A 57,671-nucleotide genomic window follows, 5' to 3' on the forward strand; every position below is an offset into this window, starting at 1 on the left:
ACTTTGCCATGTTTAAGCTCAAGGCGCGCTTTGATTTTCTCGAAATTAGCCACCGAATGAAAAGGAGAGAAACTTGAAGATAAAGCAACAATAGCTTTTTCTATCGAAAGGATTTCCTGATCTACTTCGGGATTGTTTTTAGCCATTTCGGCTACTTCCAGATTTTCTTTTTCGGTTAATAAACCGTAAACGTAAAGTTCCAGAATTCCTGATTCTATATATTCTTTTGCTTCCATTATATTTTTAAATAATTACGTAAATCGTTAATACAGTTTCTGTTTTGTGTCTTGATAGTTCCCAACGGCATTGCCAGTTCTTCTGAAGCTTCTTGCTGGGTATATCCTTTGAAAAATAATAAATCGATTATCTCAATACATTTAGGTTTCAGCTTTTTTACAAATTCCTGAATACCGATGGTATCAATTTTGTTGACCAACTTATTACTGTCATCTAACAGATTTACGAAATTATCTGAAGAAAGGTTTTTTTGGCTGTTATTAAAGTTTTTGGATCTAAGCTTATCAATTGAGGTATTCCTAGCTATATTAAGGATCCAGGTGTAAAATCTGCCTTTACTTTCGTTATAAGAATCTATGTTTTTCCAGATTTTGACAAAAACTTCCTGCAAAACATCTTCGGCTTCCTCGCGGTTTTTTATTAGGACATTAATGACCGAAAATAAACTTTTTGAATACATATCATACAAATGGGTAAAAGCTCTTTCGTCTTTCTTGTAAATTAAAACTAATAATTCTTCTTGACTCATAGAATGGGATTTTTAAGCTTAAACAAATTTTTTAAAATATTTTTTTGATTACCTGAGATAAAGATAATTTATTTTTCTGTGAAAATAATATTTTTTTTAACAGTCTTATCCTTAGAAAAATAAGGGATTTTGGAAAAAAGTAACTTTTTTTTGACTTTTTTAAAACCAAAAGCAAACCGTTTACGTAAATGCTATTATAACATAAAATGAAATGTTTAGCTAAATAGCAATTGAAACAAAAATTTTGGCAAAATTAAATAATCGGGGATTAATGATTTTGTAAGGTACTAATAAAAAATACGTTTTTTAAGAAAAAAAACGTAAAGCAAATCGCAATAAAAAAATTAAGGTCATGTATAAAATAAATAGTTTAAAGATATTGATTGTAGGTCTCACCACTGTTTTGACCTTTACAAGTTTTAGTGAAAATTATTTAAAGGAAGAAAAAGTGCAGAAGGAGAGACCAAATTTGAGCTTTTATAAAGATTAATAGTTGATGCCCTCGGACTTCCAATCGAATACGGGTGTAGATGATGCGGATGCTCAAAGTTATAGGTATACAAACGAATTAGATTTTTTTATTATTGTAAACACCGATACTGAAAATTATTTGTAGACAAGTGAACTGGAGTTTAAATTATTTCGATCAAAACGGGGGAATCAACTATGAGGAGCTAAAAATAAAAAATTGAATTTAAAAAAATTGATTTTATCAGTACAATTAGAATACTCAGTTTGCTGCAGGGTCAATACGATAAATAGTCCGGAATTGTTAAGGAATTAATTTCAACTCCGGAATGCTAAAAAGGTAAAAGCAAAAATGGCTTAAAAAATTTCAAATTTCATGGTTTGATTTGTTTGTATGGGGAGAAGCCTAACGTCTGATTAACGTTAGGCTTCATTTTTTTTATTTAACTTATATTTAATACAAAATAGGGGCACCAAAAAACAGCTGCAAAATTGTTTTTGACTAATTTTATAAAAAATTGAAACGATGAAAAAAATATTATTTCTGGCTTATGGTCTGCTATTTTTATTTAGCTGCCAAAATCAAGCACAAACCAATAAAACAAAAACTCCTAAAACGGATAAGGTTATGACAAAAGAAACCATTTACCAATTTAAAGTAGAAGATCTATCAGGAAATCCTTTTGATTTTGCTTCTTTAAAAGGAAAAAAAGTAATGATTGTAAACACGGCTTCAAAATGTGGATTAACACCTCAATACAAAGATCTTGAAGCGATTTACAAAGAGTATAAAGACAAAGGCTTTGTAATTGTTGGTTTTCCTGCCAATAACTTTGCTTCACAGGAACCTGGTACAAATGAGGAAATCGGTGCTTTTTGTCAGCAAAATTATGGCGTAACCTTCCCTATGATGGACAAAGTTTCTGTAAAAGGGGACGATATGTGTGAAGTGTATAAATTCTTAACTCAAAAAGCTAAAAACGGGTTGCAGGATTCTGAAGTGGAATGGAATTTTCAAAAATACCTAATCAACGAACAAGGAGAATTGGTAAAAGTAATTAAACCAAGAACTTTACCAACAGATCCGGAAGTAATCAGTTGGATAAAAAGTTAATAACAGCATTATTAATTTAAAAATCCACAAATTTGTAGTGATACAGATTTGTGGATTTTTTTTTCAATGTATTATCCCATACAGTTTATTACAAAGTTTGTCATTTCGACGGAGGAGAAATAACATTCAGAGAGCGACGTACTGTATAGATTCAGCAAATGTGATTTCTCATCCGAGATGACACAAAATAAGCATATTACTTTGCGTTCCCTGCGAAAATCGTTGTGTACTTTGCGGTAAAATGTTCTGCAATCTATTTCAAAATCAGCTGCATAAAAACCAGATCAAGCCAATGACCGAATTTATAGCCAACTTCACGAATTGTTCCTATAGAAACAAAACCAAATCTTTCATGAAAAGCAATACTTCCGGCATTATCAGCGTCGATGGCACCAATCATAACGTGATAACCCTGTTCTTTAGCTAAACGAATTAGCTCTGTCAGTAACTGAGATCCAATTCCCTTTCCAATCACATGTTCCACCACATAAACCGAATGTTCAACGGTGAATTGATAACCGATTTTCTCCCTAAATTGTCCATAACTTCCAAAACCTACAACTTCGCCCTCTAAATCGGCAACGACAATAGGTAAGTTTTTACTTTTTTTATCTTCGAACCACTTAGTCTGGACATCGAGCGTCTGGATATCGTAATTGTAATTGGCAGTGGTATGCACTATAGAATGATTGACAATAGCGAGAATTTTCTCTAAATCGTTTGTTGTGGCTGGTCTAAGGGTTATGTCCATTATTTTTTGCATTATGGTTTTAAGTTCAAATTCGAAAATTTATTTTATAAATCCCTATAAAATAATTACTGAATTCGTGGCGTTTTTTTAAGTCGTTTATTACTGTATGAACATCCTTGGTATTCCAAGGCATTTCGGTGCAGATTACTTTTGCACGCTGCGCATATTTTAAGGAATATCAGCAGTAACAAACTGATTTTGTAAATCTAGGGCCTGTACTAAGATGAAAAATAAAAACAAGTATATAAAACGCATGGGAACTTAATTTTATTCATAAAAATAGCTTCTACAAATATATTCCCTTTTTCTAAAAATTGACTTAATATCTCATCATTTATAACTTAAATCAACATTGAAGTTTGTAACTTTGTACTATTAGAAAATTTTTCGATTTTCTTGAATAATAATACTTTCCTACGAATGATTTACCCTAAAATACCGCTCGCTCAGAGCATTATCGAAATTTGTTTAGCAAAAGGAATCACTACTATCATAATTTCTCCCGGATCAAGAAATGCACCGTTAACCATAGGGTTCGCCCAAAACGCTAATTTTAAATGTTACAGCATTGCAGATGAGCGTTGTGCTGCCTTTTTTGCCTTAGGAATTGCCCAGCAGACCCAGCAGCCAACAGCAGTTGTTTGTACTTCAGGATCTGCTTTATTAAATTATTATCCGGCTGTTGCGGAAGCATTTTACAGTCAGATTCCATTAATTGTTATTTCCGCAGACCGCCCGCAAAGCAAAATTGATATTGGGGACGGGCAAACTATTCGTCAGCAGAATGTGTATGAGAATCATTCGGTTTTTAATGCTAATTTAACCGAAGAAGCTTCAGTTGAAAATGATCTCAAAATAAATAAAGCAATCGAAACGGCAATCCTTAAAAAAGGTCCCGTTCATATTAATGCGCCCTTCGAAGAACCTTTGTATGAAACAGTGGAAGCACTTTCTATAAAGTCAAAAATTACAAATACAGAGCCTTCACTTGAAACAAAAACCATAGAAAACAGCGAGGAAATTGTTTCAATCTGGAATTCAGCCCGAAGAAAACTAATCATGGTTGGTGTAAATGAAGCTCATGCAATCGATGCTGAAATAACACAAAATCTGGCAAAAGACCCGTCTGTAGTGGTGCTGACCGAAACGACTTCCAACTTGCATCATCCGACTTTTATTAATAGCATTGATACTTTAATTACACCTTTTGAAGATCCTGATTTTAATGACTTTCAACCTGAAATTTTAGTTACTTTCGGTGGAATGATTGTTTCAAAACGCATCAAGGCATTTTTGCGAAAATACAAACCGAAATACCATTGGCATATTGATACGTTACGTGCTTATGATACCTTTAGCGCGCTATCACATCATTTTGTAATGCAGCCGAATGACTTTTTTAAAGATTTGGTTTCTAAAGCTGTAACAACAGAAAGTGATTATTTTGAAGAAATAAAAAAGGTTTACGATTTACGAAAAATCAGAAGAAAAGAATATCTGGATAAGATTCCGTTTTCTGACTTTAAAGTTTTCGAAAAAGTAATTGAAGCGTTGCCTAAAAACAGTCAATTGCAGATTAGCAACAGTTCGGCTATTCGCTATGCACAACTGATTCATATTGATCCTTCTATCGAAGTTTTTTGCAACAGGGGAACAAGCGGAATCGACGGAAGCACATCAACAGCGATTGGAGCTGCGGTAGCAAGCGGAAAACAAAACGTCTTTATAACCGGAGATATTAGCTTTCTATACGACAGCAACGCTTTATGGAACTCTTATATTCCCAAAAATTTCAAAATTATTTTGATTAATAATGGAGGAGGAGGAATTTTCAGAATTTTGCCGGGTCATGAAGAGAAACCGGTTTTCAATACTTATTTTGAGACTTCCCATCATTTAACAGCCGAACATCTGGCTAAAATGTATCAGATGAACTATTTTACGGCGTCAGATAAGGAAACTTTGGAAAAAAACATAGAAACTCTTTTTGAATCAAATCAGGCTCCAGGTATTTTGGAAATCTTTACCCCAACTGCTGAGAATGATGTTATTTTAAAACAATTTTTTAAAGAACTCAACTAAAATTTTTAAAAGTGCCTTAACCGGCACTTTTTTTATGAAATATTTTTTGGGCTTACCATTTTCAAACTTCGTACCTTTGCGGCTTAGAAACTTAGTTGCTTATCAACTCAGAACCTTATAATATGATTGAAATAGGAAAATACAATACGCTTACCATATTACGTGATACCAAAGTTGGTTTATTTTTAGGAAATCCTGAAGAAGACCCTGAAGGAATTCACGATATATTATTACCCAATAAATACGTTCCCAATGAATTTGAGATAGGCGAGGAGCTTATCGTTTTTGTTTATTTAGACCACGAACAGCGTCCGGTTTCGACAACGCTCGAACCTTATATATTATTGAATGAATTTGCTCTGTTAAGAGTAAACTACATCAATCAGGTTGGTGCTTTTATGGACTGGGGAATGGAAAAAGACATTTTGGTTCCTTTTAAAGAACAGGCGCGTCCTATGGAAAAAGGAAAACGTTATTTAGTTTACCTTTATATGGATGAAAAAACCAATCGTCTGGTCGCTTCAAGTAAAACAAATCAATTTTTGAACAATGATATTTTAACTGTTGAAAAAGGAGAGGAAGTTGATTTAATTGTTTCGCATATTACCGAAATCGGAATCAATGTGATTATCAATGAGAAACATAAAGGACTGCTGTACAAAGACGAAGTCTACGATGATGCGATAAGAACTGGCGACAGAATGGTCGGTTATATTAAAAATATCCGCCCCGATAACAAAATTGATGTAGCTTTGCAAGAGCAGGGTTATCAGAGTATTGAGCCAAATGCAGATAAGATTTTAGACGAATTAAGAGCCAATCGCGGTTTTTTACGCCTAAATGATAATTCGCATCCGGAGGACATCAAAACGGTACTTAAAATGAGTAAAAAAACCTTTAAAAAAGCAATTGGTGCTTTGTATAAAGAAAAGCTTATCGAAATTAAAGAAGATGGAATTTATCTGGTAAAGGATAATTAAGAACTTCCTTTTAAAAAAGACAAAAAAGAAATTCCAAATTCCAATAGGAACGAATACAGGAATTTGGAATTTCTTTTTTGGTATTTATTAAATTTAGAATAACAAGAAAGGCTACTCATTACAAGTAGCCTTTCTCTTTTTATTCTCGTTTTAAAAAAAATTGTAATTAAAAAAAAACAGAAATAAAATAATTCGAATCCATTAAAAAAGTAACAGCTTTAAAAATTTTTGAAATTACTCCTTTAGATGGGTATGTCTTTAAACAATCGATACATTCGTCCTAAAATGCAAAAAATCAATTTCACGGCTGTGCCATTGGTTTATAGAATAACTTTTAGAAAGTAGTCAATTAGCATATTTCCCTCTTTTCGTTTTCAATTTTGTGCTAATTACAAACATTTCCAGCTTTTAACCTTAGGTGTTACTATCTCTTTTTTGAAGTTTTTACAAATGCATAAATCATTTGCTCATTAATTAAGGGCTTACTAATAAAAACCGTCAAAAAATAAGCGACAAATTTTTTAAATTTTCTCAAAAAAAGTCATTTTTTAGGTTAATAAATCAGTGAAAGAAAATCAATCATAATCCAATGAAATAAAATGTATCTCATTGATTTCTAGGGTGTAAAATTACTTATTTTTTTTCAAACCAAATGTTAAATAATGTTATTTTTTGTAGGTAAATACTAATTGTTAACATTGGGAGCTACTTTCTTGCAGACTAAAATTAAATAGAGTAGGTAAAAATATAAAAATGGTTTATTTTTACACTATAATTTTTAAAACTAAACAAATAGAAATGGATTGGATCACTGCCAGAGAATTTGAAGATATAACCTATAAAAAATGTAATGGAGTTGCAAGAATTGCTTTCAACAGACCCAATGTCAGAAATGCTTTTCGCCCAAAAACAACTTCAGAATTATACCAGGCTTTTTACGATGCACAGGAAGATACTTCAATAGGCGTAGTATTGCTTTCTGCAGAAGGCCCTTCGACTAAAGACGGGGTTTATTCCTTTTGCAGTGGAGGTGATCAGAATGCCAGAGGACATCAGGGTTATGTAGGAGAAGATGGTCAGCACCGTTTGAATATTCTGGAAGTCCAGCGTCTAATTCGTTTTATGCCTAAAGTGGTTATTGCCGTTGTTCCGGGCTGGGCAGTGGGTGGCGGACACAGTTTACATGTGGTTTGCGATATGACCCTGGCGAGTAAAGAACATGCTATTTTTAAACAAACAGATGCCGATGTTACCAGTTTTGACGGGGGGTACGGATCTGCTTATCTGGCTAAAATGGTGGGACAGAAAAAAGCACGCGAAATTTTCTTTTTAGGTCGCAATTATTCGGCTCAGGAAGCAATGGACATGGGTATGGTAAATGCCGTTATTCCCCACGATGAACTTGAAGATACTGCTTATGAGTGGGCACAGGAAATCCTGCAAAAATCACCAACCTCTATAAAAATGCTAAAATTCGCCATGAACTTAACAGACGATGGTATGGTGGGGCAGCAGGTTTTTGCAGGAGAAGCAACCCGTCTGGCCTATATGACTGAGGAAGCCAAAGAGGGAAGAAATGCATTTTTAGAAAAAAGAAAACCAAATTTCGGAGAGAATAAGTGGTTACCGTAAAGTTTTAATCAGTTTACAGTCTCAGTCACAGTCTGAAAACTGACACTGAGACCGTAAACTTTTCCAACAATCTAAATTCTAATTTCTAAAATTTCAAATAAAAAACATAATGAAACACTGGATTGAAGCCGCAAGATTGCGCACATTACCTTTATCAGTTTCCGGAATTATAGTGGGAAGCATTTATGCCTTATCCAACCCAACAGAAACCATCAATACACCGACAGAAGTTTTTAGTTGGAAAATTTTTGGTTTCGCACTTTTAACCACGCTTGGCTTACAGGTTTTGTCGAATTTTGCCAATGATTACGGAGATGGCGTAAAAGGCACCGACAATGAAGACAGAGTTGGGCCGAAGCGCGCTATCCAGAGTGGTGTTATCACACCGCAGGAAATGAAAAAAGCAATCATCATTACATCAGTTTTAACTTTATTATCTGCAGTTACCTTAATTTATTTTGCTTTTGGCGAATCTAACTTCGGATACTCCATCTTTTTCCTCTTACTTGGAATTGCAGCAATTGCTTCGGCTATTCGCTACACCGTTGGAAATTCTGCTTACGGATACAAAGGTTTCGGGGATTTATTTGTTTTTGTTTTCTTCGGACTCGTAAGCACTTTGGGCGTTAACTTTTTGTATTCTAAAGAAGTAGATCCGATTTTGATTTTACCGGCAATTTCGATTGGTTTGTTAAGTGTCGGAGTGCTAAACCTGAATAATATGCGTGATGAAGAATCAGACAGAAAATCAGGCAAAAACACAATCGTTGTTCAAATGGGTGGTAAAAAAGCAAAAATATACCATTTTGCGCTTATTATAACTGCAATGGTATTGGTATTGGCTTTTGCTGTTTTAAGTAATTATCGTTTCGATCAATATTTGTTTTTATTGGCTTATATACCTTTAACGAAACATCTGATTACGGTTTCTAAAAACCAGGAGCCTAAACTGTTGGATCCTGAATTAAAAAAATTAGCCTTAAGCACCTTTTTTCTTTCTTTGCTTTTGACTATCTGTATGATTTCCTTGGTTTCAGATATTATTGTGAATCTCTTCTTAGGAGGAAGATAGAATTAGTTCAACTTTAAATTTTATAAAAATGAAAATTACTTTTTACGGACACGCATCATTAGGGATTGAAGTTGGAGGAAAACATATTATTGTTGATCCATTTATTACGGGAAATCCACAAGCTTCGGCTATCGATATAAATACTTTAAAAGCCGATTATATTTTATTGACTCATGCACACGGCGATCACGTTTTGGATGTGGAAGCTATTGCAAAAAATACCGATGCAGTTATTGTTTCGAATGCTGAAATTACAAGTTATTATGCCACATTAGGATTCAAGGCACACCCGATGAATCACGGAGGAAGCTGGAAATTTGATTTCGGAAAGGTAAAATATGTAAATGCGATCCATTCAAGCTCTTTTCCAAACGGAAGTTATGGCGGAAATCCCGGTGGTTTCGTAATAGAAGGAGAGCATAAAAACATCTATATTGCAGGTGATACAGCACTTTCGATGGATATGAAACTGATTCCGATGCGCACCAAATTAGATTTGGCGATTCTTCCAATCGGAAATAATTTTACCATGGATGTTGAAGATGCTATCATAGCTTCGGATTTCTTAGAATGCGACAAAATCCTGGGTTATCATTTTGATACTTTTGGTTATATTGAAATTAATAAAGAAGAGTCAATTCGTAAATTTTTCGATAAAGGAAAAGATTTAATGCTTCTTAAAATCGGAGAATCAATAGAATTGTAAATATGTGGCCAGACTGGACGAAACTGTTACGCCGCAAAACTAAAACAATGGATACTACTAATTTTACCTGTGAATGTTGTGGTAAGCAACATGAAGGCTGGCCTGCCTTAACGTATAATTCGCCTAACAATTATTACTGGCTTTCTGCCGAAGAAAAGAAAGAAATTGCTGTTATTGATGAAGATTTTTGTGTCATCAATTATCCGGATGAAGTTGGCAGGTTTGTACGTTGTGTATTATTTCAAAAAGTAAAGGATCACTGTGAAGACTTAGAATATGGATTTTGGGTTTCTTTGAGCGAAAAAAGTTTTCAGGATTATCTCGATAATTTTGATAATGAAAATCATGAAGCAGAATATTTTGGCTGGTTGTCTAATAATATAAGTGAATATGAGTTTTCAGAAAGTATTCCAACAACCGTGGTCACTCAAAAAGGCAATAACAGGCCGGTAATTTTTCCTCATGAAAGTTTCGATCATTCTTTTGTTAAAGATTTCTATGCAGGGATCACAAAGGAAGAAGCTGAAAACCGAATCCAGAATATGATTAATGCCACTCAAAAAGAATCATAAAATATGACTTTCAAAAAAATACTTCTATTCCTTTCTGTAATTTCATTTTACAGTACGTATGCTCAAAAAGAGGGTTATTGGGACAAAGAACGCGCCACGACAAGAGAAATTATTGTCTCTGCACGTGACCGCATTACCGTTCATACAGAAGATTTACCAGTTGGAACTACTGAAATAGTCTATAGAATTACGCTGTTAGATAAAAATCAGGAAATGACAAATAGCCTGGTGTCAGTGCTAAAAGCAATACCTGATCCTTACGGAATAGGTCAGGGTTCGGCAGGAGCAGTGTTTTTGATGTCGAAAATTTCAGGAGACGATCAATGCACGTATTCTATTTTTACATCCAATGAAAATGCAAAAAAATATGTAAGTGACGGAAAGACCGATACAGCCTGTTTTGCTCAGGTGGAACCCGTGAGTAAAGATGCTAAAAGATTGTCTCTGGATAAATCTTCCTGTCTAAAAGAAAATACAACAACGATCTGGTTTGGTTTCGAAAGCAAAAACTGGCTTTTAACCCAAAAAATTGTTCTGGAAGTTGTGCCGTGGGTAGATACAAAACTCAATCGTGGCTGGAATCAGGATAATAAAAATGAAATTATCAGTTTATGCAAAACCTCTACAATGGCCCAGAAAATGGCTAATTCTGATGATTTTTGTGTTTGTATTTTGAATAAAATAATGAAACAATACCGTTATTCGGAATTTCAAAAGTTATTGGCAATCGAAAAAACCAAAGTTTATAAAGATTTTGGTAATGCCTGTTACAATGATGCGGATATTTCTAAAAACGTCTATAACGACTTAAGAACACAAATTGCAGCTTTAATAAAAAATCAAAAGTACAACGAAGCGATTCCCAAATTAAATACCATTATTAATGATGGAAAAGCAACAGCAACAGACTACAGCTCAATTGGTTATTGCTATATTCTGACAAAGCAATACGCAAAAGCAATCAAAACGCTTAAAGAAGGCGAAAAACTGGATGATACGGAACTATTGGTAAAATTGAATCTGGCACACGTTTATCTGTTAAGCGACGATTATAGTTTGGCAAAATCTATTTATAAAAAATACCAGAATCAAAATGTAACAGACAGTTTAAGCTGGACAGACAAAACCAGGTTAGACTTTACCACATTTCAGAAAGCAGGTATTAAATCCGAAGATTACGAAAGAGTTTTAAAGCTTTTTTAAAATTATAACAACTCAGAATCAGAGTATTTAAAATGAAAGCCACTTACCATAAATACATGCTGGAGTTCAAAAGGCCGTCAGGAACTTCACGGGGCATTATGACGGAAAAAGAAACCTGGTTTATTGTTCTGGAAGAAAACGGTAAAAAAGGAATAGGCGAGTGCGGTATTTTAAGAGGATTAAGTGCAGACGATCGTGATGATTATGAGGAAAAACTCAATTGGGCTTGTCAAAACATTCATCTCGGAGAAACCGTGCTTTGGGAAACTTTGCTGGAATTTCCTTCGATACAATTCGGCTTAGAAATGGCTTTTTTATCGCTTAAAAGTGAAAGTCCATATGTACTATTCCCTTCTGATTTTACGGATCATTCTAAATCAATTGCCATAAATGGTTTGGTTTGGATGGGAGAGCCTTCTTTCATGAAAGAACAAATTGAAGAAAAATTAGCCGAAGGTTTTGATTGTATAAAACTCAAAATTGGAGCTATCTATTTCGAAAAAGAACTGGAATTATTACACTTTATCAGAAGTCATTTTTCTGCAGAACAAATAGAAATCAGAGTCGATGCCAATGGCGCTTTTCCTGTAAGTGAAGCTTTAGATAAGCTAATTCAACTTGATAAATTTCAAATTCATAGTATTGAACAGCCTTTAAAAAAAGGAAATCCCGAAGCAATGGAAGAGTTGTGCAAAATGACTCCGTTTCCTATCGCTTTAGATGAAGAGCTGATCGGTATATTTTCACTGGAAGAAAAGGAGAAGCTGCTGCAAAAAATTAAACCACAATACATCATTCTTAAACCAAGTTTTATTGGTGGCTTCAGAGGAACACAGGAATGGATCACGCTGGCAGATCAATACAATATCGGCTGGTGGATTACATCGGCTCTGGAAAGTAATATCGGGCTGAATGCAATCGCTCAATGGACTTTTTTACAGCATTCAAAAATGCCACAGGGCCTTGGAACAGGTGCTCTTTATACCAATAATTTCGATTGCCCTTTAGAAGTCTCAAACGGGCAATTATGGTACAATACAACCAAAAAATGGCAATCTCATCTTCTTGAAAAACCATAAAAAAAACTGGCCGGAAGCCAGTTTTTAAGGTTATATAGTAATTGGTTTTATTCTTTTCCAGCTCTCAGATTCTCCTGCCAGTCTTTTAATTCCTGCCATTTTCCTTCATAAGCGAATAAGGCTTGTTTTGCCCATGTACTTGGATTGTGAATCGCATAATTTTCGCCACCTTCATCCAAAATCATCTGCAGTTTTTCTATAGATGCTTCCGATAATTCATACCAGGTATTGATTCCGGCATTGTTGAACAAAGCTTCAATTTTTGGTCCGATACCTTCTACAATTTTAAGATCATTTTCTTTTATTTTTTGACCCAGAATATACGTAGCAAGATCAGGGTCAAATGTTAAAAGTGATGCAGTGGGTACAGCAAATGATTGTGCTGCAGCAGTAATAGTTGCTCGTGCTGCCATCTCCGTTTCTAAAGCAGAGATTCTTGCCTGTAGGTTTTTAGTATTTATTTGGCAGGCATCAAGATCAGCTTGTAAAGTCATGGCAAGCGAATCATCGGTATTGCATTTCATTCTTCCTAATAAGTAACCTAAAATTCCACAGATTAATCCGATTAGCGCAGGTATTAAAATACAAGGTATATTCATGATTGTCTATTTTTGATTCATTATTTTATGGCAATAACAGCCTCAGGATTCGCGGCAATTGGTTTTTCAACAGAATTAATTGTTAGAGGTTTCATACAATTGCAACATAATTTCGGATAAAAACAAGTACCCAAAATAATAATTATTGCAGTGCCTAATAGGTAAAGTGCTTTTTTAGACATAAGTATGAAATTAAGATCGTATCAAATTTAACCAAAAAAATAACAGGTAACATGTTAATAATCAGATATTTTAAAGTTATTTGTTTAATTAAAATTCCATGAGATCAAAAATTGCAGGATCAAAGAGTTTCTGGTCTGTCAATTCTAAGACTTAATTAAATTGAGTAACTTGCATAAAAATTAATTTGCACATCAAAATGGTTGAAATTGAAAGAAAGTTTCTTGTGAAATCAAATGATTTTAAAGAACAGGCTTTTACTCAAAATAAAATTGCTCAGGGATATTTAAGTTCAATTCCCGAAAGAACAGTTCGTGTGAGAATTAAAGGCCAGAGAGGATTTATTACTATTAAAGGAATCGGACATCAGGGCGGAATGTCCCGTTTTGAATGGGAAAATGAAATTCCGCTTGACGAAGCCCAGGAATTACTGAAATTATGTGAAAAGGGTAAAATTGAAAAAACACGTTTCGAAATAAAATCAGGAGATCATGTTTTTGAAGTGGATGAATTTTATGGTGAGAACGAAGGCTTAATTATGGCTGAAATAGAATTGCAATCTGAAAACGATGAATTCGAAAAACCGGATTGGTTAGGAGAAGAAGTAACGAACGATCCGAGATATTACAACGCCTATTTAAGTAAAAATCCCTTTAAAGATTGGGGAAAAGAATAGTTTTATGACAGCAGCATATGATTTAATAATTGTGGGAGGCGGTCCCATTGGCCTGGCCTGTGCAATCGAAGCCCAAAAGAAAAACCTGAATTACCTGATTATAGAAAAAGGAGCAATTGTAAACAGTATTTTCAATTATCCCTTGTACATGACTTTTTTTTCAACTGCCGAAAGGCTTGAGATCGGGGACATCCCATTTAATTGCCTGGCACCAAAACCGGGCCGTCAGGAAGCTTTGGAATATTACAGAAATATACATCGTTACTTTAATTTCTCCATCCATTTGTTTGAAAGAGTGGCTGAAGTCAAAAAGCAGGAAGGCGGATTATTTAAAGTAAAAACAGATAAAAATTCATACGAAGCTAAAAACGTAATTATCGCAACCGGTTTTTATGATATTCCAATCGAAATGAATGTAAAAGGCGAGGAGTTAGCAAAAGTCCGCCATTATTATAAGGAAGCGCATGAATATGCTTTTAGAAATATTCTGGTAGTCGGTGCTAATAATTCTTCTGTTGATGCGGCTTTGGAATGTTGGAGAAAAGGGGCGAATGTTACTATGGTCATTCGTAAAAACGAAATTAACAATCGCGTTAAATATTGGGCAAAACCGGATATTGAAAACCGAATAGCAGAAGGAAGTATTACAGCGTATTTCGAATCGAATATTACTGAAATCAAGGATAATGAGGTTGAAATTCAAACTCCAAAAGGAAAAATTACAATAGAAAATGACTTTGTTCTGGCCTTAACAGGGTATCAGCCTGATTTATCGTTTTTAGAAAATATGGGAATTCAATTGTCTGATGATGAAATGAAAACGCCAACCTATCATCCGGAAACTATGGAAACGAATGTGCCGGGATTATTTCTCGCAGGAGTCATTTGCGGCGGAATGCACACGCACAAATGGTTTATTGAAAATTCCAGAATTCACGCCAATATGATAATGGATTATATAACAGCCCAATAAAAAATAGCCACAGATTAAAAGATTTAGCGATTAATCGTAATCTATTAAATCCTTTAATCTGTGGCAAAATAAAAATATTAAGAACTACAGGAAAGCATAGAACAACCCACTTTTGAGCGGGCCCAATCGGGTCTTTTGGCAAACCATTTTTCCATTTCCGGCTGTTCGTCGTATGGTTTTTGAAGCAATGAATACAATTCGCTGACCAAAGAAAAATCTCCCTGATCTGCAGCATCAATACTTAACTGGGCCATATAATTTCGCAACACATATTTCGGATTTATAGTATTCATTTTTGCAATACGCTCTTCGTCCGAAAGCTTTTCTGCCTGTAATCTTTTTAGATAAGATGAAAACCAGCTGGTCCAATTTTCCAATACATTGTTGGCAATTTCTTTCGGTATATAAAAGGCGTCTTTAATTTTTTCGAAGGCATTTTCAACGGAGTCTTCCTTTTTGATACGATTCAAATTCCTGAAAAAGATTGTCATATCGGTTTCAGATAATTGCAGATTCTCTTCTAAGTCAGTAATAAATTCACTATCAGTTTCAATTGAAGTAAATATTCCTAATTTACTCAGGAACATTTCTTTATAATCGGAATTGAATTTTTTTATAAAAGATTCTAAGATATTTTCTAAAGGCTTAGCATCATTAATTAACGGATAAAGTGCATTGGCCAGCTGATACAAATTCCACTGTGCGACCTGAGGCTGATTTCCAAATCGATATCTTCTGTTTTGACTGTCGGTAGTATTTGGAGTCCAATTTGGATCGTAGTTTTCTAACCAGCCGTAAGGACCATAATCGATTGTAATTCCATGAATAGACATATTATCCGTATTCATAACACCATGAACAAAACCAACTCTTTGCCAGTGTAAAATCATTTCACGCGTGGTATCGGCCACTTTTTGAAAAAACTGTACATATTGATCTTTAGGCTCTCCTTCAATTTCAGGGAAATAATGTTGGATCGTATATTCCACAAATTGCTTCAAGTTTTTCAATTCATTACGGGAAGTGATCATTTCGAAACTTCCAAAACGGATAAAAGATGGAGCCACACGACAAACGATCGCACCTTTTTCATAGGCAGGATTTCCGTTGTATAAAATATCACGCAAAACTTCATCACCCGAAAGCATCAAAGAAAGCGACCGGGTAGTGGGAACACCCAGATAAAACATAGCTTCGGCACATAAATATTCCCGGATTGAAGAACGCAAAACGGCCAAACCATCTGCAGTTCTGGAATAAGGAGTTTTTCCTGCGCCTTTTAACTGAAGAGTAAAAAACTGATTATTGTGTTCTACTTCTGTTAAGTTTATAGCACGGCCATCTCCCAATTGTCCGGCCCAATTTCCAAATTGATGTCCGGCATAACACAGGGCATAAGGACGCGTTTCAGGAAGAACTTCTTTTCCTGAAAAAGCACTTAAAAAAGATTCCGACTGAATTTCATCCTTAGAAATTCCGACCAGTTCAGCTACAGTTTCTGAGGCATGAATTAGTTGGGGATTAGCTGGTTTTGTTGGATTTACATAGGAAAAAAGCGCATTTGTAACCTGGCGGGTTTCATTAGATTCGTCAGGATCTGCTGGTAATTCGGCTGTAAATCTATTGTTTATTTTTAAGTTTTTCATTGTATTTATTAGGCTAGTTTATCAGCATACATTTTTTTTAGTTTCTGTACTTTCGGGTCAATTACGATTTGGCAATAACGAGCGTCCTGATTGTTATTATAATAGTTTTGATGATCTTCTTCGGCATTATAAAAGACTTCAAATGACTTTAGTTCCGTTACAATCGGGTCTTCGAATAAAGGTTTGACTTCTTCAAAAACCTGTTCTGCAATTTCTCTTTGAATATCATCATGATATAAAATAATGGAACGATATTGTGTTCCGCTATCACCACCCTGACGATTTAAAGTTGTCGGATCATGGCTTGTCATAAAAATTGAAATTAAGTCATGATATGAAATTATGTCAGGATTAAAAGTTACCTGAATGACTTCGGCATGACCCGTTCTTCCGGTACAAACTTCACGGTAGGGCGGATTTTTGATAAAACCTCCTGAAAATCCTGATTTTAACGTCTCTATTCCTTTTAAACGCTGGATTACAGCTTCAATACACCAAAAACATCCACCACCAAAAGTTGCAACCGATAAATTTTCCATAAATCTTATAGTTTAAGTTTTATTGCCCTATTAATCCGATAGAATATTGTGACAAATTTTTATAAAAAAGACTATTTAATTAAAGATACCAAAAGGTTATCTAATGTTTGAAGTTTATAATTGATAAATTCTCAATTCTATAAAAAAGCAATATATTTGCAATCAAATACAGGCACACTAATGAATAGCAAAAATAGTACCATCACTTTAGAAACTTATTTTCAGGAATTTAGGAAAAATATTGTTGGTGTAAACCAGGAATTTACTTCCCCATATGGCAAAAAACAGATCATTTATACCGATTGGACTGCCAGTGGCAGGCTGTATCGCCCTATAGAAGAGAAACTTTTGAATGAATTTGGTCCTTTTGTTGCGAATACTCATACTGAAACTACGGTGTCAGGCACTGCCATGACAAAAGCGTATCATCATGCCAGAAATATTATAAAACGTCATACCAATGCGAGTCAGGATGATGTTTTGATTACTGATGGTACGGGAATGACAGGCGTAGTCAATAAATTCCAGCGTATTTTAGGTTTAAAAATACCGGAAAACTTAAAGGATTGTACGATTGTACCTGCTGAAAAAAAACCAATTGTTTTTATTTCACACATGGAGCATCATTCCAATCAAACTTCGTGGTTAGAGACGATTGCAGATGTGGAAATTATTCCATCCTGTGATAAAGGACTTTTTTGTCTGGATAATCTCGAGCAATTATTAGAAAAGTATCGCGATCGAACTATTAAAATCGCTTCTATAACTTCATGCTCTAACGTTACGGGATTAAAAACGCCTTTCCATGAAGCTGCCAAATTGATGCACCAGCACAACGGGGTTTGTTTTGTAGATTTTGCCTGTTCAGGGCCTTACGTATCAATTGACATGCATCCAGAAAATCCGGAATCTTACTTAGATGCGATTTTCTTTTCTCCACATAAATTTTTAGGAGGACCGGGAACTTCCGGTGTTCTTATCTTTAATAAAAAATTATACCATAATATGATTCCCGATTGTCCCGGCGGCGGAACCGTGAGCTGGACAAATCCATGGGGGGAACATAAATATGTTGAAAATATTGAAGACCGCGAAGATGGGGGAACGCCCGGATTTCTGCAAGTAATAAAAACAGCTTTAGCCATTGAGCTGAAAGAGGAGATGGGAATTGAAAACATTTTACAACGTGAACATGAAATTGTTGATTATGTTTTTAATGAACTGGATCCGGTTGATAATATTAAGATTTTGGCAGGACAGCATAAAAATCGTCTGGGTGTTGTTTCCTTTTTTATTGAGGAACTTCATTTTAATTTGGGCGTAAAATTACTGAATGACAAATTTGGAATTCAAACCAGAGGAGGGTGCAGCTGTGCCGGAACTTACGGGCATTTTCTATTGCATGTAGATCAGGAAACCTCAAATAAATTAGTCGACGAAATTACAATTGGAGATCTGATCAAAAAACCGGGATGGATCAGAATGTCTATTCACCCGACCACAACTGACGAAGAGATTGCTTTTGTTTGTAAAAGCATTAAAGAACTTGCCGGAAATCACAAAGAGTGGGCTTTGGACTATTCGTATAATAAAATCACAAACGAGTTTATTCATAAAAATGCCAACTCATTTGAAGATGAATTGGTGGCAGGCTGGTTTAAATCGTAAGAGTTAAAAAAACAAACCCGACAGTTTTAAAAAATCTGTCGGGTTTGTTTTTAAATTTCATTATTTAGATTCCTGGAATTTTTTGAGAGATAAGAGAGCCTGTTTCTGAATTTTTCCCTGAAAAAAACCGGTCCATCCCAATAAAAGTCCGGTAAAGCCAAAAGCTTGTTTGGACCATTTCCACACATCAAAATTATCGGTATGTTTGATGATTAAACCATCCTGAAAAATAAATTCGGCATAAATCCGATTGACAACTGTTCGGTTTGTTTTGCTGAAATTATAAGTCGCCACCCAATTGGCAGAACCTGAAAATTCATCGGCTTTAATATTTGAAAATTCAATTTTCAGATTTCCTTTGCTTTTTGAAAGTAGCATTTCCCACATTTTAGAAACCTGTCCTTCTTTTAGTAAACCAAAAGCAGGATCAATAAAATGTATCTTTGGATGATAGCATTCGCTCATTGTCTTGTAGTCAGCATTTCCAAAAGCAGTATAGAACTTAGCTATTAAGTTTTCGTTTGAATTCATTTTTTTAATACAATTAGACTCTAAATGTAATACTTATTTTATAAAAAATTAATTACAAAGTACTAATTTCTTTTGCTGTATCATATGATTTTTTCGAAGTGTCAAATGCTGTAGAAAAATAATTCGTTTTGTTTACTGTTGTAAAGTATCCGGTCTGATTTCCGAAAGTATTCGAACCTCCGACAATAATAAATCTAATCCCTTTGATATCTGTTTTTTTTAGCTTAGCCATTTCTGCCGGTGTAAAATAATAATAGGAGGTTGTTTTGCCATCTGCAGACTCCTTACTATTTTTATCGACACACGGAATAACATCGCCATTGGCTAAATCTACATAAACACCACCTGAAATTCGTGATTTTTCATTGGCGGTAACAATTGATAATTTTAAAATTCCGCCTTTTTCCGTTTTTGCAACCTGAACTTTTGTTTCGCCGGTGTACGCATATTTTTCGCAGATAAAGGTATATTCTTGTGTAGCGGGATAAGGTTTAGAACCATTCACTGTCATAGTTTCCTGAGCACCTGCTAAAGTCGAAACGAACAACAACACAAAAAGGGGGAATTTTAAATTCATATTTTTATTCTTTTAATTTAGTTTCGAAATTTTCTTCCCAATCCATTGACTTTATGGCTGAGATTAAATTTTCTTCGTTTACAAAAACACGAAGCTCTTTGTTGGCCACCTTCTTTGTGTAGGTCGCGTGGTAACGGTAAATCACTTCTTGTTTGGTTTTGTAAACACCATCTAATTTCAAATCAACAAAACTGCCGTAATACTGTCTGAAACGCTGACAGGTTTTTGTCAGACGCTCCTCGGTCGTGTTCTCCATTACGGATTTGGTCACTTCAGTTTCATTAAAAGGCTTGAACTTAGAAGTATTACAGGTTTCCAAGACTCTTTTTCCCAAATCATACGCTTTTTTCTGCTGACCGGAATTAATTTCTGAAGGATCTACTTTTGTAATTTTAAGATCTTCAGTGTCTCTGCTGACTGTTTTTGATTTACATCCTACTAATAAGGACAAACATATAATCAATATTGCTTTCTTCATAACTATTTATGTTATTTTTAATAATAAGTTAGGGTCGGGACAGTTTTCTATATAAAAGTTCAAGTCGTTTATATTGCAGACTCCGGGATAATCGCCGTTGTAATTTTCAATATTATTAATAATCTGAAAGTGTAAATGTGGCGCATAATCTCCGTTAACTGTTGAATCTCCAAAGGTTGCTAAACTTTCCCCTTTTTTGAAAATGTCCCCAACGGTTAGGTTTTCTATACTTTCTAACGATAAATGTCCGTATAAAGTATAAAATTTTTCATTTTCCACTTCATGCTCCATAATAATAGTCGGGCCGTAATCTCCAATACCAATATTATTTTTAAAACTATGTATTTTACCATCAAGCGGCGCTATAATAGTTGTCCCGACTTTTCCCCATAAATCAAGTCCAATGTGAATGTTGCGTTCCGGAGTTGATCCGTCTTTAAAAATGCTGCTCCGCTGGTAAAGATTCCTACCTTCGATATAACCGCCAAACGCAATTTCAGCGTTGTTGTTTTGCAAATAATTGCAAATAAAAATTTCAAATTCTGCGGCATTTACAGGTTTGTTTTTAACCAATTCTTTGTTAGTGACCGATAAATCTAATGGTCTGTATTTTGAAAAATCAATACTTGAGTCAATAACTTTTGTAGAAGGCAAGGATTTTAAAATGGAGGTAAGGGTTTTCATAAGGGTAAATTAAGCTACTTTTTCAATGATTATTAATTCGTTATGAACTTCTATTCGGGGCAACATTTTTGAGTTAAACAATTTAGGATTTATTTCCGAAATGTACTTCCTGTTTCTAACATTATGTGCTTCATCCAGAATCATGGTATTAAAAAGTATAAAACCCTGATTTTTCAAAAGGGAACAGACCCGTTCGCTAAAAAACTTTTCGAATAGAAAATTAGGCATTTTTATATCTTCAAAAACATCAATGATAATTAAATTATAATTTTCTTTCGTTTTTAACACAAATTCAAAGGCATCATCAATAATAATTTCCAGCTGTTTAATCTTATTGAGGTTAAAATATTGGTTCGCAATCTGAATCATGTCCGGATCGATTTCAACACCTGTGATTTTTCCTTTATATTCAATTTCATCCACTAACGTTTTAATTACGCTTCCCCCCGCAACTCCCAACAATAAAATGTGATCCATCTCAAGAATATTTTGATACCCAATATTTCTTAAACCATACCTTAATATACGCTGCAGGCTTCCATAAGAATAATTGGTGTTCTCAGAATCCAGAACCAATTCACCATTGGCCCATGTAACTTCGATTATTTTACTTCTGGCCGATTTTTTTTTGAATATTTTGATAGGAATCAGATAACTGAATATTTTTTGAATCATTTTCTCCTCGTTTTACCCAAAAATAACATTTAAATCTTTTATTTTGCCGGAAAAAATAAATTTTAATGAAGAAACAGTTGTATAAATTTATCTTTTTTAAGCTAATGAGCTGGAAGATAGTGGGGATTGAAAATGCAGAAGTAAAAAAATGTATCCTGATGGTAATGCCTCATACAAGCAATCATGATTTTTATTTAGGAATCTTCACCAGGGGAATTTCGGGATTAGAAATGAATTGGGTTGGAAAGAAAGAATTGTTTAAGTTTCCGTTCGGATATTATTTCAGAAGTGTAGGCGGTGAGCCGTTAGACCGTTCAGGAGGTTTAAATAAAGTAGATTCGATAGCGGCTATTTTTGAGCGCAAGGAGGTTTTTCGTTTAGCGGTTGCTCCTGAAGGAACACGTAAAAAAGTTGCTGAAATAAAAAGTGGCTTTTATTATATAGCGCTTAAAGCGAATGTTCCAATAGTGCCTGTAGCTTTTGACTGGGGCAAAAAAGAAGTAAACTTAGGAGTGCCCTTTTTTCCAACCGGAAATTATGAAGCTGATTTGCAAGTCCTGAAAAAACATTATGATGGCGTTATAGGTAAAATACCGGAAAGAGGCTATCATTTTTAACAAAAAAACAATAACATTAACAAGATAAAAACCATAATTATAATTTTATCGTAAGTATAAATAACTTTCTAAAATTATAATTATGAAAAATCTATTTATTACATCCGCATTTTTAGTTTTACTTTTTGCATCTTGCGATAGTAACGACTCTGATAACAACAATAGTACAGATACGCCTGAATTAACATTGGTTACTTCTAGCAATACTTCTGGAAAAATTACTTACACAGATTTACTGGCAACTGCACCAATGGTGAAATCTTTTACCATAGCATCATTAGATGCTGAAGGAATTTCATACAACAGTGAAACAGATGCTGTTATTGTAGCTTCAAGAACTAACAATAAATTAGAAACCTACACCGGAATAAAAAGTGCTCTGAAAGCAGGTACAGATAATTTGACGCTATCCATAAGTAGTTTGACAGGCGAATTTACCAACGCCCGCGAAACTGCAGTTTCAGGAGACATTGTCGTAGTGGCCCAGGATCAGCTGGCTTCTAACGGAATGATAAATAAATTCTTTGTTTATAAAAAAACTGCAGCAAATTTTTCTTTGGTAAAAACATTTACAACAGACTTTAAATTGTGGGGAATTCACATTAATGGAAACGATTTATACGCTGTTGCTGATTTAACAGGTGATCTTGTTTTCTTCAAAGATTTTATGAATAATGCTTCAGGAACAATTACAGCTACCAAACGAGTTACAATTGCTGGTTTAAAACGTTCCCATGGAATAACTTATTCTTCGTCTGATGATGTAATGATTTTAACAGATGTAGCAAGTGCAGCATCAGGAACAGACGGAGGATTGATCGTAATAAAAAACTTTTCGACTGTTTTTAACGCTACAATGACTGGCGGAACAATTGCTTTAATGAATCAGATTAGAGTTTATGGCCCCAATTCAACGTTGGGGAATCCTGTAGATGTTGCTTATGATACTGTTACAAAAAAGATTTATGTAGCCGAGAGACTTAATGCCGGTGGACAAGTGTTAACTTTTAATTATCCGACAATGACAGGTGATTTTGCTCCGGTAAATGTAAGAGCTGAAGCCGGAGTAACTTCAGTATTTATATTGAGAAAATAACTAAATTTATTTATAAATGAAGCGGCCTAAATTCAGATTTTGAATTTAGGCCGTTTTTTATTGCATTATCCCATCTCCTGAGAATTGCTTAAATGAAAAATATTTTAGAATATTTTCAAATACGCGATATTTTCAAATTACGGCACATATACCTTAAATGTTCCATTTTTATAGAAAAATACAATTTTCCCGATTTCATCCTCATTTGAAGGAACATTTGAATTTTTTGTTTCTAAGAAATTTCTTTTTTCTTCTTTTATATCTTCATTCGAATTAAATCCTGAAAATAAATCTCCTGAAGCAGAAGTATCAGTTACTGGAATAGGAGGGCTTGTTTTTTCAATTTCAGCGATAATCTCCGTTTCATTATTTTTAGAAATCTCCTCTTTTTTAGGAAAACTTCCTTTTCCATTTAAGATCCAGTATAGATCTACATCCGGAAAAACTTCTGCAATTTTTAATACAAAATCTAAACTCGGCTTGTTTCTTCCGGAAAGGAGGTGGGACATGCTGGAGCGTTGCACACCGATTTTATCCGCAAATGCAGAAGCATTTAATCCATAATAATCGAGGATAACTTCTAGTCTTTTAACAAAATCATCGATGTTTACCATTGTAAATTATTATAATTAATTCGTATGTTTACAAATGTAATTAAAAGAATTTAAATAACCTATTTTACAGTTGTAAATTAGTATTTTAATCCTTATAATGGCAGGTTTTTACTCTAAGTAATAGTATTTAACTAATTGATAATCAATATTTTTGTATTATTAATTAACACAAGTCACAATTGTTAACAACATAAGGGCGGAATTATTAAATTACCTCAAATTATCTGTTTACAATTCTAAATTTAGCTTCTTTTTTACTGTTTACAATTGTAAAAATAAAGATGTTTACTTTTGTAAACTAATAACAAGACAATGAATTTAGAACAATTATTTGACCAATACAAAGAACAATCGATAGAAGGACGTTACCTGACTTTAGATCATATTCAGCCTTTATTAGACAGATTAAATACTCATGACCAGGTTAAGCTTATAGGTAAATCAGTTTTAGATAAACCTATATATAGTTACCAGGCGGGTACCGGAGCAACACGCATTTACTTATGGTCACAAATGCATGGAAATGAAAGTACCACCACAAAAGCACTCTTTGATTTTATTAATGTTTTAAACAGCGGATCTGATTTTGCAGATACAATGCTTAAAACCTTTACCTTTTATTGTATTCCCATCTTAAATCCTGACGGAGCGGCTCTCTATACCCGTGAAAATGCCAATAAGATAGACCTGAACCGTGATTCTCAAAATCTTACTCAGCCCGAAAGCAATGTGCTAAGAAATGTCTTTGAGTCCTTTAAACCGCATTATTGTTTTAATCTTCATGATCAGCGCACTATTTTTGGAGCTGGAGACACAGGAAAACCTGCAACTGTTTCCTTTTTAGCACCTTCTTATAATGAAGAAAGGGAAGTAAATGATAACCGATTAAAGGCTATTAATGTAATCGCAGGAATAAATGACGTTTTGCAGGAATATATTCCCGGACAAGTGGGTCGCTTTGATGATTCCTTTAATATCAATTGTATCGGAGATACCTTTCAGTTTCTGGGTGTTCCGACAATTTTATTTGAGGCAGGCCACTATACAAACGACTATAACCGCGAAATAACGAGAAAGTTCATCTTTTTCTCACTTATTTCAGCATTTAAAATACTTTCCGAAAACGATTTAGTTGATAATAGATTTTATGATTATTTGAATATTTCACAAAATAAAGTCGTTTTTTATGATTTTATGTATAAAAATATCAAAATAAATTATGATGGTATCGAAATTATTACGAATTTTGTCGCACAATACAGAGAAGAATTGATTGAAAATAAGATTCACTTCAATGCCTATATAGTTGAAGTAGGCGAATTAGAAAATTATTTAGGACATTATGAATATGACGCCAAAGGAGCAAGCTATTCAGATGACTTTAGTAATTTTCCGAATTTGAATCAAAAAGCAGATTTTTATTTAAATAAAAATATTAAATTTGTTAACGGATTGATAAAAAGTTAATTTTTATGTGAATTTGTTATTTTTTATATATATTTTTATACTTTGTTATAGCAATTAGTAATATTAATTAAAGAATTATGAGTAAATTTCGTTTAGATGAAGTAGATCACCAGATTTTAGATATGTTAATAGACAATACGAGAGTTCCGTTTACTGACATAGCAAAAAAACTATTGATATCTGCTGGAACAGTACATGTTAGAGTAAAAAAAATGGAAGACGCAGGGATAATAATGGGATCTTCACTAGCCTTAGATTACGATAAATTAGGGTATTCATTTATTGCTTATGTGGGAGTGTTTTTGAATAATACATCTCAGACTAAATTTGTATTAGAGCGAATCAATCAAATTCCATTCGTAACGGTAGCATCTGTTACTACAGGAAAATTCAATATTTTTTGCAAAATCAGAGCAAAAGATACTAAGCATGCAAAAGAAGTAATCTTCATGATCGATGATATCGAGGGAGTTTACAGAACCGAAACTATGATTTCATTAGAAGAAAGTATAAACGATAAGAAGCGTTTGATGCATACTATTTTTAAAAATATGTAATATTTTCTTGAATGCTATATTAAAATGTAACCTCAAGTTTATTCTTGGGGTTTTTTTATGACCTATTAACCAACCAACTATAACACGATTATGTATACGTTACCCAAAATTGAGCGTTTTAATCAAGATGTTCTCTCAAAATATCACATTTACAATAGTGTTTTTATAACATTACCCTTTGATTCTATTGATAATACAGGGGTTTTACTTCCTTTATTTACAGAAACTTGTGAAACAGGATTTAAAAAACAGGAAACACCAAAGGAAATTTTTGATTTCTTTTCCAATAAATATTTAAACAATGCTTCCGAGAGTGAAAAAATCGATTTAATGTTTCGGTTTATTCAGTACATAGAGCGTCAGATTGTACTTTTTGATGCAATCGAAGATGCTGCTTTCCCTGAGGTTAATAACATGGAAGGACGTGGCTCGCTGCGTGATATAAAGGAAAGATCAGATGCTAAGGAGAAGGACGATGAACTGATTGAATTTCTTGAAAATTTTAATGTCAGAACCGTATTAACAGCGCATCCGACACAATTTTACCCCGGACCTGTTTTGGGAATTATAAATGATTTAACAGAAGCGATCCGATTGAATGATTTGCTGAAAATCAAACAGCTTTTAGCACAGCTTGGAAAAACACCTTTCATACAAAATGAAAAGCCAAATCCTTATGATGAAGCAGTTAGCCTTATCTGGTATCTGGAGAATGTTTTCTATGCGACTTCAGGTGAAATTGTTCACTATCTTCAAAAAAATATCCTTAACGGAAATGCAATTCAAAACCAATTAATTAAGCTCGGATTCTGGCCGGGAGGTGACCGTGACGGAAATCCCTTTGTAACAACAGAGATTACTTTAAAAGTAGCAGACCGCTTGCGAACTTCGATTTTAAAGTGTTATTATGTGGAAATGAGAAATCTAAAAAGAAAGTTAACATTCTCAGGGGTAGATACTTTGGTTGCTGAACTTGAACATAAACTTTATCGTTCTGTTTTTTATTCCAAAGGTGAAATTTACATTACTTTAGACGAATTACTGACTCAGCTGAACAAAATCAGAAGCATAATTATTGAAAAACATCAGTCGTTGTATCTAGATGAACTGGAAGCTTTTTTAGTGAAAATTAATTTATTCGGATTCCATTTTGCTACACTGGACATTCGTCAGAACAGTAAAATTCATAATGTCGTTTTTAAAGATGTTGTGGATCATTATCTAAATTCAGGTTCTACAATATTCCCGAATAATTATTTCGAATTATCCGAAGAAGAGAAATTAGTTGTTTTATCTAAAGTTAAAGGAGAATTAAATCCGGCTGAATTTGAGGATGAAATTACAAGATCTACATTGGAATCCGTACAAGCGATAAAAACGATTCAGAAAGCCAATGGAGAATTTGGTGCCAATCGTTATATTATTAGTAATAACGAAAGTGCGCTCAATGTCATGGAAACCTTTGCTATGATTCGGCTGAATAACTGGGAGAATCCTACCGTTGATATTATTCCGCTTTTTGAATCTGTTGATGATTTACAGAAAGCACATGAAATAATGGAGCAATTGTATACCAATCCGGAGTATTCGAAACATTTAAAAGCGCGTGATAACAAGCAAACTATTATGCTTGGTTTCTCTGACGGAACGAAAGATGGCGGTTATTTAATGGCTAATTGGAGTATCTATCAGGCAAAAATTGCTTTAACGGAAATTTCAAGAAAATATGGTGTGAAAGCAATTTTCTTTGACGGACGTGGCGGACCTCCTGCGCGTGGTGGAGGAAAAACACATAAGTTTTATGCATCTTTAGGTCCGAAAATTGAAAATAACGAAATTCAGATTACAGTACAGGGGCAAACCATCAGTTCTAATTTTGGAACATTGGATTCCTGTCGTTATAATATTGAAAACTTATTAAGTGCCGGTGTTACCAACCAGGTATTCAGTAAAGAAAAGAACGAATTAAGTCCGGAGGAAACCGCAATTTTAACACAATTGGCCGGTTTAGGATATGATAAATACTTGAGTTTCAAAAATCATCCTAAATTTATCCCGTATTTAGAGAAAATGAGTACGCTGAAATATTATTCCAAAACGAATATTGGAAGCCGCCCTTCTAAAAGAAGTAAATCGGAACAATTAGATTTTGCCGATTTAAGAGCGATCCCGTTTGTAGGTTCATGGAGTCAGTTAAAACAAAATGTACCCGGATTTTTTGGAGTAGGAACTGCTTTGAAGTATTTTGAAGACACCAATCAGTGGGATAAAGTTTATGATCTATATCACGACTCCTTATTTTTCAGAACGCTTCTTGAAAACAGTATGATGTCTTTGGCAAAATCATTTTTCCCATTGACGGCTTATATGAGAAAAGATCCTGAGTTTGGTGAATTCTGGCAGATTATCTATGACGAATTTGTAGAAACAAAACGTCTTTTGCTTAAAATTGCCGACCACAAAACACTGATGGAAAATTACCCTGATGGTATAGCATCCATTCAGATAAGAGAGCGTATCGTTATGCCATTGTTGACGATACAGCAATATGCGTTGTTGCGAATTAATGAATTGAACAAAGAAAATGGCGGTAATGATGAGCTGATCAAAGTGTATGAGAAGATCGTGACCAGATCTCTTTTCGGAAACACAAATGCAAGTAGAAATTCAGCTTAAAAGGCAGTTTTAGGATATTTAAAATTTAAAAAATACAGAAAATGAATTCAGCCCAATTAGTAGAAAATGAATATTCAGGAGGATTTGCAACTTATGTTAGGGAAGCCGGAGATGTAAATCTGATTGAAGAATTAGAAATTTCCTTACACGCTTTTATCAAATTTGTTCAAAATATTCCAATGGATAAATTCGATTATCGCTATGCAGAAGGTAAATGGACCATCAAAGATATTATTCAGCATATTATTGATACGGAACGTATTTTTGCTTATCGGGCATTGCGTTTTTCAAGATTCGACAAAACACCATTACATAGTTTTGAGGAAAATGATTATGCCGCCAATACCAATGCAGGCGGAAGAAGTATTCAGGATTTATTAACGGAATTATCTGCTGTAAGGCACTCCAATTTATTATTTTACAAAAGCTTATCTGAAGAACAGCTTAAAGCCATTGGAACAGCTTCCAATAATCAGATTTCTGTTCGTGCTTTGGGTTTTGTAATTATAGGCCATCAAAAACATCATCAGAAAGTTTTTGAAGAACGTTATTTGTAGGCTTTCTTTTTTCTGATAATGAAAAAATCCCGTGGATTCAATTCACGGGATTTTTTATGTTTAATTTTTTCATAATCTTGTCATTTCGAGCGAAGGGAGAAATCACACAAGAAACTCCATGGCTACTGTCACCAATCTTTGTCGGGCTACTTGTGTGATTTCTCCCTTCGGTCGAAATGACACAAAAAAAGTATTATTTTTTTATTTACTTATTCCGCTCCACAACCGCAAGTCCAAACCTAATCTTATCATACGGCATTTTTTGTTCAAAATAATCATAATAAGGTTTGAGGGCTGTTGGATATTCTAATGCTACTTGTGCTTTATGTAGTAACTTAACTTCGTCTTCAGAAACAAATTGACTTAAATCTATATCATTTCCATCAACGTATAACTTAGCTAAATGCGAAATGATAGTCGTTTGCCCTAAATTTCGTTTTCGGGCAATTTCTTCTACCGAAGCGCCATTTTGAAACAATTCCAAAGTTGTTTTATAGGTGTTGCTCTCTTTTTTAGGCTTGGCATTCGCTTTTTTTACCTTTTCGTAATAAATAATGGCATCTATAAATTCTGAGCCGTATTTTTCAAGTTTTGCTTTTCCGACACCATCGATCGCAAGGAATTCCTCATCGGTCATTGGTTTTAAAGTTTCCATTTGTCTTAAAGCCGCATCACTAAAAATAACATAAGCAGGAACTTCTTCATCTTTGGCAATTTCATAGCGCAATTTTCGCAGTATTTCAAAAAGCGAATTTTTAACGGTTTTAGCTTTTGTTTCTTTAATTTCGTTTTTATCAATTACTTTTTTAACAACGGTATTCAGTTTTACTTTTTCACCTTCAAACAAAACTTTTTTAGCAAAGGGAGTAAGCAGGATTTTATTATGCTGGTGAAAAGCAATTTCACAATATCCAAGATTGATTAATTGAATTAAGTATTGATTCCAGTCGTACCATGAAATATCAGCGCCAATTCCGTACGTTTTTAGCGTTTGATAATTTTTTTCGTAGATATACGCGTTTTTTGAGCCTCTTAAAAAATCTACAATTACCGCCAAAGGTTCAGATTCTTGTAAACGGCTAATAGCAGACAATGCTTTTTGCGCGAGAATCGTACCATCAAAAAATGTTGGAGGATTTTTGCAAATATCGCAGTTACCGCAGTTTTCTTTCACCAATTCACCAAAGTAGGAGAGCAGAATTTTTCGCCTGCAGCTTAAAGCATCAGCATATTGCTTCATTCTTTCCAGTTTCGCCAGCTGCACATCAGCGTTCAATCCTTCGGAAGCAAATTTCTGCAGCTGAATGACATCGGCATAACTTTCAAATAAAATCGTTTCTGCAGGTAATCCGTCACGGCCAGCACGGCCAATTTCCTGGTAGTACCCTTCGATATTTTTGGGTAAATTATAATGAATGACCCAGCGAACATTCGATTTATCAATTCCCATTCCGAAAGCAATTGTGGCGCAAACTACCTGGCAATCATCATTTATGAATTCGTCCTGTGTTTTGGCACGTACTTTATTATCCAATCCGGCGTGATAGGCTTTTGCTGCAATTCCGTTCTTTTTCAGTTTATCAGCCAGCTCTTCAGTTGTTTTCCTGCTCAGGCAATAGATAATCCCGCATTCATTTGGCTTGCTCTCTACAAAATCAATGATTTGTTTGACACGATCTAAAGCCGGACGGACTTCCAGACTTAGATTTTTCCTGTCGAAAGAAGCTACAAAGGTTTTCGGGTTTTTTAAGTTTAACTGTTTGGTAATATCGGTGCGGGTGGCTTTATCAGCTGTGGCCGTAAGCGCCAGAACCGGAGTAGAAGGGAAGCGGCTTTTTAAATATCCCAGATTGGTATAAGCAGGGCGGAAGTCATGTCCCCAGGAGGAAATACAATGCGCTTCATCTATGGCGATCAGGCTAATGGTCAATTCACTAAACACGACATCCAGATACGATAAACTTTCGGGTGCAATGTAAACCAATTTAAAGGTATTGGATTTTAAATTGTCTATAAAATACTGCTGTTCTTCAGCGGATTGGCTGCTATTGATATAACAAGCCTGAATTCCATTCGTCTTTAAGCTGTCAACCTGATCTTTCATCAAAGCAATCAGCGGTGAAATTACAATTGTAATTCCGGGCAAAACTAATGCCGGTAACTGAAAACAGATTGATTTCCCGCCTCCGGTTGGCATAATAGCCAGGGCATCCTGACCTGAGAGGATAGTATTTATAATGATTTCCTGATTGGGTCTGAATTTTTCAAATCCAAAGTTTTCCTTTAGTTTGGCATGTAGTATTTCTGAATTCATTGGGCTGATATTACTTTAAGTAAGATACAAATATAGTATTTTTCTTATAATTGAGTTAATTTATTTCGACTCATAAAAAAAGGAACCCGATTAAGAGTTCCTTTAGTTTATTTAGAAAGTGATAAATTAATCTTCATCATCGTCTTCGTCATCATCGTCAGCAATATCATCTTTGTCTTTATCGTCGTCATCATCGTCATCGCCATCAACATCCGGTTTGTCCAGAGTATCGTCATCATCATCGTCATCAATATCATCATCAAGATCAAGACCTTTTACCGGCTCGATTACATCAACATCTACGTCAATATCATCATCTTCATCGTAATTTTCAATTCTATCAGCAAGTTTAGTACTAATTTTTACTAAATAAATAGTGTCTTCAGTACGAACTTCAACAGCTTCGATCAATTCGTTTTTAGCATTTCTAAAACGGATAACATCCGAATCATCATAACCATCAGGAAATTTTTCCACCAAAAGGTTTAAAATTTCGTTGGTAAGTTTAGCGTAGTCTACTATAACTCTTTTCATAAAATTATCCTATAAATCTAATAAATATGCAAAAATTAACGGAGCAACAATTGTAGCATCCGACTCAATAATAAATTTAGGGGTTTTGATGTCTAATTTACCCCAGGTGATTTTCTCGTTCGGAACTGCTCCGGAATAGGATCCGTAACTAGTTGTTGAATCTGAAATCTGGCAGAAATAACTCCAAAACGGAATATCATGCATTTCCATATCCTGATATAACATTGGTACTACGCAAATAGGGAAATCTCCTGCAATACCACCACCGATTTGGAAAAATCCAATTCCTTTGCTGCTATTCTTAGGATACCAATCAGCTAGGAATGTCATATATTCAATTCCAGATTTCATGGTAGACGCTTTCAGTTCGCCTTTAATTACGTATGAAGCAAAAATATTACCCATAGTACTATCTTCCCAACCCGGAACAATAATAGGTAAATTTTTCTCAGCTGCCGCATACATCCAGCTATCTTTTAAATCTATTTCATAATATTCTTCCAAAACGCCTGATAACAACATTTTATACATGAATTCATGCGGGAAATAACGTTCTCCTTTGTCATCAGCATCTTTCCAGATTTTATAAATGTGTTTTTGTAAACGACGAAATGCTTCATGCTCAGGAATACAAGTGTCAGTAACACGATTTAATCCTCTTTCAAGCAAAGCCCATTCATCTTCAGGAGTTAAATCACGATAGTTTGGCACTCTTTCGTAGTGAGAGTGTGCTACTAAGTTCATAATGTCTTCTTCCAGATTGGCTCCTGTACAGGAAATAATCTGAACTTTATCCTGTCTGATTATTTCGGCAAAAATTTTACCAATTTCTGCTGTACTCATAGCGCCAGCCATACTTACCATCATTTTAGCTCCATTTGCCAATTGCTGTTCGTATGCTTTTGCCGCATCAACCAAAGAAGCAGAATTAAAGTGTAAATAATGTTTTTCAATAAACTGACTGATTGGTCCTTTCATTTTTTTTGTTTTTTTGTTTTTTTTTGAATTAAAAGTTTAACCTTTTGGATGACACTGCAAATTAATAATTTTCCCGATATTAACTTTTATTTAGCAGGTTTATTTTTATACTTTTTTAGTATAGCCTAAAATCTTTAATACATCATCAGAAGTTTGCTGTTCTGAGAAAACTTCAGTAGCTAAAATTCCGTTTTCGTCACGATCTATTAAAATATGTTTAGGCTGTGGAATCAGACAGTGGTGTAAGCCTCCGTATCCTCCGATAGTTTCCTGATATGCACCAGTATTAAAGAAACCAATATACAAGGGTTTCTCTTTGTTATATTTAGGCAAATAAATCGCGTTCATATTTTGTTCTGAATTGTAGTAATCATCACTATCACAAGTCAATCCACCCAATAAAACCCGCTCATAGGTATCATTCCAACGGTTTACCGCCAGCATAATAAAACGTTTGTTTATTGCCCATGTATCCGGCAAAGTAGTAATGAAAGAAGAATCAATCATGTTCCATTTCTCTCTGTCATTTTGTTGTTTCTGATACAAAATCTGATAGATAGCACCGCCGCTTTCACCTACTGTAAAAGATCCAAATTCCGTAAAGATATTCGGAACATCAACTTCGGCTTCATCACACGCAATTTTAATCTGATTGATAATTTCATCAATCATGTATTGGTAGTCATATTCGAAAGCCAGTGAGTTTTTAATCGGGAAACCACCTCCAATGTTCAAACCATCAAGGGTAGGGCATTCCTTTTTAAGCGCAATATACACTTTGATACATTTTACCAATTCATTCCAGTAATAGGCCGTATCGTTTATTCCGGTATTGATGAAAAAGTGAAGCATTTTCAGCTCTAGTTTATCATTTTCCTGAATTTGTTTTTTATAAAAGGCAACTATATTTTTGTATCCAATACCTAATCTTGACGTATAAAACTCAAATTTAGGTTCTTCTTCAGCGGCAATACGGATTCCTATTTTGAATTTTCCTTTAATTTCTGCCTGTAGCAAATCAAGTTCTTCATAATTATCAATAATCGGAATTGTATTTTTATGTCCGTTATTGATTAATCTCGCAATGTTACTAATGTATTCGTCTCTTTTAAAACCGTTGCAAATCACATAAGTACTTTTGTTGATTTTACCGTTTTCCAATAAATTCTCTACGATATTAATGTCAAATGCAGATGAAGTTTCAACATGAATGTTGTTCTTGAATGCTTCATTCATTATATATTCAAAATGAGAACTTTTTGTACAATAACAATAGTAATACTTTCCTTCGTACTTGTTTTTTTCCATCGATTTTCTGAACCAGGCTTTTGCCTTATTGATATTTTCAGAAATTTGAGGTAAGTATGTGAATTTTAATGGTGTACCGTATTGTTCCACTAATTTCATCAAATCGATATTGTGAAATTGTAAGTTGTCTTTATTTAATTTAAATTCCTCTTGTGGGAAGTAGTACGTTTGATTAATTAGATCAGAATATTTTGTATTCATTTATTTTTGAATATTTAAGATTGTAGTATTTATTTAGAAAACGGTGCTAAATCTTAAATTCAAACTCTGATATTGGCAAATACAATTTGCAGTTTTTCGTGTTCTGCTTTAGAATATAAAAAAACATCACAATAAAACGGACTTTTGCTATTATAAAAACGGTTCAGCATCCTTAGCAAGGAACTATTGAGCCTGTTTCTGTAAGAACTGAAATGTCTTTGTTTGTTGTTTGTTTTCATCGTGGCAAATGTAAAAAATAAAATACACCTAAAGCAATGCTTTTGATTAAAAAAAGTTTAAGATTTATAATCCTCAAACGCATCCAGAATCAATTTATTTTCAACGGATTGATTAATTTTGATTTTACCGATTCCTTCAATCAGGGCAAATTGAATTAAACCGTACTCGTTTTTTTTGTCGTGAATAAGCAATTCGAGGATCGGTTCAATATCATTTTCTTCGACCTGAACATCATCATATATATTTTTGATTGCTGCTTTTATTTCAGCATATTCGGCTGCAGTAATTAAGTTTTTATGCAATGAAATATAACTTTCCAGAATCATTCCGATGGCAATTGCCTCGCCGTGCAGTAAAGTCTTTTTGGTTTCGCTTTCTAAAAAGTAACTTTCGATCGCATGCCCTAAGGTATGACCGAAATTCAGCGCTTTACGGATGTTTTTTTCGGTTGGATCCTGAATAACAATTTCATTTTTAATTTCAACAGAGCGATAAATCAATTCATCAAAATCGGCATAATCAATTGATTTTAGGTCTAAAAACTGTCTCCAGTATGCGGCATCATAAATAAGGCCGTGTTTCAGCATTTCCGCCAGTCCTGAACGCATTTCGCTTTGCGATAGAGTCTCCAGATAATCCGTATCAATCAATACCATTTGCGGTACGTTAATAACACCAATCTGGTTTTTCAGATTTCCCAAATCTACTCCGGTTTTTCCTCCAACGGAAGCATCAACCATAGATAATAAGGTAGTCGGAATATTGATAAAGTCAACGCCGCGTTTGAAAGTAGAAGCAACAAATCCGCCTAGATCGGTCACAACACCGCCGCCCAGGTTAATTACAAGCGATTTTCTGTCGGCACCCAGTTCTGTCAGGACATTCCAGATTTCGACACAGGTTTCGATATTTTTATTGATTTCGCCCGATTCAAATTCGATTATTTCTATCGTTAAATCAGTTTCAAGTAAGGGCAAAAATTTAGGTAAGCAATGCTCATTTGTTTCATTATCAACTATAATAAACAAATTAGAGTATTTATTTTCTTTTAAATGTGTATTTAAAGCTTCGTATGCATTTTGGTTAAAATGCACCAGATAATTATTGGCCTGAATAGATTGCATATTTTTTTGGTTAATTGAAACCGCAAAATAAGGCTTTTTTAACTAGATAATATTGAAACTCTGTCTATATTTGCACAAAAAAATAACCTAAATGGAAAAAATATTCGACAATACTCAGGTTGCATTTTCGTTAAAAAGCGATACGGAACTTGACAGAGCTTATTTTCTTTTTAAAATGATCGACAGCGAACCCTTGGTGAGGATAGGAACTGCTGTTACCAATTTTGCTATTAAAGCACATTTGCCAGTAGAAGGATTAATCCGTGCAACTGTTTTTGATCACTTTTGCGGTGGTATAAACGAAGACGATTGTATTACCGTAGTAGACAAAATGTTTACCAAAGGCGTTTCATCTGTTTTAGATTATTCAGTTGAAGGAAAAGAAGAAGAAGAGCAGTTTGATGCTGCTTTGGAAATGACATTAAAAACGATAGAATTTGCTAAAGAACGTTTAGCGATTCCGTTTGCAGTTTTTAAACCAACCGGTTTAGGTCGTTTTGAGCTGTATGAAAAGTTAGGCGAAAAACAAACATTATCTCCGGCAGAACAGGCAGAATGGGATAGAGTAGTAGCCCGTTTTGACAAGGTTTGCAGCGAAGCGCACACCAAAGATGTTTCTTTATTGATTGATGGTGAAGAAAGCTGGATGCAGGATGCTGCTGACGATTTGGTTACCGATATGATGCGCAAATACAATAAAGAGAAAGCGATTGTTTTTAATACGTTACAAATGTACCGTTGGGATCGTTTGGATTATTTGAAAAAACTGCATGACGTTGCCAAAAAAGAAGGTTTCTTTATTGGAATGAAACTGGTTCGTGGCGCTTACATGGAAAAAGAAAACAAAAGAGCCGAAGAAAAGAACTATGTTTCTCCAATTTGTGTTTCTAAAGAAGCAACAGATGAAAACTATGATCATGCGGTACGTTATATGCTGGATCATTTAGATACCATGTCAATTTTTGCCGGAACTCATAACGAATTGAGTTCTTATAAATTGATGGAAATGATGCAGGAAAAAGGAATTGCCAAAAACGATAACAGAATCTGGTTCGGTCAATTATACGGAATGAGCGATAATATCAGCTACAACTTAGCCGAAAACGGTTATAACGACGCTAAATATTTACCTTTCGGCCCTGTAAAAGATGTTATGCCGTACCTGATCCGTCGTGCCGAGGAAAATACATCTGTGGCAGGTCAGACCAGCCGTGAATTATCGATGATTAAAGCAGAACGCAAAAGAAGAAAAGGAAAATAAAATATATTTACCAGACCCGACAGGTTTTAAAAACCTGTCGGGTTTAAAATTCCAAAAATAAAAAAAAATCCAAATTCCAATTGTTATGATTGGAATTTGGATTTTTTTTATTGGGATTTAGATTCGTTTATTGGAATTTTAGAACGAAACCTGACATTGCAAAACTACTGTTCCCAGACGGTCACTTTGGGTATATTTTCCAACTAATGATTTGTCGTAGACAGCTCTGTTTTGGTAATTCAAACTAAATTTTGGTCCAAAAGTTCCGGTTGTGTAATAGTTTGCTCCAATTTCATACATCGTCATTGGAGTGTCTAAAGCTTCCAAAGCTGCAATTTGGGTTGCTACATAAGGCTGAAAGCGTCCTTTTTTTGTTTCACTGGAAGATTTAGCAAATAAATACCCCAATTGGGCGTAATAGATATTTCCGGTTCCCACACCAATAAAACCAGCGCCTGAACCGTTTATAAGCGTATTATCGCCAACAGCAGGATTTGGCGTAGAAACAGACTGAATGTAGTTTTTACCGTAATCATTGTTGTTGTAAGAAGCATAGGCCGTGATTGCATCTCCTTTATCGCTAATCGGACTATCGTAGAACACATCAAATCCTAAAACTTTCATATCGTTATAAGCTACTGTAGCATCCGGTTTTAAATGCCACATCGCTTTTGCCTGCGTCATATAACCCAGTGCCAGGTTGAAAACCTTTTTGGTTCCCAGGTAAGTTCCTCTGTGATACGGATCTTCGATAGCTTCTTTGTCTAAAAAGGAATAGGTAAGAATCCCCGAATATTGGGCACGTGGGGTTTCTGTGCTCAAAGTGGAATTTACACCCAGATTGTTTACGTTATTTCTATACGGATTTGTTATGGCTGCCCTGTAATTAAATTTCCCTAAATATCCTGTGGCATAAATACTTAAATTTCTGTTTCCAAAAGTAGAGGAGGTATTGATAAACTGCTGATACATTGGGGTGTCTAATGTAAGTTGTGTCGCAGAGCTGTTGGCAGAGTATCTCGTTGTTCCTGCTCCCCAGGCTGTTAAACCTCCGCCAATATGAAGTTTATCGCTAAAATGATATTCTCCAATTGCATCCATAATAGAAAGAGGTGCATTGGAAGGGCCTGAATTTTGCTGGAAATTGATATTATTCTGACCTAGCTGAAGGTGAAAGAAAACATTCTCTGTCAGCATACCCATCGCTTGTAAACGCAAACGTCTGATGACGATGTCGTACGTTTCATCAACTTCGTTTGTTCCGACTTTACTTCCCGGATTGAGTTCAGAATATCTTCCCCAAACCTGAAGGTTCATTCCAAATTTGATGTATTGGGAACCATCCGGTTTTAGATTGATTACGTTAAAAGGTTTCTCCTGTCCGATGGCACAAAAAATGTTCAGCATTACCAGCGTTACGACTAAAATGCTTTTCTGCATAGATTTTTTCATTAAAAAAGGCGTTTAAATTATTTGAAGTTTGTCTTAGTTATGAGTTGCTAAACTGAAGATTGCTAAGGTTTTTGTAAATTCCGTTTTCAAGGTTTATTAATTCCTGATGTGTACCTTCCTCCGTTATTTTTCCGTTGTCTAAAACTAAAATTTTATCTGCATTTCTAATAGTCGAAAGGCGGTGCGCAATAATAATGCTTGTTCTTCCTTCCATTAAAACTTCTAACGCTTCCTGAACTAATTTTTCGCTTTCACTGTCTAAAGACGAAGTGGCTTCATCTAAAATCAAAATACTTGGGTTTTTAAGCAAGGCTCTTGCAATGGCAATACGCTGACGCTGTCCGCCGGATAATTTTACGCCGCGTTCTCCAACCAAAGTTTCGAATTTCTCAGGGAAACCTTCTACAAAGTTAAATGCATTGGCTTGTTTGGCAGCCTTGATAATTTCTTCATCTGTTGCATCCGGTTTTCCGTAAGCGATGTTTTCTTTGATCGTTCCTCCGAATAAAATAACATCCTGCGGAACGATACTCATATTGCCACGAAGATTTTCTAAATCATAATCGTAGATATCTTTTCCATCAACGGTTATTTCTCCGGAAGTAATATCGTAAAAACGTAAAAGTAATGAAGAAATAGTCGATTTTCCGGCACCACTCGGACCAACAATCGCAATTTTCTGACCGAATTCAGCTGTGAAATTTACATCTTTCAGTACCTCGACTTCTTTTCTGGAAGGATAGCTGAAGGCCACATTTTTGAAGGAAACATTTCCTTTTATTTTTTCGACAGGAGTAGTTCGTGGTTTTGCGTTGATTTCTTCCGGAGTTTCTTCCAATAATTCAAAAACACGTTCTGTTGCCCCAACTGCTTTTTGAATTTGCGCATACATTTCGGCTATTCCCCCAAAAGAGGCACCGATAAATGTGGTATAAAGTACAAACGAAATTAAATCACCCACACCTTCCACTTCACCTTTAATCGTTAAAGTAATACCGTACCAAACTACAGCAACTACACAGCCGAAAAGGCAAAGAATAATAAAGGAAGCAAAGTAACCTCTGTACTGACCGCCTTTAATAGCGATTTTGACAATTTCTTTTATTTTGTTTTTGTAACGCTGAATTTCGTACCATTCATTGGCAAAAGCTTTCACATTACTGATTCCTTGCAGGGTTTCTTCCACAATAACCTGGCTTTCGGCCACTTTATCCTGTGTTTTTTTTCCGTATTTACGAATAAACCTTCCAAAAATTACCGCTGCGATGGCTACAATAGGAACAATGGCCAGCATCATTAAAGTTAGCTTCGGACTGATGCTTCCCAGAATAACAAAACCACCAATAATTAAGATTAACTGACGTAAAAACTCAGCAATTGTAGTCGTAAAAGTATCCTGTAATTGTGAAATATCGGCGCTGATTCGGCTATTTAGTTCTCCGACACGCTTCTGAGCATAAAAAGACATTGGTAGTTTTACCAGATTTTCATACAAGGCAAAACGAATATTTGACAATGAGTTCTCTGTAAAATTCACAAAAAGTGAAATTCTGAAAAAAGAAAAAATAGCCTGCAATGTCAGGATTCCCATAAGTGCAATAGCAATTTCATTGGCCCTGCTCAGGTCTTTTTGGGTAACACAATCGACCAGCATACCCATTAATTTAGGAAAGGCGAGGGCAGTAGCACTGGTCAATAAAAGAAAAACCAATCCCAGGAAAAACTTCCATTTGTGATTTTTACCGTATTTAAAAATTTGAAGTGCTTTTTGAAGTGAATTAGAGTCTAATTTAGCTTTTGGTAAATCGTTTTCCTGATATCTTGGCATTTGAATATAGTATTAAGGTATGCAAATGTATGATTATAGCCCCTGAATACAAAAGATAATTCTAAATTAGCTTTCCTGATTTAATATTTTAACTAAATCGGGTTAAATGTCATTTTTTATTTCTGAATTAAAAACCTCTAAAAGAGAGTAATAAAAAGAAACTGTAAAAAATATTTCATTTTTTTTCTAAATATGCTTGCAAATACAAATTCTAGCTGTATATTTGCACTCGCAATCACAAAATGATAGCAGCCTAATAAAATAGGGCGATTAGCTCAGCTGGTTCAGAGCACCTCGTTTACACCGAGGGGGTCGGGGGTTCGAACCCCTCATCGCCCACCAAGAAACTCCTTAAGAAATTAAGGAGTTTTTTTATGCTTTTTATCTGGCACTATTATCTTATCGTTACGGTCACGAAAGATTCTTTAATTAGTGAAAAATTCGATCTTCACCTAACATGTCTTTTATGTTTTTAATATGTTTTTCAGATATTTCCCAATTATCGCCGTTTTCGACAGCTGCGGATAAAACATTAACAACATCACGTTTACTTTTGTAATTTGCAGGTTCATTTTCTTTAAGAATCTTTTTTATAACATCTATTACTCTTGGTGATTTAGTTAAAAAAGTATTACTTGGAATAAAACTGACATCCCTAAACTCGCAATCTCCAAAAAATACCACGACTGAAAAAAATGGAATATTTTGAAAATCAGTTAACTTTGCTTTAAGATTTTCAACATGCTTTTTATTTTGAAGAATCGGATTATAAAAATAATATTTCTCTTTTCCGTAAGCTAAAACTTGTGTCCATTTATGCTGATTTCCAGTTCCAAAAATCCATCCGCTGTATTTTTTTACTTCAAAAACAATTATTCCAACTTTTGTTGCCAAAACCAAATCAATTTGAGAATAGTCTCCGTATTTATTGCTAAGATATAAATCGTGAAAAATAGTTTGCGCTGGAAATCCTGCTTTTAAAAGTTTTAAAACTAATTTTCTTTCCGTTTTCGTACCGCGATGAGATTTTGTAACAGTTTCTAATAATTTTTTATCTCTAATGTAGAAAAAGATAAATATAAAAATCACAAATAAAATTACTCCAAGGATGATCATAAAATATTATTTTTAAGTTCCTAATTTGTCGGCTAGTTTTAAGAATTTTTGACTAAAGTTGTAATAACTGTTAACTGCTCTGACCATTTGCTCATTTATCTTAAATTATGTTCGACCAAATTATGTTTTTCTTTTTCTGTTGCTCTTTGAAGTCAAAGTTAAAGTTTTTTTGAGTTCCGGATACTTTCATTAAGTTGAAGCCAATTTTGAATTTTATTTTTGAAGTAGCAATTGTCTGACTTATTAGTAACCTAATTTTCACTGTTCTTGATTGTCCTGGTGCAAGTGTCAAAATTATCGGAATATTTTTGTCACAATCTTTTTCTTCAACTTGCAATTTATTATTATCAACTGAATAAAAGCTGTGCCATGAGCAAGACATACTGTAATATCTTAATGTATCTTTAGTATTGTTGGTCAAAGTTGCAGGAGTTATCCAAAATGTTTGTTTGTTTTCTTTTACAACTTTTCCTTTTATGATTGTCAATGTATAATTCTCTTTTTTTGTTGTCTGAGAAAAAGTCAAACAGTTAAAAAGTAAAACAACTACTGTCAATATTATTCTTATCATGTCTTCTGTCGTTTTGTTGGCTTGCGGATAACTTATTTATTCCAGCTATAAAACGGCATCGTTTTAGGTTGATTATAGCTATCAGACATGTTTTTTTGAAGCTAATATAAGAAATATTTTTACTACAATTATTAACCTTTTTAGCATAAAAAAATCATTATCCTATCATGGAAATCTTATTTAAATCCTTTAGAAAATGGCTAATAAAAAGGTTTGTAATTCCCAATAATAATAATAATAATAATAATAATAATAATAATAATAATACTCATCGCTAAAGTCATTTGATTTTGGAGGTTTTTTATTTTCTAAAACTGAATGAAATTTATTGTATTCATTTAGCACCGTTTGTCATTTCGACGCAAGGAGAAATCACACAAGAAACTCCGCTCCTAAAATCGCCAATCTTTGTCGAATTACTGGTGTGATTTCTCCCTTTGGTCGAAATGACATAAAAATCGCGCTCTTTTAAAAGAATAATCTATTCAAAATACAGATATAATATCTGACAAAAAGAATGCTTTACCGGATATTTTTTTATCTTTGAAACGCACAATTTTTAATCAAAATGGCTTTATCTTTGAGCCTTTAGAAATATTGATACGCATTATGGAACAGAAAATACATCAGGGAAGAAACGTAAAACGATTCAGAGAAATGCTTAACATAAAGCAGGAGGCATTGGCTTATGATCTTGGAGAAGACTGGAATCAGAAGAAAATATCTATGCTGGAGCAAAAAGATGTAATTGAAGATCGTTTGCTTAAACAAATCTCAGCGGTATTGAAAATTCCGGTGGAAGCTTTTCAGAATTTTGATGAGGAACAGGCGATAAATATTATTTCAAATACTTTTCATGATACTCAAGGTTTGATAAATTATAGCCCAACTTTCAATAATAATCCAATTGATAAATTGATCCAACTTCACGAAGAAAAAATTGCCTTATACGAGCGTATGCTAAAAGAGAAAGATGAAATGATGGCAAGGCTTGAAAAACTAATCAGTAAATAAAATTTATAAAAGAGATAAAATTGCACAAAGAGCCTTCGGGTCTCTTTTTTTGCTTAGGGCTACCTTGTTTACACCGAAAACTATGAAACTAAAGAACAAGCTCACAAAAGAGAATTACAAATTAAATCCTGGAAAAGCAGAATCAAAATTCAAGAACTAATTAACAACAAAAATTAGTTCAGTTGGTTCAGAGCATTCCGATTTCATCGGAAGTAGTCGGGGGGTCGAACCCCTCATCGCCCAAAGAAAGACAAACAACGCCATTGGATTCCAGTGGCGTTGTTTTTGTTAATATACGTCATAAATTCTTAGCTTAATTTTTAGGGATCAATACTAAAACCGCATCTCAAAAAAAAATTTTTAATTTACTAAAAAACTTCAATCATAGTATTCTATTTTGTTTACTATTGTTAAAATTCACGAAAGATTACCATGCATTAAAAAACTGGAGCATATCCTGCCACATGGCCAGAATGCAAAAGGTTAGCAGTAATTTTAAGACGACACAACAAAAAAAGAAAAGTTAAGCTGTATTTGTTAATGAAACATTTAGCTATATTTGATTAAGATTAATTCATGTCCAATATTAATATTATTACTAATCCTAAAGAAAAAATATGAAATCATTTTTGATATATGTCTTCTTATTTTTAATTGTTTTTAAAGTTGATGTATTTGGACAGAAAAAAATAAATGAAAAGTTCAAAAAAGAAACTATCAGTAGAATTGATTTATTATTACAAGAAAATTATGTTTTTCCAGATCAGGCGGAGTTGATAATTAGTCACTTGAATAAAAGTTTAAAAGAAGGTAAATTTAAAAAACACGAATTACTTGATTCGTTCGCGCATGCCTTAACTAAAGAAATCAGAGTTGTTAATAATGATAAACATTTGGGCGTTTGGACTTCTTTTACTCCTGCAAAAGAACATGAAAATTTCAATAATGATTATCAAAGTTATTTAAAAACATACGCAGATACCAGAAAACAAGCCAATGGTTTTAAAGAGGTAAAAATAATTGATGGAAATGTTGGTTATTTAAACATCAACTTTTTTCTTGCAGAAACTACTAAAACTATTGATGCATATATGTATCTCTTAACAAATACAGATGCTGTAATTATTGATTTGCAGGATAATGGTGGTGGTAATCCTAAAACGGTAAATTATTTGTGTAGTTATTTTCTGGAGAGTAATTTATTAATTAATACGCTTTATTTTAGACAAGGAAATCGAAAGGATGAAGCTATTACTCATGAAGTAAATGGAAAGAAAATGATTGATGTCCCTTTATTTATAATTACCGGCTCAAAAACTTTTTCAGGAGCTGAGGAATTTAGTTATAATATGCAAAGTCAAAAAAGAGCTACATTAGTTGGAGAAGTTACTGGAGGTGCTGCTAATCCGGGTAATGTTTTCAGAATAAATCCTGATTTAGAAATCTTTATTCCGACAGGTACGGGTATAAATCCGATAACCAAAACAAATTGGGAAGGAACCGGAGTTATTCCAGAAATAAAAACCTCTGGTGAAAGTGCCTATTCTAAAGCTGTTGAATTAGCAAGTCAAGGTGCGGAAACGTACAGAAACAAAAAAGCATCAGAATCAAAAAAAATATATGATGAATTAGTAGGGATTCTTGACAAAAAAAATCAATCCTATTCAGAAAGTGACATTACTAAAATAGATCAACAAATACTCCAGATTTTTACCAAAGGAAATGATTTGAATCTATTTAGTGAAGGGGATATTAATTTTTTTGGTTCTCAAAATATCAAAAAGAATCCTATTGTAGCAGAGTCAATATTAAAAAGCAATACGGTTTTATATCCAAAATCTCCAATGGCTTATTTGGCGTATGGAGATATGCTTGAGCTCAATGGTAAGAGAAATTTGGCTTTAATTAATTTTGAAAAATCAATTGCATTAGCAAAAGAGCAAAAAGCACCCTACTTAGAAGGTTTAAAAGAGCGATATGAAAAAGCAAAAGACAGTAAATAGAAAAACTTAGGCTTTGACGAATGAAATTCTGACTATAAGGCATAAAAGCCTTTTGGCAAAATTGCGATTTTTTTGTAAAATTTACGTTTATGTCTCGTAATAAATTTTATCTTATCCTTAATAAACGATTACAAAGTTTGAAATCTTGCCAAGCGGCGAAACGTTTTTAACGCTCCTATTATTTTACCAAATGCTTCATTTTATATTTTCGAAAAACGTCAAAATTGGTATTAAAGTGTTCGATTCCAATCCCTGACAGCCCAGATAAAGACAAACAAAGTCACTGGAAGACAGCGGCTTTTTTTCGACCATGCCTATTTTATAAATGCATTCCGGTCATTTGCTAAAGTTTCCCCGAAAAGGATATACATCCGTGATTACTTCCTCTCATTCAAAAAATAACGTGCCGTTCGCATTTTTACAATTTAATGGTATACCGATTGAATAGTTTTACTTTCTGCAAAAGTGGAAAATCAGAGTGGGCCGAAGTAAACACTACGCTTATAAAGAAGACACAAAAGCAGTATTTAATCCTAATCCTGAAATTATTACGAATTTCAATAAAATTAATAAAAATGAAAAATGTTTTGAATTTAATCCTTCTACTTTTTATAAGCACATATTGTTTTGCGCAAAAAAGCAATATCAGCAAAATGTTAGATGAATATGCTGTTAAGAACCAATTCAATGGAACGGTGCTGGTTCAAAATAATCATAAGATCATTTATCATAAAAGCTTTGGCATTGCTGAGCGTTCATTTAATTCGAAAGTTACTAATGAAACGAAATATCAGGTCTGCTCAATCACAAAAACATTTACAGCTGTTCTTATCCTGCAGCTTGTTGAGAAAGGGAAAATTAACCTCAATAGTAAAATTCGTGACTATTTAACTGATTACAAAGGCAAAGGTGGTGATAAAGTAAGTGTTCGTCAGTTATTAAATCATACATCCGGAATGAAAAATACGGATACTGTCAAAGATGCAAATTTTTTAAAACATGGCATTGGATTTTATCATTTTCCATATCAATTAAAAGATATTGTAAACAAATTTTGTTCAAATGATTTGGTTAATGAACCGGGAACAAAATTCGATTATAATAATGGAGAGTATATGATTTTAGGTCGAATCTTGGAAGTTATTTATGAGAAGCCATTTGAGGAAATATTAAACAAGGAAATTCTTGTTCCATTAGGGATGCAAAATTCAGGTCTGCTTTCGCATTATAAATTGATTAAAGGTCTGGCAACACCATATTATAAAGATAAAAGTCTCGACCACTTAATTCCAAACATACCCATCTATGTAGAAGATTTTTCTGCTGCCGGTGCAATGTATTCCACGACATCTGATCTTAATAAAATTTAATAATGCGTTGTTTGATTTTAAACTGCTAAAAAAGGAAACCCTGGACGAGCTTTTAACACCTGGATTAGATGATTATGGCTATAGCGTGTGGATAAGGGATGTTGGAAAATACAAACGAATGGAGCGTTATGGTAGAATCGCAGGTGCAAATGCTGTTTGGTTTCACTATTTAAATAAGGACTTGAGTATTATCATACTATCCAATACAAACCTGACAGATTTGGGGGATTATGCTTTTAGAATTGGGAAAGCAATCCTTTAATTTATTATATCAATTTAGCACCGTTTGTCATTTCGACTGAAAGGAGAAATCCCACTAACTTCGACAAAGATTGGCGATTTTAGGCATGGAGTTTCTGGTGTGATTTCTCCCTTCGGTCGAAATGACAAAAAAATGAAACTCCGCTCTTTTAAAAAGATAACCTATTCAAAAAAAAGACATAATATCTTACAAAATAAATCTTTTACCGGATATTTTTTTATCTTTGAAACTCACAATTTTTAATCAAAATGGCTTTATCTTTGAGCCTTCAGGAAATTGATACGCATTATGGAACAGAAAATACATCAGGGAAGAAACGTAAAACGATTCAGAGAAATGCTTAACATAAAGCAGGAGGCATTGGCTTATGATCTGGGAGAAGAATGGAATCAGAAAAAAATATCTATGCTGGAGCAAAAAGATGTAATTGAAGATCGTTTGCTTAAACAAATCTCAGCAGTATTGAAAATTCCGGTGGAAGCTTTTCAGAATTTTGATGAGGAACAGGCTGTAAATATTATTTCTAATACATTTTCAGATTTTAAAGATGGAGCCTCTGCAATTAATCTTCATCCAGTATTTAACCCTATAAAAGAGGTATTAAAACTCCACGAAGAAAAAATTACCTTGTACGAGCGTATGCTAAAAGAGAAAGATGAAATGATGGCAAGGCTTGAAAAACTAATCAGTAAATAACATTTATAAAAGAGATAAAATTGCATAAAGAGACTTTCGGGTCTCTTTTTTTTGGGTTGCTGAGCCTTAACTTTAATAATGTTGATGAAGTGTAAATTTCTGTTGTAAAACCAAAATTAAAATTAAGTCTACAACTTTTTTGTTGTAGATTTTCTGTTGTACTAAGAAAGTACAACAAAATATTTACAACACTTTTGTTGTAAATATTCTGTTGGACTAAAAAAATACAACAAAACTTTTACAACAGTTTTGTTGTAAAGTTAAAATTAAAAGTAAATTTTCAACAACAACAAAATGCAATACACATAAAGTGTAATTGGTAAAAAGATCCAGCATTCGAAAAGTGACTTCATTGAAGCCTCCTTTTTTAGTTTAAGTACTTCCTGATTCTATTTTTAAAGCGCTTTAACTTCTAAAACCCTATAATATATTTTTACTATATTTGGCGGAGACATTCCCAAATTGTAAAAATGAAAAAAAGCCTAATAACTCTTTTATTTGTATGTACGGTTATCAATATGTTTGGGCAGACGCCAACAACAGAAAAACCTGTCAAAACTGATTCTGATACTAAAGTTCCAAATTCTAATGAGGGCTTCTCCCATAAAGCCATAAATCCGCTTAAAAAAGTTCCGTTAGATGAAGCATTAGTCCTCATTTATGACTACGACGGTTCCCTTTTTTCATTTGATCTGGAATCTGAACAAATTGCCTGGACTGTAAAAGCTACAGATGCTTATACTGAAATGTGCGCCAATAAAGTAACGCTGCTGGATGGTGTTCTATACGTTCCGTTTATTAACGGTGAAATTTTCGCCATTGATAACCAGACCGGTGCTGTTTTCTGGAAATCAAGAATAGGAAATAGTACAGATCAAATTGTACTCAAAGATCAGATTCCGGTTATAAATGATGGAAAATTGTTTATTACGGCTCAAAATCAAAATATTTATGCGCTGGATCTAAAAGATGGAAGTTTACTGTGGAACTATAAACTGGATTCTGCCAATAACGATATTCCGGTTCTTTATTTTGACAACAAAATTTTTACCCAGAGTGGCAACTACCTCTATAGTTTCGAAGCCAATACCGGAAAACTTATCTACCAAAAAGACTTTCAGGAACCTATGCACGGAAAACCGGTAACAGATGGTGAAAATGTATTTATAGCAAATGAAAAAAATGTAGTTTATGCGCTAAGTCCCAATAAACCGGATGTTTTATGGCAATTTAAATTAGATGAAAATCAAAATAATATCAAGGAACGTATATTTTGCAAAGACAAAAAAGTATATTTTGCAGCACAAGGCCCGGAAGTTTCTTCGGTATACGCTGTTGATTCAAAAACAGGAACTCAGCTATGGAAAACTGACTTTAAGGATGATACCATCGAATACATCGTTGAGGAAAGTGATAATGTGTGGGGATATACCCGTAAAGCAAAACTTTTTCAATTAGACATAACCAATGGTGAAATAGCATCTGAAACAAAATTAACAACCCAGCCTATTTCAAATCTTGAATTTGCGGATGATGATTCCTTATTTTATTATTCTGACGCCGCTTTAATTCAATTTGAATTTAAAACAAGTGACGAAAACGAAGTTTATCTGCGAACCTCTATTAAGGATAATGTTTATAGCGCATTTGTAAAGAAAATTCGATAATAAAAGAAGCTACTTTAAATAATCAGAAAAATGTAAAAAACTGATATCAGGTGTTGGATTGTAACTCCTAATACTTCATCAAAATTATAAACCTCCAAGTCCATTAAGACTTTGGAGGTTTTTTTGTTTAGTACAATGCCCTAATCGATGCATTTAAAGCAAATTTTTTACTTTAAAAACTCTTCCCAAAGACTCTTTTGAATAAGAAAAAATGACGGTTTTATCGTTCAGAATTTTCCTATGTCATTCTTTTGTTAATTTAAAGTAAATACATCTGTTTGGCGTACTTATATATAAGTTTATTCCTATTTATAAAGTCGTTTTATATCCTGTTTTCAAAATACCGTAACTTTTATACGAAAAGTCCGTAATTTTTAGAAAAGCGGAACTGTTATTTTCGTGCGAAATCCCTGTAGTTAAATATAAAAGAATAACATTTTTTAAAGAATGATTTAGACTTTGTATTTAAGAAAGGAACAAAATAAAGCATCGCAAAAGAATACTGATTGTAAACCAAATACGAATTCGTAAGTTATGGATAAGAGTACAGCCCCAAACAATTTTTATTTAGTTACCAAATACTGGAAGAAAAAGATAGCGAACAGAGAACAGGTTCCTGCGGTACAAGGCAGACAAAATAGTCTTCCGTGTGTTACTATTGAGGCTGGAGATCTTAACTATTTCAGCAAGCTCACCAATGGCAACCCGTTAGCTCAGGCTACGGTTATAAGTGCTGTTTATTCTTTTTTGTTAAAGAAGCTCGTTCCTGAATTTGATGGTTACGTTGTTTCAGATTATAAAGAGCAATCAAATCCTTTACTGTTATCATTTCCTGTAGATTTAAGTTCCTCTTTTAAAGAATATCTTCAAAAAGTAAAATCAGAAATTTTAGAAACCTTACCCTATTCCGATTTTAATAAACGGGATTTATCTGAAAAGATCGGTTTTAGCGACTTAAGTATTTTTTCTACTTACAGCATCGGGATTAACGCAACAACTCATTTGAATTGTAACGGTATTTTGTTTGATGTAAAAATAGAGGAGAAGGGAAATCTTGAAATTAACGTCTCGTATTTGGAAGATTTTGTAAAGGAAACGATTGCTGGCTATCTGGTTAAACATTTCAGGCAGTTTATCATTCATTTAGAAAATAATATCGCAGCTCATTTATCAGATTATGAATTACTGTCTGATACAGAAAAGCATCAGTTACTAGTAGATTTTAATGCTACCGATGTAGCTTATCCGAAAGATAAAACAATAGTTGATTTATTTGAAGAGCAGGTTGCCCAAACACCGGATGCTATTGCTGTATTATTCAAAGAATCGACTTTAACTTATGCTCTGTTAAATAAAAAGGCCAATCAGTTAGCCCGTTATATTTCCGCTGAGCATACCTTAAACAAAGGAGATATTATTGGTGTGTTTTTACCTAAATCCGATAGTGGAATCATTTCGGTACTGGCCATATTAAAATTAGGTGCGGTCTACTTACCCATAGATACCCATTATCCTCCCGAAAGAATTGATTATCTGATCAAAGACAGTGGTTTAAAACTTTTAATTACGGATAATGTCGCCTTAGAGATCAGTAAGTGTGAGACAATAGCTTTGCCATCCCTAAATTTTGACAGTATTAGCGATGAGAATATCAATACGGCAATTTCACCGAAAGATCTAGCTTATGTGATCTATACATCAGGTTCTACAGGACATCCAAAAGGGGTACTGATTGAGCATACGAGTACTATCAATATGTCCCTAGATCAGATTAACTTTTTTGGAATTAGTAAAGAAGACAAGATTGTATGGTTTGCTTCCGTAGCTTTTGACGCCTCCATATCGGAGATTATGATGAGTTTGTACAGCGGTGCAACCTTATGTATTCCGACGGAAGAAGTTATAAAAGACAAAGATCAGTTTACGGGCTTTTTAAAAGAAACAAAAGCAACAGTAGTGACTTTTCCTCCCAGTTATTTAGGATTATTATCCGAAGAGGATATTTCGGGATTGCGATGTGTGATTACTGCCGGAGAATCGGCTAATCCTACTAAAGCAATAGCGGTTGTAAAATCCGGAATTGATTATTATAATGCATATGGGCCAACTGAATGTGCGGTTTGTGTGTCGATTTATAAGCTGTCCGAAAATGATTTTGACAAGACCGTCATTCCAATTGGTAAACCTATATCGAATACTAAAATTTACATCTTAGACAAAGCCCTGCAGCCTTTACCAATAGGCGTTGCCGGAAAGATATATGTATCGGGAGCCGGAGTAGGAAGAGGGTATTTAAACAAACCGGATCTTACTTCTGAGAAATTCATTGCAAATCCTTTTCAGTCGGGAGAACGCCTGTATGATACCGGAGATTTAGGCTGCTGGTTATCCGACGGAAATATTGAATTTTTGGGTCGAAAAGACTTTCAGGTAAAATTAAGAGGATACCGGATAGAATTGGGAGAAATAGAAAATACAATTTTACAGTATTCCGATGATTTAAAACAAGTAGCTGTTGAAGTTAAAGAAAACAATCAGGAGAAAGTACTGGCCGCCTATCTGGTCGCTACAACACCTATAGATAAAGCTGAACTGAGAAGTTTTCTGCAAAATGCACTGCCGGACTATCTGGTTCCGGGTTTTTATATCGTGTTAGATAAATTGCCTTTAACTCCAAATGGAAAAATAGACCGAAAAGCCCTGCCAGGCATTACCAGTGCTGATGTGATCAGAAAAGCCTATGTCGCACCACAAAATGAAACCGAAAAAAGTTTAGTGGCCATTTGGCAGGAAGTACTGGGAATAGAAAAAATAGGCGTAACCGATAATTTCTTTGAGCTGGGAGGACATAGTCTAATGATTGCTCAGGTCATTAACCGAACCCATAAACAATTAGGCAAAACCGTTTCTTTTAAAACGTTTTTCACAAGCCCGAGCATTGCAGAATTGAGCAAAAAATTGCAGCAAAATGAGTATCTGGCAATCCCGAAGACTCCCGAAGCTCCTTCATATCCCATAACGGCATCACAAAAAAGATTATGGATATTAAGTCAGTTAGACGGCGGTACCCTGGCCTACAATATGCCCGCAACAGTAAAATTAACCGGAACTATTAATGCACAGCAATTTGAAGAATCGTTCAGATTATTGATGCACCGCCATGAGATTTTAAGAACGTATTTTAAAGCCAATGACGATGGAGAAGTGCAGCAATATATACTTCCGGCTGAACAGGTAAACTTTAAAATAGCAGAGAAAGATTATAGTTCGGCAGAAAATCAGGAGGAAGCTATTACCAGTTATCTGCAGGATACAAACAGTAAGCCTTTTAATTTAGAAGAAGCGCCACTCGTAAGGGCTTCCTTAATCAAATTAAAAGAAGACGAATATGTTTTTTTCTTATCCCTGCACCATATCATTGGCGATGGCTGGTCGATAGAATTATTAATAGCCGAGGTGGTAAAAACCTACAACGCATTACTGCAAGGAAAGGAAATCAGCTTCCCGGAATTAAGTATTCAGTATAAAGATTATGCAGCGTGGCTGAATAAAGAATTGGATAATGAAAAACAGCAAAAATCAAAAGAATATTGGTTAGCACAGTTTACGGGAGAACTGCCTGTACTGGATTTGCCAAGTTTTAACGCCCGTCCGTTAGTCCAAACCTATAATGGGAATACGGTAAGCCACCAGTTTTCAACGGCTTTTCTGGAGCAGGTAAAGCTATTTTCAAAAGAGCATGATGTGACTTTATTCATGACTTTAATGGCGGGCATCAACACGCTGTTGCACAGATATTCCGGTCAGAACGATATGATACTGGGAACCCCGATAGCGGGAAGAGAGCACCCGGATCTGGAAAACCAAATGGGGTTGTATCTCAACACGCTTGCCATACGAACGCAATTACAGGAAGAAAGCAGCTTTTTGGATGTAGTAGCACGGCAAAAAGAAACTTTATTAAGTGCTTACGACCATCAAAATTATCCTTTTGATGAGCTGGCAGGAAAATTGAATTTAAAAAGAGATACCAGCCGTTCTGTTTTATTTGATGTTCTGGTGGTACTGCAAAACCAGGAGCAGTTAAATAATATTAATACGGAAGAACTCCTTAATCTCGAAGTAAGCAAGTATGAGTTTAAGAATAAAACAGCTCAATTTGACATTAGCTTTCTTTTCGTTGAGACAGCAGGATTAGACCTTAGAATCGAATACAATACCGATATCTACGATGGTGATCTGATCGAAAGAATGTTTGGTCATTTTGAAAATTTAATGATACAAGCATTAGTACAGCCTGAAATTCGCATTCAGGAAGTCGATTATCTAACTCAGGAAGAGAAGAACGAAATTTTATTTGATCTGAACAAGACAACCGTAGAATATCCAGCTGGTAAAACAATACTGGATGTATTCGAAGCACAAGTTGCGAAAACCCCGAATAACATTGCAATTGTATTTGAGGACACGCAATTAACCTATAAAGAATTAGACGGGCAATCCAGTCAATTAGCCGCTTATCTGACTCAAAATTATGCCATTGAAGCCGATGATTTAGTGGGAATCATCCTGGACAGAAGTGAGCGAATGATCCTTTCTATTTTCGGAATATTAAAAGCCGGAGGTGCTTATGTTCCGATGGATGTACATTATCCGCAGGAAAGAGTAGATTTTATCACAAGCGATGCCAAACTGAAGCTGAGTATTAATGAGGCTGAATTTGAAAAATTCAGGTCCGTTCAGGATTCTTACAGCACAACAACGCCGGAGCGTGGCGATTTAGTCAATCATCTGGCGTACTGTATTTACACCTCGGGATCTACTGGAAATCCAAAAGGCGTATTGAATCACCATGCAGGCCTTTACAATCGTCTGTTATGGATGAAAGACTATCTGGCAGTGGAAGAAAAAGAAGTTTTTCTTCAAAAAACGCCCTATACATTTGATGTTTCCGTTTGGGAGCTGATTCTTCCTTTCCTTACCGGAAGTTCCCTTGTTATTGCCCAACCCGAAGGACATAAAGATGTGGCCTATCTGCAGGATATCATCAGTAAAAAACAAGTTTCGATCGTGCATTTTGTGCCTTCGATGCTGGGTGTATTCCTGTTGGATGCAGACAGCGAAAAAGGCAATTCCCTGTCGCATATTGTGTGCAGTGGTGAAGAACTGCCAGCCCTTATGGCGCAGGAATGCAAGGAAAAATTTCAAAATACACAATTACACAATCTCTATGGCCCAACAGAAGCCGCGATTGATGTAACAGCCATTAATTTGAGCGAAATTGATGTACTAAAAGAAGGGGTAAGCATTGGTAAACCCATAGCGAACACCAGTATCTATATCGTTAACAATTCGCTCGGGCTCCAGCCATTTGGTGTGCCGGGTGAGTTATTAATCTCCGGAATACAGGTAGCCAGAGGGTATCTGAACCTTCCCGAACTGACACAAGACCGTTTTATAGCCGATCCGTTCAGAGCAGGCTATCAGGTATATCGCACCGGTGACATTGCCCAATGGAAACCCGACGGTTCTATTCATTATAGGGGAAGAATTGACAATCAGGTTAAAATAAGAGGAAACAGAATTGAACTGGGCGAAGTCGAAAATGCGATCATGGCCTATGGCGGAATCCAGCAGGTAGTAGCCACTCCCAAAGAATTAAACGGAGAAAAAGTTTTGGTTGCCTATTATCTTTTAGAAAGAGGAATCGAAATAGACAAAGCGGCCATCCGTATCTATTTGCAGGGAAAACTTCCGGAATATATGGTACCGGGATTTTATGTAGTGCTGGAAACGTTACCGATGACTTCCAGCGGGAAAGTCGACCGGAAAGCTTTACCGGGTATAGCAGGCGATGACCTTATTCGAGGCGAATACGCAGTACCCCGAAATCAGACAGAAGAAAAACTGGCGACCATCTGGCAGGATATTCTGGGCATCGATCAGGTGGGAATTACCGATAATTTTTTCGAATTGGGAGGCGATTCCATCAGAGCCATACGAATTTTAGCGAAAATTAATAAAGACCTGAGCATCAATTATAAACTGGCAGATATCTACGCGTTGCCATCCATAGAAAAATTATTATCTATAGCAACGGAACGAACAGCGAGTGAGATTCCAGTTGCAATAAAAGCTGAAGTTGAAGCACATTTCGAAAATTTAGAAAAAGAATTTAATCCGTATGAGTTTTATGAAGAAAGAAAATTTCTTCACGAATCAAATAAGGAATATTCAGAAGGAAAAATTGTTTCCATTTATCCGATGAGTGATATCGAATTGGGGATGTTATTTGGCTCGATCGCGACCCGAAATAAAGGAGTTTATCACGATCAGTTCGTTTTTCCGTTACCCACATCACAGTTTGACAAAGAATTATTTAGTAAAGCACTTTCGATTTTAATTGAAAAGCATCAAATCCTCAGAACAGCCTACAATATTGAGAGGTATAGTTCGCCCGTGCATCTTGTTTATGAAAAAATAGCGGTCGAGTTAGCGTATGAAGATCTTTCGACAAAAAATCAGGACGAAATTTATGCTGCCATAAATGACTTTATGATTCAGGAGCGAACGCATCATTCTTTTGTGACCGCTGAACCGGGTTTATGGAGGATGAAAATTTATAAAACGGCCGAAAAAGAATACAATCTGCTTTTCCAATTCCACCATGCCATACTGGATGGATGGAGCGTGGCTTCTTTAATGACAGAACTGAATAATATTTATCTTTCTATTTTAGAGCATAAAGAAGTAACCACAGCCAAATTGGCACTAACCTACAAGGATTATGTTTTTGAGCAAAATTGTATTAAAAGAAATGACAAATACAATGATTTTTGGAAAGAAAATCTAAGCGAATATAAAAAGCTGGATATTTTTACAGAAGAGCATTTTTCCAAACGACATGATTTTACGATTGAAGGAGAATTGTATGATTCGTTACTGCAATTTAGCCAGAATCAGGGTTTAAATCTAAAAACAATAACCTTTGCAGCCTATTTGTATACTTTAAAAACCTTAAGCTATGAGGATGATATCATTGTAGGAATGGTAACCAGCGGCAGGCCTTTGCTGGAAGATGCAGATAAAATACTAGGTTGTTTCCTGAATACAACCCCTTTTAGAATTAAGGAAACCGCCGGAAGTGCAATATCATTTGTAGAAAAAATCAATCAATTGCTGATTATTCAAAAACAGTTTGAAAGAATCAGCCTGAATGAATTGCAAACCCGTTTCTCTTTAAACAAAAAAGGAGAGAATCCATTTTTTGATACGCATTTTAATTATATCGATTTTCATATTTATAATGATCTTCAGGTACAGGAGGATGAAAAAGTAACCGAATTTAAATTTGCAGAACTCAATTTTGAAGCGACCAATACGTTCCTGGATTTAAATATTCGTCCCATTGCAAATGGTATAAAAGCGTCCTGGAATCAGCAAAGAACTTTAAAATACGGATTGACGATAGAGCAACTGCAACAGTACTATCTTAATTTTCTATCCACATTAGTAAATTCCGGCGATGCTGTTTTAAAAAATGAAGCTGTTTTGACAAGTGCGGAGAAGCAAAATTTGCTTTACGATCTGAACAATACAGCTATCGAATATCCAGCCGGTAAAACAGTACTGGATGTATTCGAAGCGCAAGTTGCGAAAACCCCGAATAACATTGCAATTGTATTTGAGGATATGCAATTGACCTATAAAGAATTAGACGGGCAATCCAGTCAATTAGCCGCTTATCTGACTCAAAATTATGCCATTGAAGCCGATGATTTAGTGGGAATCATCCTGGACAGAAGTGAGCGAATGATCCTTTCTATTTTCGGAATATTAAAAGCCGGAGGTGCTTATGTTCCGATGGATGTACATTATCCGCAGGAAAGAGTGGATTTTATCACAAGCGATGCCAAACTGAAACTGAGTATTGATGAGGCTGAATTTGAAAAATTCAGATCCGTTCAGGATTCCTACAGCACAAAAACACAGGAACGTGGCGATTTAGTCAATCATCTGGCGTACTGTATTTACACCTCGGGATCTACGGGAAATCCAAAAGGCGTATTAAATCACCATGCAGGCCTGTACAATCGCCTGTTATGGATGAAAGACTATCTGGCAGTGGAAGAAAAAGAAGTTTTTCTTCAAAAAACGCCCTATACATTTGATGTTTCCGTTTGGGAGCTGATCCTTCCTTTCCTTACCGGAAGTTCCCTTGTTATTGCCAAACCCGAAGGACATAAAGATGTGGCCTATTTACAGGATATCATCAGTAAAAAACAAGTTTCGATTGTGCATTTTGTGCCTTCGATGCTGGGTGTCTTCCTGTTGGATGCAGACAGCGAAAAAGGCAATTCCCTTTCACATATTGTGTGCAGTGGGGAAGAGCTTCCAGCCCTTATGGCACAGGAATGCAAGGAAAAATTCGTAAACACACAGTTGCACAATCTTTATGGCCCAACAGAAGCCGCGATTGATGTAACAGCCATCAACT

Annotated in this window: 47 protein-coding genes and 1 tRNA gene (2 of these 48 running past the window's edge); 27 read left to right on the forward strand and 21 right to left on the reverse strand. The window is 34.7% G+C overall.

What is annotated here, in order from left to right:
* Together HAV12_RS11725 and HAV12_RS11730 are read right to left on the reverse strand one after the other, a co-directional pair.
* Positions 1 to 236 carry the beginning of an anti-sigma factor domain-containing protein gene (locus HAV12_RS11725; RefSeq protein ID WP_171569828.1) on the reverse strand. It extends 553 nt beyond the left edge of the window, so the window shows 236 of its 789 coding nt (coding positions 1-236); it begins with the start codon at positions 234 to 236; the stop codon falls past the left edge of the window.
* A complete protein-coding gene (locus HAV12_RS11730; RefSeq protein WP_099712541.1) occupies positions 236 to 766 on the reverse strand; it encodes an RNA polymerase sigma factor in 531 nt (176 codons plus the stop codon). The genes HAV12_RS11725 and HAV12_RS11730 overlap by 1 nt, the downstream gene beginning before the upstream one ends.
* Before the next feature lie 994 nt (positions 767 to 1,760).
* On the opposite strand from HAV12_RS11730, the gene HAV12_RS11735 reads away from it, so the two are divergent.
* Complete coding sequence (locus HAV12_RS11735) at positions 1,761 to 2,348, forward strand: glutathione peroxidase (RefSeq protein WP_132036688.1); 588 nt, start codon at positions 1,761 to 1,763, stop codon at positions 2,346 to 2,348.
* 253 nt (positions 2,349 to 2,601) lie between these two features.
* On the opposite strand, the gene HAV12_RS11740 is transcribed toward HAV12_RS11735, so the two are convergent.
* Complete coding sequence (locus tag HAV12_RS11740; RefSeq protein WP_171569829.1) at positions 2,602 to 3,099, reverse strand: GNAT family N-acetyltransferase; 498 nt, start codon at positions 3,097 to 3,099, stop codon at positions 2,602 to 2,604.
* Between the two features lie 420 nt (positions 3,100 to 3,519).
* Between HAV12_RS11740 and menD the strand changes: the two genes are divergently transcribed.
* From menD to HAV12_RS11780, 8 genes are all read left to right on the forward strand, one after another.
* Entirely contained in the window at positions 3,520 to 5,181 is a 1,662-nt protein-coding gene (menD, locus tag HAV12_RS11745) for a 2-succinyl-5-enolpyruvyl-6-hydroxy-3-cyclohexene-1-carboxylic-acid synthase (RefSeq protein ID WP_171569830.1), read from the forward strand.
* A 122-nt stretch (positions 5,182 to 5,303) separates the two neighbouring features.
* The gene (locus HAV12_RS11750) at positions 5,304 to 6,161 is read left to right on the forward strand and encodes a S1 RNA-binding domain-containing protein (protein WP_171569831.1); all 858 of its coding nucleotides are present in this window, start codon (positions 5,304 to 5,306) and stop codon (positions 6,159 to 6,161) included.
* Positions 6,162 to 6,959: 798 nt separating this feature from the next.
* Complete coding sequence (locus tag HAV12_RS11755) at positions 6,960 to 7,793, forward strand: 1,4-dihydroxy-2-naphthoyl-CoA synthase (RefSeq protein WP_035681238.1); 834 nt, start codon at positions 6,960 to 6,962, stop codon at positions 7,791 to 7,793.
* A 109-nt stretch (positions 7,794 to 7,902) separates the two neighbouring features.
* Positions 7,903 to 8,865: a 1,4-dihydroxy-2-naphthoate octaprenyltransferase gene (gene menA, locus HAV12_RS11760; RefSeq protein ID WP_171569832.1), complete on the forward strand. Its 963-nt coding sequence runs from the start codon at positions 7,903 to 7,905 to the stop codon at positions 8,863 to 8,865.
* Between the two features lie 28 nt (positions 8,866 to 8,893).
* Positions 8,894 to 9,571 carry a metal-dependent hydrolase gene (locus HAV12_RS11765; RefSeq protein WP_171569833.1) on the forward strand — a complete coding sequence of 226 codons (678 nt, stop codon included), beginning with the start codon at positions 8,894 to 8,896 and terminating at the stop codon, positions 9,569 to 9,571.
* A gap of 47 nt (positions 9,572 to 9,618) precedes the next feature.
* Positions 9,619 to 10,143 (forward strand): DUF2199 domain-containing protein, encoded by a 525-nt coding sequence (locus tag HAV12_RS11770; RefSeq protein ID WP_171569834.1) that lies wholly within the window; start codon positions 9,619 to 9,621, stop codon positions 10,141 to 10,143.
* 3 nt (positions 10,144 to 10,146) lie between these two features.
* On the forward strand, positions 10,147 to 11,346 hold the full coding sequence (locus HAV12_RS11775; RefSeq protein ID WP_171569835.1) for a M48 family metallopeptidase: 1,200 nt from the start codon (positions 10,147 to 10,149) through the stop codon (positions 11,344 to 11,346).
* A gap of 32 nt (positions 11,347 to 11,378) precedes the next feature.
* Positions 11,379 to 12,425 (forward strand): o-succinylbenzoate synthase, encoded by a 1,047-nt coding sequence (locus tag HAV12_RS11780; protein WP_171569836.1) that lies wholly within the window; start codon positions 11,379 to 11,381, stop codon positions 12,423 to 12,425.
* Positions 12,426 to 12,472: 47 nt separating this feature from the next.
* Here the strand turns inward: HAV12_RS11780 and HAV12_RS11785 are convergent, their stop codons facing one another.
* On the reverse strand, positions 12,473 to 13,024 hold the full coding sequence (locus HAV12_RS11785) for a hypothetical protein (protein ID WP_171569837.1): 552 nt from the start codon (positions 13,022 to 13,024) through the stop codon (positions 12,473 to 12,475).
* A 379-nt stretch (positions 13,025 to 13,403) separates the two neighbouring features.
* Between HAV12_RS11785 and HAV12_RS11790 the strand changes: the two genes are divergently transcribed.
* The gene (locus HAV12_RS11790) at positions 13,404 to 13,880 is read left to right on the forward strand and encodes a CYTH domain-containing protein (RefSeq protein WP_132036698.1); all 477 of its coding nucleotides are present in this window, start codon (positions 13,404 to 13,406) and stop codon (positions 13,878 to 13,880) included.
* Between the two features lie 4 nt (positions 13,881 to 13,884).
* Entirely contained in the window at positions 13,885 to 14,853 is a 969-nt protein-coding gene (locus tag HAV12_RS11795; protein ID WP_171569838.1) for a YpdA family putative bacillithiol disulfide reductase, read from the forward strand.
* Positions 14,854 to 14,930: 77 nt separating this feature from the next.
* On the opposite strand, the gene HAV12_RS11800 is transcribed toward HAV12_RS11795, so the two are convergent.
* Together HAV12_RS11800 and msrA are read right to left on the reverse strand one after the other, a co-directional pair.
* Positions 14,931 to 16,499, reverse strand: coding sequence for a YdiU family protein (locus HAV12_RS11800; protein WP_171569839.1), 1,569 nt, complete (start codon positions 16,497 to 16,499; stop codon positions 14,931 to 14,933).
* An 8-nt stretch (positions 16,500 to 16,507) separates the two neighbouring features.
* A complete protein-coding gene (gene msrA, locus HAV12_RS11805; protein ID WP_171569840.1) occupies positions 16,508 to 17,038 on the reverse strand; it encodes a peptide-methionine (S)-S-oxide reductase MsrA in 531 nt (176 codons plus the stop codon).
* Positions 17,039 to 17,218: 180 nt separating this feature from the next.
* Between msrA and HAV12_RS11810 the strand changes: the two genes are divergently transcribed.
* Entirely contained in the window at positions 17,219 to 18,706 is a 1,488-nt protein-coding gene (locus HAV12_RS11810) for an aminotransferase class V-fold PLP-dependent enzyme (RefSeq protein WP_171569841.1), read from the forward strand.
* Positions 18,707 to 18,766: 60 nt separating this feature from the next.
* Here HAV12_RS11810 and HAV12_RS11815 read toward each other — a convergent pair whose 3' ends face one another.
* Genes HAV12_RS11815 through HAV12_RS11835 form a run of 5 tightly spaced genes read right to left on the reverse strand, consistent with a single transcriptional unit; the run spans position 18,767 to position 21,651 of the window.
* Positions 18,767 to 19,237, reverse strand: a complete 471-nt coding sequence (locus HAV12_RS11815) for a nuclear transport factor 2 family protein (RefSeq protein WP_171569842.1) — start codon at positions 19,235 to 19,237, stop codon at positions 18,767 to 18,769.
* A 52-nt stretch (positions 19,238 to 19,289) separates the two neighbouring features.
* Positions 19,290 to 19,814, reverse strand: a complete 525-nt coding sequence (locus tag HAV12_RS11820; protein ID WP_171569843.1) for a hypothetical protein — start codon at positions 19,812 to 19,814, stop codon at positions 19,290 to 19,292.
* A gap of 4 nt (positions 19,815 to 19,818) precedes the next feature.
* Positions 19,819 to 20,292: a hypothetical protein gene (locus HAV12_RS11825; RefSeq protein WP_132036705.1), complete on the reverse strand. Its 474-nt coding sequence runs from the start codon at positions 20,290 to 20,292 to the stop codon at positions 19,819 to 19,821.
* A gap of 6 nt (positions 20,293 to 20,298) precedes the next feature.
* Positions 20,299 to 20,976, reverse strand: coding sequence for a peptidoglycan DD-metalloendopeptidase family protein (locus HAV12_RS11830; protein WP_171569844.1), 678 nt, complete (start codon positions 20,974 to 20,976; stop codon positions 20,299 to 20,301).
* Between the two features lie 9 nt (positions 20,977 to 20,985).
* Complete coding sequence (locus HAV12_RS11835) at positions 20,986 to 21,651, reverse strand: spermidine synthase (protein WP_132036707.1); 666 nt, start codon at positions 21,649 to 21,651, stop codon at positions 20,986 to 20,988.
* 65 nt (positions 21,652 to 21,716) lie between these two features.
* On the opposite strand from HAV12_RS11835, the gene HAV12_RS11840 reads away from it, so the two are divergent.
* Together HAV12_RS11840 and HAV12_RS11845 are read left to right on the forward strand one after the other, a co-directional pair.
* Complete coding sequence (locus HAV12_RS11840) at positions 21,717 to 22,268, forward strand: 1-acyl-sn-glycerol-3-phosphate acyltransferase (protein WP_171569845.1); 552 nt, start codon at positions 21,717 to 21,719, stop codon at positions 22,266 to 22,268.
* 82 nt (positions 22,269 to 22,350) lie between these two features.
* Entirely contained in the window at positions 22,351 to 23,364 is a 1,014-nt protein-coding gene (locus tag HAV12_RS11845; protein ID WP_171569846.1) for a hypothetical protein, read from the forward strand.
* Positions 23,365 to 23,501: 137 nt separating this feature from the next.
* Here HAV12_RS11845 and HAV12_RS11850 read toward each other — a convergent pair whose 3' ends face one another.
* Positions 23,502 to 23,978, reverse strand: coding sequence for a helix-turn-helix transcriptional regulator (locus tag HAV12_RS11850; protein ID WP_171569847.1), 477 nt, complete (start codon positions 23,976 to 23,978; stop codon positions 23,502 to 23,504).
* A gap of 312 nt (positions 23,979 to 24,290) precedes the next feature.
* Between HAV12_RS11850 and HAV12_RS11855 the strand changes: the two genes are divergently transcribed.
* The 4 genes from HAV12_RS11855 (at position 24,291) to HAV12_RS11870 (ending at position 29,235) form a co-directional block, all read left to right on the forward strand.
* Positions 24,291 to 25,445: a M14 metallopeptidase family protein gene (locus HAV12_RS11855; RefSeq protein WP_171569848.1), complete on the forward strand. Its 1,155-nt coding sequence runs from the start codon at positions 24,291 to 24,293 to the stop codon at positions 25,443 to 25,445.
* 77 nt (positions 25,446 to 25,522) lie between these two features.
* Positions 25,523 to 26,002, forward strand: coding sequence for an Lrp/AsnC family transcriptional regulator (locus HAV12_RS11860; protein ID WP_007805990.1), 480 nt, complete (start codon positions 25,523 to 25,525; stop codon positions 26,000 to 26,002).
* Between the two features lie 90 nt (positions 26,003 to 26,092).
* Positions 26,093 to 28,678, forward strand: coding sequence for a phosphoenolpyruvate carboxylase (locus HAV12_RS11865; protein ID WP_171569849.1), 2,586 nt, complete (start codon positions 26,093 to 26,095; stop codon positions 28,676 to 28,678).
* 41 nt (positions 28,679 to 28,719) lie between these two features.
* Complete coding sequence (locus HAV12_RS11870) at positions 28,720 to 29,235, forward strand: DinB family protein (RefSeq protein WP_171569850.1); 516 nt, start codon at positions 28,720 to 28,722, stop codon at positions 29,233 to 29,235.
* Positions 29,236 to 29,440: 205 nt separating this feature from the next.
* On the opposite strand, the gene recQ is transcribed toward HAV12_RS11870, so the two are convergent.
* From recQ to aroB, 5 genes are all read right to left on the reverse strand, one after another.
* The gene (gene recQ / locus HAV12_RS11875; RefSeq protein ID WP_171569851.1) at positions 29,441 to 31,549 is read right to left on the reverse strand and encodes a DNA helicase RecQ; all 2,109 of its coding nucleotides are present in this window, start codon (positions 31,547 to 31,549) and stop codon (positions 29,441 to 29,443) included.
* Positions 31,550 to 31,675: 126 nt separating this feature from the next.
* The gene (locus HAV12_RS11880; RefSeq protein WP_132036715.1) at positions 31,676 to 32,083 is read right to left on the reverse strand and encodes a DNA primase; all 408 of its coding nucleotides are present in this window, start codon (positions 32,081 to 32,083) and stop codon (positions 31,676 to 31,678) included.
* A 9-nt stretch (positions 32,084 to 32,092) separates the two neighbouring features.
* Positions 32,093 to 33,061: a deoxyhypusine synthase family protein gene (locus HAV12_RS11885; RefSeq protein WP_132036716.1), complete on the reverse strand. Its 969-nt coding sequence runs from the start codon at positions 33,059 to 33,061 to the stop codon at positions 32,093 to 32,095.
* Between the two features lie 105 nt (positions 33,062 to 33,166).
* Positions 33,167 to 34,570: an arginine decarboxylase gene (locus tag HAV12_RS11890; protein WP_132036717.1), complete on the reverse strand. Its 1,404-nt coding sequence runs from the start codon at positions 34,568 to 34,570 to the stop codon at positions 33,167 to 33,169.
* Between the two features lie 296 nt (positions 34,571 to 34,866).
* Positions 34,867 to 35,934, reverse strand: coding sequence for a 3-dehydroquinate synthase (gene aroB, locus HAV12_RS11895; RefSeq protein ID WP_171569852.1), 1,068 nt, complete (start codon positions 35,932 to 35,934; stop codon positions 34,867 to 34,869).
* Positions 35,935 to 36,025: 91 nt separating this feature from the next.
* Between aroB and HAV12_RS11900 the strand changes: the two genes are divergently transcribed.
* Positions 36,026 to 37,195, forward strand: coding sequence for a proline dehydrogenase family protein (locus tag HAV12_RS11900; protein ID WP_171569853.1), 1,170 nt, complete (start codon positions 36,026 to 36,028; stop codon positions 37,193 to 37,195).
* Between the two features lie 138 nt (positions 37,196 to 37,333).
* On the opposite strand, the gene HAV12_RS11905 is transcribed toward HAV12_RS11900, so the two are convergent.
* Positions 37,334 to 38,647, reverse strand: coding sequence for a hypothetical protein (locus HAV12_RS11905; RefSeq protein WP_171569854.1), 1,314 nt, complete (start codon positions 38,645 to 38,647; stop codon positions 37,334 to 37,336).
* A gap of 37 nt (positions 38,648 to 38,684) precedes the next feature.
* The gene (locus HAV12_RS11910; protein ID WP_171569855.1) at positions 38,685 to 40,475 is read right to left on the reverse strand and encodes an ABC transporter ATP-binding protein; all 1,791 of its coding nucleotides are present in this window, start codon (positions 40,473 to 40,475) and stop codon (positions 38,685 to 38,687) included.
* A 264-nt stretch (positions 40,476 to 40,739) separates the two neighbouring features.
* On the opposite strand from HAV12_RS11910, the gene HAV12_RS11915 reads away from it, so the two are divergent.
* Positions 40,740 to 40,817: transfer RNA gene (locus HAV12_RS11915), tRNA-Val, on the forward strand.
* 87 nt (positions 40,818 to 40,904) lie between these two features.
* On the opposite strand, the gene HAV12_RS11920 is transcribed toward HAV12_RS11915, so the two are convergent.
* A complete protein-coding gene (locus tag HAV12_RS11920) occupies positions 40,905 to 41,564 on the reverse strand; it encodes a nuclease-related domain-containing protein (protein ID WP_205423309.1) in 660 nt (219 codons plus the stop codon).
* Positions 41,565 to 41,691: 127 nt separating this feature from the next.
* On the reverse strand, positions 41,692 to 42,162 hold the full coding sequence (locus tag HAV12_RS11925; RefSeq protein ID WP_171569857.1) for a hypothetical protein: 471 nt from the start codon (positions 42,160 to 42,162) through the stop codon (positions 41,692 to 41,694).
* Between the two features lie 609 nt (positions 42,163 to 42,771).
* Between HAV12_RS11925 and HAV12_RS11930 the strand changes: the two genes are divergently transcribed.
* The 7 genes from HAV12_RS11930 to HAV12_RS11960 form a co-directional block, all read left to right on the forward strand.
* Positions 42,772 to 43,176 carry a helix-turn-helix transcriptional regulator gene (locus HAV12_RS11930; RefSeq protein ID WP_171571678.1) on the forward strand — a complete coding sequence of 135 codons (405 nt, stop codon included), beginning with the start codon at positions 42,772 to 42,774 and terminating at the stop codon, positions 43,174 to 43,176.
* 617 nt (positions 43,177 to 43,793) lie between these two features.
* Positions 43,794 to 45,179, forward strand: coding sequence for a S41 family peptidase (locus tag HAV12_RS11935; protein WP_171569858.1), 1,386 nt, complete (start codon positions 43,794 to 43,796; stop codon positions 45,177 to 45,179).
* 575 nt (positions 45,180 to 45,754) lie between these two features.
* The gene (locus HAV12_RS11940) at positions 45,755 to 46,549 is read left to right on the forward strand and encodes a serine hydrolase (RefSeq protein ID WP_171569859.1); all 795 of its coding nucleotides are present in this window, start codon (positions 45,755 to 45,757) and stop codon (positions 46,547 to 46,549) included.
* Positions 46,550 to 46,556: 7 nt separating this feature from the next.
* Complete coding sequence (locus tag HAV12_RS11945; protein ID WP_171569860.1) at positions 46,557 to 46,811, forward strand: hypothetical protein; 255 nt, start codon at positions 46,557 to 46,559, stop codon at positions 46,809 to 46,811.
* Positions 46,812 to 47,099: 288 nt separating this feature from the next.
* Positions 47,100 to 47,507 (forward strand): helix-turn-helix transcriptional regulator, encoded by a 408-nt coding sequence (locus tag HAV12_RS11950; protein WP_171569861.1) that lies wholly within the window; start codon positions 47,100 to 47,102, stop codon positions 47,505 to 47,507.
* 470 nt (positions 47,508 to 47,977) lie between these two features.
* The gene (locus tag HAV12_RS11955; RefSeq protein WP_171569862.1) at positions 47,978 to 49,174 is read left to right on the forward strand and encodes a PQQ-binding-like beta-propeller repeat protein; all 1,197 of its coding nucleotides are present in this window, start codon (positions 47,978 to 47,980) and stop codon (positions 49,172 to 49,174) included.
* Positions 49,175 to 49,708: 534 nt separating this feature from the next.
* Positions 49,709 to 57,671: the 5' portion of a non-ribosomal peptide synthetase gene (locus HAV12_RS11960; RefSeq protein ID WP_171569863.1), read on the forward strand. 887 nt of this gene lie beyond the right edge of the window; the window shows 7,963 of its 8,850 coding nt (coding positions 1-7,963); it begins with the start codon at positions 49,709 to 49,711; its stop codon lies beyond the right edge, outside the window.

This window comes from Flavobacterium sp. CLA17 (assembly GCF_013112255.2).
In the GTDB taxonomy this organism is placed as follows: Bacteria; Bacteroidota; Bacteroidia; order Flavobacteriales; family Flavobacteriaceae; genus Flavobacterium; species Flavobacterium circumlabens.

Coding starts and splice junctions, on each gene's coding strand:
- HAV12_RS11730 (WP_099712541.1), bottom strand. CDS start 766: ATGAGTCAAGAAGAATTATTAGTTTTAATTTACAAGAAAGACGAAAGA.
- HAV12_RS11735 (WP_132036688.1), top strand. CDS start 1,761: ATGAAAAAAATATTATTTCTGGCTTATGGTCTGCTATTTTTATTTAGC.
- HAV12_RS11740 (WP_171569829.1), bottom strand. CDS start 3,099: ATGGACATAACCCTTAGACCAGCCACAACAAACGATTTAGAGAAAATT.
- menD (WP_171569830.1), top strand. CDS start 3,520: ATGATTTACCCTAAAATACCGCTCGCTCAGAGCATTATCGAAATTTGT.
- HAV12_RS11750 (WP_171569831.1), top strand. CDS start 5,304: ATGATTGAAATAGGAAAATACAATACGCTTACCATATTACGTGATACC.
- HAV12_RS11755 (WP_035681238.1), top strand. CDS start 6,960: ATGGATTGGATCACTGCCAGAGAATTTGAAGATATAACCTATAAAAAA.
- menA (WP_171569832.1), top strand. CDS start 7,903: ATGAAACACTGGATTGAAGCCGCAAGATTGCGCACATTACCTTTATCA.
- HAV12_RS11765 (WP_171569833.1), top strand. CDS start 8,894: ATGAAAATTACTTTTTACGGACACGCATCATTAGGGATTGAAGTTGGA.
- HAV12_RS11770 (WP_171569834.1), top strand. CDS start 9,619: ATGGATACTACTAATTTTACCTGTGAATGTTGTGGTAAGCAACATGAA.
- HAV12_RS11775 (WP_171569835.1), top strand. CDS start 10,147: ATGACTTTCAAAAAAATACTTCTATTCCTTTCTGTAATTTCATTTTAC.
- HAV12_RS11780 (WP_171569836.1), top strand. CDS start 11,379: ATGAAAGCCACTTACCATAAATACATGCTGGAGTTCAAAAGGCCGTCA.
- HAV12_RS11785 (WP_171569837.1), bottom strand. CDS start 13,024: ATGAATATACCTTGTATTTTAATACCTGCGCTAATCGGATTAATCTGT.
- HAV12_RS11790 (WP_132036698.1), top strand. CDS start 13,404: ATGGTTGAAATTGAAAGAAAGTTTCTTGTGAAATCAAATGATTTTAAA.
- HAV12_RS11795 (WP_171569838.1), top strand. CDS start 13,885: ATGACAGCAGCATATGATTTAATAATTGTGGGAGGCGGTCCCATTGGC.
- HAV12_RS11800 (WP_171569839.1), bottom strand. CDS start 16,499: ATGAAAAACTTAAAAATAAACAATAGATTTACAGCCGAATTACCAGCA.
- msrA (WP_171569840.1), bottom strand. CDS start 17,038: ATGGAAAATTTATCGGTTGCAACTTTTGGTGGTGGATGTTTTTGGTGT.
- HAV12_RS11810 (WP_171569841.1), top strand. CDS start 17,219: ATGAATAGCAAAAATAGTACCATCACTTTAGAAACTTATTTTCAGGAA.
- HAV12_RS11815 (WP_171569842.1), bottom strand. CDS start 19,237: ATGAATTCAAACGAAAACTTAATAGCTAAGTTCTATACTGCTTTTGGA.
- HAV12_RS11820 (WP_171569843.1), bottom strand. CDS start 19,814: ATGAATTTAAAATTCCCCCTTTTTGTGTTGTTGTTCGTTTCGACTTTA.
- HAV12_RS11825 (WP_132036705.1), bottom strand. CDS start 20,292: ATGAAGAAAGCAATATTGATTATATGTTTGTCCTTATTAGTAGGATGT.
- HAV12_RS11830 (WP_171569844.1), bottom strand. CDS start 20,976: ATGAAAACCCTTACCTCCATTTTAAAATCCTTGCCTTCTACAAAAGTT.
- HAV12_RS11835 (WP_132036707.1), bottom strand. CDS start 21,651: ATGATTCAAAAAATATTCAGTTATCTGATTCCTATCAAAATATTCAAA.
- HAV12_RS11840 (WP_171569845.1), top strand. CDS start 21,717: ATGAAGAAACAGTTGTATAAATTTATCTTTTTTAAGCTAATGAGCTGG.
- HAV12_RS11845 (WP_171569846.1), top strand. CDS start 22,351: ATGAAAAATCTATTTATTACATCCGCATTTTTAGTTTTACTTTTTGCA.
- HAV12_RS11850 (WP_171569847.1), bottom strand. CDS start 23,978: ATGGTAAACATCGATGATTTTGTTAAAAGACTAGAAGTTATCCTCGAT.
- HAV12_RS11855 (WP_171569848.1), top strand. CDS start 24,291: ATGAATTTAGAACAATTATTTGACCAATACAAAGAACAATCGATAGAA.
- HAV12_RS11860 (WP_007805990.1), top strand. CDS start 25,523: ATGAGTAAATTTCGTTTAGATGAAGTAGATCACCAGATTTTAGATATG.
- HAV12_RS11865 (WP_171569849.1), top strand. CDS start 26,093: ATGTATACGTTACCCAAAATTGAGCGTTTTAATCAAGATGTTCTCTCA.
- HAV12_RS11870 (WP_171569850.1), top strand. CDS start 28,720: ATGAATTCAGCCCAATTAGTAGAAAATGAATATTCAGGAGGATTTGCA.
- recQ (WP_171569851.1), bottom strand. CDS start 31,549: ATGAATTCAGAAATACTACATGCCAAACTAAAGGAAAACTTTGGATTT.
- HAV12_RS11880 (WP_132036715.1), bottom strand. CDS start 32,083: ATGAAAAGAGTTATAGTAGACTACGCTAAACTTACCAACGAAATTTTA.
- HAV12_RS11885 (WP_132036716.1), bottom strand. CDS start 33,061: ATGAAAGGACCAATCAGTCAGTTTATTGAAAAACATTATTTACACTTT.
- HAV12_RS11890 (WP_132036717.1), bottom strand. CDS start 34,570: ATGAATACAAAATATTCTGATCTAATTAATCAAACGTACTACTTCCCA.
- aroB (WP_171569852.1), bottom strand. CDS start 35,934: ATGCAATCTATTCAGGCCAATAATTATCTGGTGCATTTTAACCAAAAT.
- HAV12_RS11900 (WP_171569853.1), top strand. CDS start 36,026: ATGGAAAAAATATTCGACAATACTCAGGTTGCATTTTCGTTAAAAAGC.
- HAV12_RS11905 (WP_171569854.1), bottom strand. CDS start 38,647: ATGAAAAAATCTATGCAGAAAAGCATTTTAGTCGTAACGCTGGTAATG.
- HAV12_RS11910 (WP_171569855.1), bottom strand. CDS start 40,475: ATGCCAAGATATCAGGAAAACGATTTACCAAAAGCTAAATTAGACTCT.
- HAV12_RS11925 (WP_171569857.1), bottom strand. CDS start 42,162: ATGATAAGAATAATATTGACAGTAGTTGTTTTACTTTTTAACTGTTTG.
- HAV12_RS11930 (WP_171571678.1), top strand. CDS start 42,772: ATGGAACAGAAAATACATCAGGGAAGAAACGTAAAACGATTCAGAGAA.
- HAV12_RS11935 (WP_171569858.1), top strand. CDS start 43,794: ATGAAATCATTTTTGATATATGTCTTCTTATTTTTAATTGTTTTTAAA.
- HAV12_RS11940 (WP_171569859.1), top strand. CDS start 45,755: ATGAAAAATGTTTTGAATTTAATCCTTCTACTTTTTATAAGCACATAT.
- HAV12_RS11950 (WP_171569861.1), top strand. CDS start 47,100: ATGGAACAGAAAATACATCAGGGAAGAAACGTAAAACGATTCAGAGAA.
- HAV12_RS11955 (WP_171569862.1), top strand. CDS start 47,978: ATGAAAAAAAGCCTAATAACTCTTTTATTTGTATGTACGGTTATCAAT.